General features: G+C 63.4%; 52 protein-coding genes and 1 riboswitch (2 of these 53 only partly in view). Of the genes, 16 read left to right on the top strand and 36 right to left on the bottom strand.

All coding sequences use genetic code 11. The features are described from left to right. The 4 genes from ACIQLI_RS15080 to ACIQLI_RS15065 all read right to left on the bottom strand — a co-directional run. A protein-coding gene (locus ACIQLI_RS15080) for an O-succinylhomoserine sulfhydrylase (RefSeq protein ID WP_089596409.1) crosses the window boundary here: on the bottom strand, positions 1-185 show its beginning. 1,024 nt of this gene lie to the left of the window's left edge; 185 of the gene's 1,209 nt are visible here — the first part of the coding sequence; it begins with the start codon at positions 183-185; its stop codon lies beyond the left edge, outside the window. Next, positions 186-596, bottom strand: a complete 411-nt coding sequence (locus ACIQLI_RS15075) for a rhodanese-like domain-containing protein (RefSeq protein WP_159708158.1) — start codon at positions 594-596, stop codon at positions 186-188. Continuing rightward, positions 593-859: a DUF1737 domain-containing protein gene (locus ACIQLI_RS15070; protein WP_089596407.1), complete on the bottom strand. Its 267-nt coding sequence runs from the start codon at positions 857-859 to the stop codon at positions 593-595. The genes ACIQLI_RS15075 and ACIQLI_RS15070 overlap by 4 nt, the downstream gene beginning before the upstream one ends. A gap of 13 nt (positions 860-872) precedes the next feature. Further along, positions 873-984, bottom strand: a riboswitch (SAM riboswitch). Positions 985-1,070: 86 nt separating this feature from the next. Continuing rightward, positions 1,071-2,771, bottom strand: a complete 1,701-nt coding sequence (locus ACIQLI_RS15065; protein ID WP_400389951.1) for a SulP family inorganic anion transporter — start codon at positions 2,769-2,771, stop codon at positions 1,071-1,073. Positions 2,772-2,925: 154 nt separating this feature from the next. Between ACIQLI_RS15065 and ACIQLI_RS15060 the strand changes: the two genes are divergently transcribed. The 4 genes from ACIQLI_RS15060 to ACIQLI_RS15045 all read left to right on the top strand — a co-directional run bounded on the left by ACIQLI_RS15060 (position 2,926) and on the right by ACIQLI_RS15045 (position 7,498). Further along, positions 2,926-4,254, top strand: a complete 1,329-nt coding sequence (locus ACIQLI_RS15060; RefSeq protein ID WP_400389948.1) for an NtaA/DmoA family FMN-dependent monooxygenase — start codon at positions 2,926-2,928, stop codon at positions 4,252-4,254. Continuing rightward, complete coding sequence (locus ACIQLI_RS15055; RefSeq protein ID WP_400389945.1) at positions 4,254-5,876, top strand: aromatic amino acid ammonia-lyase; 1,623 nt, start codon at positions 4,254-4,256, stop codon at positions 5,874-5,876. Before ACIQLI_RS15060 ends, ACIQLI_RS15055 begins: the two co-directional genes overlap by 1 nt. After that, positions 5,870-6,934, top strand: coding sequence for a PLP-dependent cysteine synthase family protein (locus ACIQLI_RS15050; protein WP_400389942.1), 1,065 nt, complete (start codon positions 5,870-5,872; stop codon positions 6,932-6,934). Before ACIQLI_RS15055 ends, ACIQLI_RS15050 begins: the two co-directional genes overlap by 7 nt. 81 nt (positions 6,935-7,015) lie before the next feature. After that, positions 7,016-7,498, top strand: a complete 483-nt coding sequence (locus ACIQLI_RS15045) for a carboxymuconolactone decarboxylase family protein (RefSeq protein ID WP_400389939.1) — start codon at positions 7,016-7,018, stop codon at positions 7,496-7,498. 249 nt (positions 7,499-7,747) lie between these two features. On the opposite strand, the gene ACIQLI_RS15040 is transcribed toward ACIQLI_RS15045, so the two are convergent. Then, a complete protein-coding gene (locus ACIQLI_RS15040) occupies positions 7,748-9,202 on the bottom strand; it encodes an amino acid permease (RefSeq protein ID WP_354227446.1) in 1,455 nt (484 codons plus the stop codon). Positions 9,203-9,453: 251 nt separating this feature from the next. Then, positions 9,454-10,395: an aminodeoxychorismate lyase gene (locus tag ACIQLI_RS15035; protein WP_354227448.1), complete on the bottom strand. Its 942-nt coding sequence runs from the start codon at positions 10,393-10,395 to the stop codon at positions 9,454-9,456. A gap of 87 nt (positions 10,396-10,482) precedes the next feature. Between ACIQLI_RS15035 and cls the strand changes: the two genes are divergently transcribed. Continuing rightward, entirely contained in the window at positions 10,483-11,955 is a 1,473-nt protein-coding gene (gene cls, locus ACIQLI_RS15030; protein ID WP_400389934.1) for a cardiolipin synthase, read from the top strand. A gap of 55 nt (positions 11,956-12,010) precedes the next feature. On the opposite strand, the gene pabB is transcribed toward cls, so the two are convergent. The 3 genes from pabB to ACIQLI_RS15015 form a co-directional block, all read right to left on the bottom strand. Continuing rightward, positions 12,011-14,080, bottom strand: coding sequence for an aminodeoxychorismate synthase component I (gene pabB, locus ACIQLI_RS15025; protein ID WP_400389921.1), 2,070 nt, complete (start codon positions 14,078-14,080; stop codon positions 12,011-12,013). After that, positions 14,077-14,637: a low molecular weight protein-tyrosine-phosphatase gene (locus ACIQLI_RS15020; protein WP_400389918.1), complete on the bottom strand. Its 561-nt coding sequence runs from the start codon at positions 14,635-14,637 to the stop codon at positions 14,077-14,079. The genes pabB and ACIQLI_RS15020 overlap by 4 nt, the downstream gene beginning before the upstream one ends. Before the next feature lie 99 nt (positions 14,638-14,736). After that, on the bottom strand, positions 14,737-15,351 hold the full coding sequence (locus ACIQLI_RS15015) for a TetR/AcrR family transcriptional regulator (protein ID WP_400389915.1): 615 nt from the start codon (positions 15,349-15,351) through the stop codon (positions 14,737-14,739). 99 nt (positions 15,352-15,450) lie between these two features. On the opposite strand from ACIQLI_RS15015, the gene ACIQLI_RS15010 reads away from it, so the two are divergent. After that, positions 15,451-15,762: a hypothetical protein gene (locus tag ACIQLI_RS15010; protein ID WP_400389912.1), complete on the top strand. Its 312-nt coding sequence runs from the start codon at positions 15,451-15,453 to the stop codon at positions 15,760-15,762. Positions 15,763-15,842: 80 nt separating this feature from the next. On the opposite strand, the gene ACIQLI_RS15005 is transcribed toward ACIQLI_RS15010, so the two are convergent. Genes ACIQLI_RS15005 through ACIQLI_RS14995 form a run of 3 tightly spaced genes read right to left on the bottom strand, consistent with a single transcriptional unit; the run spans position 15,843 to position 19,263 of the window. Then, positions 15,843-16,799, bottom strand: coding sequence for a ribokinase (locus ACIQLI_RS15005; protein ID WP_400389909.1), 957 nt, complete (start codon positions 16,797-16,799; stop codon positions 15,843-15,845). Then, the gene (locus ACIQLI_RS15000; RefSeq protein WP_400389906.1) at positions 16,796-18,241 is read right to left on the bottom strand and encodes an MFS transporter; all 1,446 of its coding nucleotides are present in this window, start codon (positions 18,239-18,241) and stop codon (positions 16,796-16,798) included. The genes ACIQLI_RS15005 and ACIQLI_RS15000 overlap by 4 nt, the downstream gene beginning before the upstream one ends. After that, a complete protein-coding gene (locus ACIQLI_RS14995) occupies positions 18,241-19,263 on the bottom strand; it encodes a nucleoside hydrolase (protein ID WP_400390073.1) in 1,023 nt (340 codons plus the stop codon). The genes ACIQLI_RS15000 and ACIQLI_RS14995 overlap by 1 nt, the downstream gene beginning before the upstream one ends. Positions 19,264-19,474: 211 nt before the next feature. On the opposite strand from ACIQLI_RS14995, the gene ACIQLI_RS14990 reads away from it, so the two are divergent. Further along, entirely contained in the window at positions 19,475-20,566 is a 1,092-nt protein-coding gene (locus ACIQLI_RS14990; protein ID WP_354227464.1) for a LacI family DNA-binding transcriptional regulator, read from the top strand. Here ACIQLI_RS14990 and ACIQLI_RS14985 read toward each other — a convergent pair. Beyond that, positions 20,511-20,867 (bottom strand): hypothetical protein, encoded by a 357-nt coding sequence (locus tag ACIQLI_RS14985; RefSeq protein ID WP_354227466.1) that lies wholly within the window; start codon positions 20,865-20,867, stop codon positions 20,511-20,513. The two genes, ACIQLI_RS14990 and ACIQLI_RS14985, sit on opposite strands and share 56 nt — an antisense overlap. A gap of 35 nt (positions 20,868-20,902) precedes the next feature. Beyond that, positions 20,903-21,526 carry a LysE family transporter gene (locus ACIQLI_RS14980; RefSeq protein WP_400389901.1) on the bottom strand — a complete coding sequence of 208 codons (624 nt, stop codon included), beginning with the start codon at positions 21,524-21,526 and terminating at the stop codon, positions 20,903-20,905. Positions 21,527-22,740: 1,214 nt separating this feature from the next. Between ACIQLI_RS14980 and ACIQLI_RS14975 the strand changes: the two genes are divergently transcribed. Next, complete coding sequence (locus ACIQLI_RS14975) at positions 22,741-23,832, top strand: DNA polymerase IV (RefSeq protein ID WP_400389899.1); 1,092 nt, start codon at positions 22,741-22,743, stop codon at positions 23,830-23,832. A 29-nt stretch (positions 23,833-23,861) separates the two neighbouring features. Here ACIQLI_RS14975 and ACIQLI_RS14970 read toward each other — a convergent pair whose 3' ends face one another. The 5 genes from ACIQLI_RS14970 to ACIQLI_RS14950 form a co-directional block, all read right to left on the bottom strand. After that, entirely contained in the window at positions 23,862-24,845 is a 984-nt protein-coding gene (locus tag ACIQLI_RS14970) for an aldo/keto reductase (protein WP_400389897.1), read from the bottom strand. An 18-nt stretch (positions 24,846-24,863) separates the two neighbouring features. Then, positions 24,864-26,084, bottom strand: a complete 1,221-nt coding sequence (locus tag ACIQLI_RS14965) for an RNA polymerase sigma factor (RefSeq protein ID WP_400389894.1) — start codon at positions 26,082-26,084, stop codon at positions 24,864-24,866. A 3-nt stretch (positions 26,085-26,087) separates the two neighbouring features. After that, on the bottom strand, positions 26,088-26,447 hold the full coding sequence (locus ACIQLI_RS14960; RefSeq protein WP_400389891.1) for a YciI family protein: 360 nt from the start codon (positions 26,445-26,447) through the stop codon (positions 26,088-26,090). Positions 26,448-26,549: 102 nt separating this feature from the next. Further along, positions 26,550-27,365: a class I SAM-dependent methyltransferase gene (locus tag ACIQLI_RS14955; protein WP_354227478.1), complete on the bottom strand. Its 816-nt coding sequence runs from the start codon at positions 27,363-27,365 to the stop codon at positions 26,550-26,552. A 29-nt stretch (positions 27,366-27,394) separates the two neighbouring features. Beyond that, a complete protein-coding gene (locus ACIQLI_RS14950) occupies positions 27,395-27,901 on the bottom strand; it encodes a MarR family winged helix-turn-helix transcriptional regulator (protein ID WP_400389888.1) in 507 nt (168 codons plus the stop codon). Between the two features lie 166 nt (positions 27,902-28,067). Between ACIQLI_RS14950 and ACIQLI_RS14945 the strand changes: the two genes are divergently transcribed. Continuing rightward, complete coding sequence (locus ACIQLI_RS14945) at positions 28,068-30,242, top strand: MMPL family transporter (RefSeq protein ID WP_400389885.1); 2,175 nt, start codon at positions 28,068-28,070, stop codon at positions 30,240-30,242. A gap of 7 nt (positions 30,243-30,249) precedes the next feature. On the opposite strand, the gene ACIQLI_RS14940 is transcribed toward ACIQLI_RS14945, so the two are convergent. The 3 genes from ACIQLI_RS14940 to ACIQLI_RS14930 all read right to left on the bottom strand — a co-directional run bounded on the left by ACIQLI_RS14940 (position 30,250) and on the right by ACIQLI_RS14930 (position 33,680). Further along, positions 30,250-31,071 carry a hypothetical protein gene (locus ACIQLI_RS14940; RefSeq protein ID WP_400389882.1) on the bottom strand — a complete coding sequence of 274 codons (822 nt, stop codon included), beginning with the start codon at positions 31,069-31,071 and terminating at the stop codon, positions 30,250-30,252. Between the two features lie 30 nt (positions 31,072-31,101). Then, the gene (locus ACIQLI_RS14935; RefSeq protein WP_354227987.1) at positions 31,102-31,959 is read right to left on the bottom strand and encodes a prephenate dehydratase; all 858 of its coding nucleotides are present in this window, start codon (positions 31,957-31,959) and stop codon (positions 31,102-31,104) included. 308 nt (positions 31,960-32,267) lie between these two features. Beyond that, positions 32,268-33,680 (bottom strand): aldehyde dehydrogenase family protein, encoded by a 1,413-nt coding sequence (locus tag ACIQLI_RS14930; RefSeq protein ID WP_354227488.1) that lies wholly within the window; start codon positions 33,678-33,680, stop codon positions 32,268-32,270. A 161-nt stretch (positions 33,681-33,841) separates the two neighbouring features. Here ACIQLI_RS14930 and ACIQLI_RS14925 point away from each other — a divergent pair, with 161 nt between their 5' ends. Then, positions 33,842-34,495: a LysE family translocator gene (locus ACIQLI_RS14925; protein ID WP_400389879.1), complete on the top strand. Its 654-nt coding sequence runs from the start codon at positions 33,842-33,844 to the stop codon at positions 34,493-34,495. Here the strand turns inward: ACIQLI_RS14925 and ACIQLI_RS14920 are convergent. The 4 genes from ACIQLI_RS14920 to ACIQLI_RS14905 all read right to left on the bottom strand — a co-directional run bounded on the left by ACIQLI_RS14920 (position 34,492) and on the right by ACIQLI_RS14905 (position 36,601). After that, positions 34,492-34,911 (bottom strand): hypothetical protein, encoded by a 420-nt coding sequence (locus tag ACIQLI_RS14920; RefSeq protein ID WP_400389877.1) that lies wholly within the window; start codon positions 34,909-34,911, stop codon positions 34,492-34,494. The genes ACIQLI_RS14925 and ACIQLI_RS14920 overlap by 4 nt on opposite strands. After that, the gene (locus ACIQLI_RS14915) at positions 34,880-35,215 is read right to left on the bottom strand and encodes a hypothetical protein (RefSeq protein WP_400389874.1); all 336 of its coding nucleotides are present in this window, start codon (positions 35,213-35,215) and stop codon (positions 34,880-34,882) included. Before ACIQLI_RS14915 ends, ACIQLI_RS14920 begins: the two co-directional genes overlap by 32 nt. After that, complete coding sequence (locus ACIQLI_RS14910) at positions 35,205-35,888, bottom strand: helix-turn-helix domain-containing protein (RefSeq protein ID WP_400389871.1); 684 nt, start codon at positions 35,886-35,888, stop codon at positions 35,205-35,207. The genes ACIQLI_RS14915 and ACIQLI_RS14910 overlap by 11 nt, the downstream gene beginning before the upstream one ends. A gap of 122 nt (positions 35,889-36,010) precedes the next feature. Then, complete coding sequence (locus ACIQLI_RS14905; protein WP_354227496.1) at positions 36,011-36,601, bottom strand: TetR/AcrR family transcriptional regulator; 591 nt, start codon at positions 36,599-36,601, stop codon at positions 36,011-36,013. A gap of 123 nt (positions 36,602-36,724) precedes the next feature. Between ACIQLI_RS14905 and ACIQLI_RS14900 the strand changes: the two genes are divergently transcribed. Further along, positions 36,725-38,722 (top strand): primary-amine oxidase, encoded by a 1,998-nt coding sequence (locus tag ACIQLI_RS14900; protein WP_400389867.1) that lies wholly within the window; start codon positions 36,725-36,727, stop codon positions 38,720-38,722. A gap of 20 nt (positions 38,723-38,742) precedes the next feature. Beyond that, positions 38,743-39,198 (top strand): hypothetical protein, encoded by a 456-nt coding sequence (locus tag ACIQLI_RS14895; protein WP_400389864.1) that lies wholly within the window; start codon positions 38,743-38,745, stop codon positions 39,196-39,198. Between the two features lie 46 nt (positions 39,199-39,244). On the opposite strand, the gene ACIQLI_RS14890 is transcribed toward ACIQLI_RS14895, so the two are convergent. Together ACIQLI_RS14890 and ACIQLI_RS14885 are read right to left on the bottom strand one after the other, a co-directional pair. Next, entirely contained in the window at positions 39,245-40,138 is an 894-nt protein-coding gene (locus ACIQLI_RS14890; protein WP_354227502.1) for a sigma-70 family RNA polymerase sigma factor, read from the bottom strand. Between the two features lie 17 nt (positions 40,139-40,155). Continuing rightward, a complete protein-coding gene (locus ACIQLI_RS14885) occupies positions 40,156-40,614 on the bottom strand; it encodes a carboxymuconolactone decarboxylase family protein (protein WP_400389861.1) in 459 nt (152 codons plus the stop codon). 93 nt (positions 40,615-40,707) lie between these two features. Here ACIQLI_RS14885 and ACIQLI_RS14880 point away from each other — a divergent pair, with 93 nt between their 5' ends. Next, complete coding sequence (locus ACIQLI_RS14880) at positions 40,708-41,745, top strand: zinc-dependent alcohol dehydrogenase family protein (RefSeq protein ID WP_400389859.1); 1,038 nt, start codon at positions 40,708-40,710, stop codon at positions 41,743-41,745. 16 nt (positions 41,746-41,761) lie between these two features. Here the strand turns inward: ACIQLI_RS14880 and ACIQLI_RS14875 are convergent, their stop codons facing one another. From ACIQLI_RS14875 to ACIQLI_RS14865, 3 genes are all read right to left on the bottom strand, one after another. Beyond that, the gene (locus ACIQLI_RS14875; RefSeq protein ID WP_400389857.1) at positions 41,762-42,997 is read right to left on the bottom strand and encodes a pyridoxal phosphate-dependent aminotransferase; all 1,236 of its coding nucleotides are present in this window, start codon (positions 42,995-42,997) and stop codon (positions 41,762-41,764) included. Between the two features lie 71 nt (positions 42,998-43,068). Beyond that, complete coding sequence (locus ACIQLI_RS14870) at positions 43,069-43,758, bottom strand: hypothetical protein (protein ID WP_400389854.1); 690 nt, start codon at positions 43,756-43,758, stop codon at positions 43,069-43,071. Between the two features lie 118 nt (positions 43,759-43,876). After that, on the bottom strand, positions 43,877-45,469 hold the full coding sequence (locus tag ACIQLI_RS14865) for an alkaline phosphatase D family protein (RefSeq protein WP_400389851.1): 1,593 nt from the start codon (positions 45,467-45,469) through the stop codon (positions 43,877-43,879). A 133-nt stretch (positions 45,470-45,602) separates the two neighbouring features. On the opposite strand from ACIQLI_RS14865, the gene ACIQLI_RS14860 reads away from it, so the two are divergent. Next, positions 45,603-46,013, top strand: coding sequence for a hypothetical protein (locus ACIQLI_RS14860; RefSeq protein ID WP_400389848.1), 411 nt, complete (start codon positions 45,603-45,605; stop codon positions 46,011-46,013). On the opposite strand, the gene ACIQLI_RS14855 is transcribed toward ACIQLI_RS14860, so the two are convergent. The 5 genes from ACIQLI_RS14855 to ACIQLI_RS14835 form a co-directional block, all read right to left on the bottom strand. Beyond that, positions 45,995-48,442, bottom strand: a complete 2,448-nt coding sequence (locus tag ACIQLI_RS14855) for an HAD-IC family P-type ATPase (protein WP_400389846.1) — start codon at positions 48,440-48,442, stop codon at positions 45,995-45,997. The genes ACIQLI_RS14860 and ACIQLI_RS14855 overlap by 19 nt on opposite strands. A 75-nt stretch (positions 48,443-48,517) precedes the next feature. After that, on the bottom strand, positions 48,518-49,531 hold the full coding sequence (locus tag ACIQLI_RS14850; protein WP_400389843.1) for a hydroxyacid dehydrogenase: 1,014 nt from the start codon (positions 49,529-49,531) through the stop codon (positions 48,518-48,520). Further along, positions 49,528-50,475: a carbohydrate ABC transporter permease gene (locus ACIQLI_RS14845; protein ID WP_354227518.1), complete on the bottom strand. Its 948-nt coding sequence runs from the start codon at positions 50,473-50,475 to the stop codon at positions 49,528-49,530. Before ACIQLI_RS14845 ends, ACIQLI_RS14850 begins: the two co-directional genes overlap by 4 nt. After that, on the bottom strand, positions 50,472-51,404 hold the full coding sequence (locus ACIQLI_RS14840) for a carbohydrate ABC transporter permease (RefSeq protein ID WP_026547885.1): 933 nt from the start codon (positions 51,402-51,404) through the stop codon (positions 50,472-50,474). Before ACIQLI_RS14840 ends, ACIQLI_RS14845 begins: the two co-directional genes overlap by 4 nt. Before the next feature lie 82 nt (positions 51,405-51,486). Beyond that, complete coding sequence (locus tag ACIQLI_RS14835) at positions 51,487-52,800, bottom strand: ABC transporter substrate-binding protein (protein ID WP_400389839.1); 1,314 nt, start codon at positions 52,798-52,800, stop codon at positions 51,487-51,489. A 292-nt stretch (positions 52,801-53,092) separates the two neighbouring features. On the opposite strand from ACIQLI_RS14835, the gene ACIQLI_RS14830 reads away from it, so the two are divergent. Then, positions 53,093-55,114, top strand: a complete 2,022-nt coding sequence (locus ACIQLI_RS14830) for a PQQ-binding-like beta-propeller repeat protein (protein ID WP_400389836.1) — start codon at positions 53,093-53,095, stop codon at positions 55,112-55,114. Between the two features lie 129 nt (positions 55,115-55,243). Further along, positions 55,244-56,311 carry the 5' portion of a substrate-binding domain-containing protein gene (locus ACIQLI_RS14825; protein ID WP_400389833.1) on the top strand. The gene runs 12 nt beyond the window's last position, so 1,068 of the gene's 1,080 nt are visible here — the first part of the coding sequence; its start codon is at positions 55,244-55,246; its stop codon lies beyond the right edge, outside the window.

The raw sequence follows: 56,311 nt of genomic DNA, 5'->3' as shown, positions 1-56,311 counted from the left end.
CGGGAGTAAACGAAGCGTTCGTCCTCGCCGGTGAAGGCACGTTCGGCAGCAGCGGCCGATTCGTAGACAAAGCCGGAGTTCAGGAAAACGGGCTCGGAAGTTTCCTGGAAGTTGGTGCGGTCAAGGCCACCACGAACGGCCTGGGTGTCAGGGCTCCAGCCGGCGGCGTCGGGATTGAAAGTCACTTACTCGGTCCCAAGATTCGTCGGCAGGCCACGGTTCTTCCAGCCGTTCACGGTGCGCTCACCGTAGCGGTCCGGTTCGCCTTCGAAGCCCTCAAGAACGTTGTACGCGGTGAAGCCGGCCTGCGTAGCGGCAATGGCGGCGGAGATGGAGCGCTGCCCGGAGCGGCAGATGAAGACGAGCTCCACGGCGTCGTCCTCGGGTGCCTGCTGCTGCAGGTCCTCGATGAAGCGGGAGTTCGGGATACCGCCGGCGAGGTTCCACTGGATGAACAGGGGATCGTTCTCGGTGGCTTTGGTGTCGGGGATGCCGATGTGGGCCCACTCGCCCTCGGTGCGCACATCCACCAGGATGGCGCCTTCTTCAAGCTTGGCCCACGCGTCCTGCGGGGTCAGGTCACCTGCGTAGCTCATGCGTGGCCCTCGAATGCTTCTTCATCGTCGTAGTTCTCAAGCTGGTCCACTGCGTTGGCGACGGCGGCATCAGCATTGGCGATCGCCGCGGGCAGCACAATTGCTTGGGCCACGATGACTTCCGTGCCGTTGAAGGTGGCTGCCGGGCTGCCATGGAGCACATAGCCTTCGGCGAGGGAGTTGTGGATACGCTCGCAGAAATCGCGGTTATCCGGGCCTGTAATCAGGCGGTAAGAGAGTTTTTCTTCAGTGGGTTCAGGCATTGCTGGTGCTCCTCAGTCACGCTTGCAGTTCGAGTTGTCGATACGCCGAGTAGTCACCTGAGGCACCCCGCCGGAGAGAGGGTTGCCGACCAGCAAGTCAGGGCTTTGCGCTGGTACTCATTACTCAAGAAAAACGTAACATCCACGGGCACCGGGCTGCACTTGCGGGTGGCTGCACCGTCGTCATGTTGCGTAATCGGCGGCTGATCCACTAACGGTCCTTGAGCGCCCGCACCGCCGCGCCGACAGTGGGGTAGAAGTGGTCCGGCGTAAACCGGGCCGCCGTGCCGAGGCGGATCAACTTGTCCTTCACAGGCCCTTTGAGCTCGGCAAACACCAGATCCACTCCTTTTCGGGCCAGCCATTCGTCCAGGGTTACCAGGTCATCCAAAGCTGTGGTGTCGATCCCGGTGATGGGCTCGGCGGCAAGGATGATGTGGGTGATGGGTTCCGCGGACTCATCCGGGGCCTCGTCGAGTTGATCCCTCACAAAGCTGGCCAGAACCTGTCCGTTGCCGAAGAACAGGGGAGCATCGAACCGGAGGAGCAAGAGCCCGGGGATGCGCTTGCCCTCCGGGTGGCGTTCAAGGTCGTGATACCCGGGAAGGCCTTCCTCGGAGCCGAGTTCGGTTCGATACGGGTCCCATGCCCTGCGGACAAAATCCAGGAGTGCCAAGGCGATGGCCACCACGATTCCCTGGAGCACACCCACCGTCAGGACGCCCAGGAACGCGGCCAGCATCACCACGGACTCGCTGCGGCTCAGCCGCATGAGCCGTCGGACGCCGGCGGGATCCGCGAGGGCAATGGCTGCGGCGATGACGACGGCGGCCAAGGTTGCCGACGGCAGGTACTCGGTTACGCCCGGAGCCAGCAGCATGAACGCCAGCACCAGCACGGAGCCCACCACACCTGTCATCTGCGATTTTGCGCCGGCATCCACGGCCACCGGTGTCCTGGAGGTACTCCCTGAGATGGGGAATCCGCCCAAGAGGCCTGTGGCAGCATTGGCTGCTCCCAGCGCTGCCATCTCCCTGTTTCCGGAGACCCTCTTCCCTTCCTTGGCTGCCAATGTTTGAGACAACACGCCAGTGTCAGCGAAAGCCATGAGCGCGATGCCTGCGGCGGCGGGGAGCAGCATCAGGGCGTCGGCCCAGCCAATACCTCCGAGTGCGGGCATGGGCAGGCCCTGCGGCAGGACGCCGGTGACTTTCACGTCGTCGTTGAGCCCTAAGACCGCGGTCGCCACGCACGAGCCAACCACTGCCAACAGAACGCCCGGTACCTTCCATTTCAGGAGCCGGGGGATCCAGATGAGAGCCAGCGACCCCACTCCCAACAACAGCGCGGTGATGTTGACCCCGCCGCCCAGTAACCCGGTGGTGACCTTCGCGAGCTTTTGCCAGATATCGCCGTCGGCCTCAATCCCTAAAAACGCCGGGAGTTGCGAAAGGGCCACCAGCAGTGCGATTCCGTTGAGGTACCCGAGCCGGATGGGTTTGGACAGCAGGCCGGTGATGGCACCGAGTTTCAGGGCGGAGCCGGCGATCATGATCACCCCGATCAACACAGCCAAAAGCCCGGCGAGTGCCACTGATCTCTCGCTGCTCCCCGCTGCAAGCGGCACAATAGCGGCAGCGATCATGGGGGCAAGGGATGAGTCGGGCCCCAAGACCAGAATGCGGGAAGGCCCCACCATGGCGTAGACCAACAACGGAACTACAGTGGCGTAGAGCCCGGTGACGGGAGGAAGGCCGGCCGCCTGTGCATAGGCCATCCCGGCCGGTACCAACAAGGCAAACAGGGCAGCACCCGCCACGGCATCGTGCCGCAACCATTCGAGCTTGTACCCCTTGAGCGCCCAGACGCCCGAAAGACGGTCCTTCACTGAAGTGCGGGTGGGTGAACTCATACAGCGATCATTCCCGACCCCTGCTGTTAGTGGAACTCGACATACGCCTTATGTGGAAAATGCGGACCGTCTCCAGCCGCGTTCAAATGTGACGCCCCGGGAGCATAATTGACCCAGTACGTCCCCCTGTAACTTCGCATGAAATCAGGTCGCGGTGAACGGACAGAGCAGTTCTACACTCAAGCCCATGCTGCATTTTGGATGGTTTGTGGGCCACGGATTCGGTGTCCAGGGCTGGGGGACGCCCGGTTACGGACTGGGCTACGACTGGAAAAAACCCGCCCTGTACCAGGACGCCGTCCGGGCGTTCGAACAATCCGGGTTGGACCTCTTCATCATCGAGGATTCCCTCACCGTGCCGGACACGTACGGCGGATCGGCGGAGGTGTCCCTGGCTCATGCCTCCTTTGCGCCCAAACACGATCCGCTGGCGCTGGTCCCGTATCTGCTTTCCGCCACCGAGCACCTGGGAATCGTGCCGACGGTCAGCGCCTCGTTCTACCCGCCCTTCACTGCCGCCCGGCTCCTCGCCACGTTGCAGCACTTCTCCGAGGGCCAGGTGGGCTGGAACGTGGTCACGTCCGGCAGCGACCTTGCCGCCCGGAATTACGGGATGGACCAGCAGATTGAACACGACCTTAGGTATGAGAAAGCGGAGGAATTCGTCGACGTCGTCAGGCGGCTCTGGCGGAGTTGGGAACCTGGCGCCGTGCTTGAGGACGTCTCCGCAGGGGTGTTTGCCGACCACACCAAGGTGCACCCGATCAACCACGACGGTGAGTTCTTCAAGGTCCGCGGTCCGCTGAACACGGCGCCGCTGCCGGAGGAACCCGTCCTGGTCCAGGCTGGCGCCTCTCCCCGGGGCAAGGCGTTCGCGGGTGGCCATGCCGATGTGGCCATCGCGTTGGCCCGTGGTGTTGACGGCATGAAGTCCTATCGTGACTCGATTCGCGCGGAGGCCGCCAAAGCCGGCAGGAACCCCGACGACGTCAAGGTACTTTTTGTCCTGAAGCCCACTGTGGTTGGTTCTCCTGCCGAAGCCGAGGAGTTGAGGGCGCGGCGTCGTGAGCTCACCCAGCGCGACATCGACAGCCAGCTCAACTCCATCTCCTACCTGTCGGTGATCGACTTCAAGCAGTTTGACCTGGACGCGCCTCTCCCGGAGCTGAGTACCAACAGCAACCAAGGGACGTTGGAACACTTCGCCAAGGCGGCGCCTCCCGGTTCCACTTTGCGTGAGATCCTGCAGGCCCGGAGCGGCGGGGCAGGGGATTCGATCATCGGTACGGTGGGCGAGATTGCCGACTACCTTGAGTCCACCGGCTCCGAGGTGGGCGGCGACGGGTTCCTCTTCTCCGGCTTCGTGGACCCTGTGACGGTGCACGGTGTGTTGGACAAGCTCACCCCTGAACTTCGGCGGCGAGGCTTGTTGAGGAAGAGCTACGGCAACGGCGGGTTCCGCCAGAATCTCCTGGACTTCTGATGGGGTCTTCCGAACCGCGGACTCTCGTGCTGGGAACGGCTCCGGTGCGTGCCGAGGACGTGGCATTGGCTGCCTCCAACCCGGCGTTTCACGTGGAACTCAACCAAGATGCGTTGTCTTTAATCGGTCGCTCCCGTGATGTGCTGGAGCGCACCGCCGCCTCCGGTCAGCGGGTTTACGGACTCAATACCTTGCTCGGATCCGGTCGGGACACCGATGTGGAGGAGAAGTCGCTCCTGACCTATCAGGTCCAGGTGGTCAGGTATCACAACAGCGGAGTGGGTTCGTACTTGGACCGCCCCGCTGCCCGAGCCGTGATCCTCGCCCGGCTTGTCGGCTTCAGCCGCGGCGGTTCCGGCGTGCGGCCCGAAACAGCAAACTTCTATGCCGGGCTCCTCAACCGGGGCGTCCTGCCCGCCATTCCGCGCGAAGGGTCGGTGGGCTCGTCGGACCTCACCCAGCTGGCCGCCGTCGCCGCCGTCGCCATCGGTGAGGGCGAGGCCTTCGATGCCGACGGCGCCTTGGTTCCGGGAGCCAAAGCGCTCGCCGATGCCGGCCTTCAACCCCTCGTCCTCGCGCCCGGCGAGGCGCTCGCCTTGGTGAGCGCCAATGCGTATTCCGTCGGCGCCGGAACCCTCGCCTTGCTGCGGTTGCAGCACCTGGCCAAGCTGGCCGACGTCGCGCTTTCCCTCTCGCTGGAATCCATTGCAAGGTACGACGGCGGCGGGAACCTCAGCCCGTTTTCGCCGGCCATCCAGGCGGCCAAGGCGGTTGACGGTCAAGGTGATTCGGCTGCAGCTGTGCGTCACCTGCTCAGCGGTGGCTGGATGGAGGATGTGCGTCCCGAGGTGTCGGTGCAGGATGCGTTGTCCTTCCGGGCCGCACCGCAGACGCACGGGGCGTTTCGATCCCTCGTGACGCAACTCGGTGTTGCGTTGGAGGTGGAACTGAATGGTCGCGGCGACAATCCCTTGGTGGATGTCGAATCCGGGCTCATGGTGTCCGGCGGAAACTTCCAGCCGATGCAACTGGCTCTTGCGTTCGAAGGTCTGAGGGTGGCGTTGGCGCACGTGGGGATTTCCAGCGAGCGGCGCATCGCCAAGCTGTATCCGCCGCAACGGGCCATCCGGGCCAGGCACTTGAAAGCAGCATCGACCCAAGTCTCCTCTGCGGGGTCTGGAACCGGGCCCGGATCGGAATCCAGCCCGGCCTCCGCGCTTGCCCAGGAGGAACTGCCGGGGCTGTTGTGGTACTCCGCGGCAGGGCTGTTGGCCGAGCTCAAGTTCCTGGCCGCCCCGGCCACCCTTGGCGCACCAACCTTGTCCGCCGACGTCGAGGACCACTCAACATTGGCCCCCCTGGCCCTCCAGCAACTCGAAAAGTCGGTGGAGGTCCTGGAAAAGCTGTTGACGATCGAGGCGGTGACGGCGTCCTATCTGCTGCTCGAAGCGGGAGCTGCGCAACCGCTCGGGAAGGGGACGGGCGTCGTCGTGGGTCGACTCGCCGATGTGCTGGCCGACAGGCCATCGGCGCCGGACCTTGTAGAACGGGCACGGACTGAACTGCGCGGCGCCGTGGATCAGGTTTTCCCGGAATCAGAAGACGGGGGTGGGTCGTGGTGAGTGCGGCGATTCGTCAGCATGGAGTTCACGCATCCGCCCGGCTGCCGGACGGGCTGGACGCCTCCATCCTGGACAAAGTGGGCAACACGCCACTGGTGAAGTTGGCGTCGCTGGGCCGTGGACTGGGCAGCGCCATCCACATCAAGCTTGAGTCCGAAAACCCCGGCGGCTCCATCAAAGACCGCACCGCCCTCAGCATGGTTCGGGCGGCCGAGCGGTCCGGGGAGCTGAAGCCGGGGGCCACCATCGTGGAGAGCACCTCGGGCAACACCGGGATCGGACTGGCGCTCATCGGCCACCTGACCGGACATCCCGTGGTGGTGGTGACTGGCGATACGATCTCCGAGGAGAAGCTCGCAGCGCTGCACAACTACGGCGCCCGCGTGATCCTGACCGATTGGAATGCGCCGTCGGAGTCGCCCGAGAACGCCCGGGCCGTGGCTGCGCGGATCACGGCCGAGACGCCTGGTGCGTGGCGGCCCATGCAGTTCGATAACCCCGCCAATCCCATGGCCCACTACGAAACCACCGGCCCGGAAATCTGGGATCAGGCCGGGGGCCTGATCACGCACTTCGTCGCGGGCATCGGAACGGGCGGGACCATCAGCGGGAACGGGCGGTTCCTGAAGGAACAGGTAGCTGCCCTGCGCCCGGGCGGACATCTGGAAGTTGTTGGCGCCGACCCCTACGGCTCTGCCTACAGCGGCGGCCATCCCGGCGAGATCCTGGTGGACGGCGTGGGAAACTCCTGGCCGGAACCCGAGTGGCCCAAGGCCTTCGACCGTTCCATCGTGGACCGCTTCCTCCGCATCCCCAACGACGAGGTTTACACCACCGTTCACCGGCTCCTCGAGGAGGAAGGGCTCGCGCTCGGTCCGTCCTCCGGGCTCGCTGTCGCCGCCGCCATCCGGGTGGCACGCGCCGCGCCTCACGGCTCGGTGGTGGTTGCCATAGCGCCCGACGCCGGAACGAACTATATGAGCAAGGCCTTCAACCCGGTGTGGCTGGCAGAGCACGGCATCCGGCTCGCCGCCGACGCACCTGCCGCCCGCGAGTAGAAACCCCTCTCACGTCCCGCGGGTTTGGGCCGGACCCTCGCTCACCCAAGGTGCCCGGCCCCTTTGCGTTAGGCTCCAACCATGCCTGAACAGGAAACAAAACCACGTCTTGCCGGCTATCTGGACAAGCAGCAACCGGATCTATATGCGACTCTGAGCCACTACTCCCAGCAGCTCGTAGACGAAGCTGACCGGCTGGGTATTCCGCGCCGGACCCTTGAACTCATCAACTATCGCTGCTCGCAAATCAATGGGTGCGCCTTCTGCCTGGACCTTCACCATCGTCGGGCCCTGAAGTACGGCGAAACGGAACAGCGTTTGTCATTGGTGGCTGTCTACAAGGAAGTGCAGCTCTTCGAGCCCGCGGAAGTGGTTGCGATGGAAATTGCAGAGCAGATCACCCGGATGAGCTCGTCGCGGCCCAGCCCTGAGCTCTTCGAACAGGCCCGGCAGCACTACACGGATGAACAGATCAGCGTGCTCTGCATGGCCGCCATCGGAATCAACGCCTTCAACCGCCTGTCCATTTTGAGCGAGCACCCGGTCCGCGCAGCCAAGAAGTAGGCCCGGAAAATACAGCCCGGTGAATAAGGGGCGTGCCTCCACCACCAACTTTGGAGGGCAAGGCCTGTTCAACACACCCCTTGCCCGGCGTGTCAGGGCTGCCTGGGTTCTAATGTGGGTGGCGGCGGTCCGGGCGGTGGGGCGTCCTGGCCCCCTTTGAGACTGAATCAGCCCCTGGTCAACCCGCAAAGGTTGTCCAGGGGCTGATCTGCGCTCACACCAGGTCAGGAAGCTACGGACCAGGAAGAGCTACGCGTCCACGGCCTTCTTGAGCGACCGTCGTCGGCCGTACTTGAAGTAGAAGACGGCGTAGCAGGCGCCCACGAACGGAACGCCGAACAACAGGGCTGCTACTTGGTTCGGGTCGAACGCGATGCCAATCAGGGACACCAAGCACAGAGCGAAGGCCAGGATCGGGACCAGCGGGAACAATGGCGCCTTGTACGGGAGCGTGCTGAGGTCACCGCCGTTCTTGATGAAGGTCCGCCGGTAAATGAAGTGCGATGCCACGATGGACATCCAGACACCCACGGTGGCGAAGCCGGCCACCGAGACGAGCACGAGGTAGACGGTGGCCGGTGCCACAACACTGCTGATCAACGACGCCAGGCCGCCAAGCATGCTCACGCAGAGCGCCACCATGGGGATGCCGCGCTTGGTGAGTTTCTTGAAGACCTGCGGTGCGTGGCCTTCGTCAGCCAAGGAGAAGAGCATGCGGGCGCAGGAGAAGAGGCCGCAGTTGCCTGCGGAGAGCAGCGCCGTGATGATCACAAAGTTCATGATGTCCGCGGCGTAGGGGATGCCCAGCATGGAGAAGACCGTGACGAACGGGCTTTCGTCCACGCTGACCTTTTCATAGGGGATGGTGGCCGCGATGACAGTGATCGCCCCGACGAAGAAGATCATGAGCCGGATGACCGTGGTTCGCATGGCTTTGGGGATGTTCGCACCGGGGTTGGCCGTTTCGCCCGCGGCCACGCCGATCAGTTCCGAGCCGGAGAAGGCATAGAAGACTGCCAGGCAGGTCACGAACACGCCGGTGAAGCCGTTCGGAAACAGACCCTCCGGCGTGCTGAAGTTCTCTCCGAAGGAGGGGTACTCGCCCGCGGCGAGTGGATGGAAGCCCGCCAGTGCGGCGCCACCAAGGATGATCAGGCCGACGACGGCGGCGACCTTGATGAGCGCGAACCAGAACTCCGATTCGCCAAACACACGCGATGAAATGGCATTCAGTGTGAATAGGACGGTGGCGAAGACGAAGCACCAGATCCAGACGTCGACGCCCGGGAACCAGCGTTGCATGAGGAGCCCGGCCGCTGTAAATTCCGAGCCCAGGGCCACAGCCCAACAAAGCCAGTACAGCCAGGCAGTGGCGAATCCCGTGGCGGGGCCGATGGTCCGGGCAGCATAAATGTGGAAGGCGCCGGAGACGGGGAACGCAACAGCGAGCTCCCCGAGACAGGCCATCACCAGGTAAACCACTACGGCGCCGATGAGGAACGCCAGGACGGCGCCCAAAGGGCCGGCTGTGGCAATGGTGTATCCGGAACTTACGAACAGGCCTGATCCGATGACGCCGCCCATGGCGATCATGACCAGGTGCCGGGCCTCCATGGACCGGCGCAATCCTGTTTGTGAGGCGTCAGTGCGGGACTGTGCCTCGGTTGCCGATGCTTCGGCTTCTGTGGGGGAGCTGAGTCCCATATTCCCTCCGGGAAGTTAGCCAGCAAAGTCTGAAGTAGTACCAGCCGGACGTGATCCAACTAACACGAGTACAAGATTCATCACATGACGAATGACCATTTCAAGGAGGATAAGCAGCGCGATTGAACGCGCAAACAGCTCCCGGCCGAGGCTAAGAGTTCCTAATCATTAAGTCATGCGAGCGATTACTCTGCTTGTTATCTGTTAGGTTCCACGCGGAGCCCCATAAGGAGAGCCCGCAGAAAAACGACTTATTCGATTCCCGCAAACAGATGGTTCAGCTCAGCAGTGAGCTGTTTGCGCACCTCGGGCGTGCCGATTTCCTTACCGTTGATGTGGTTCACAGGCGCGATCAACCGGATGCTGGAAATCAGCCAGACGGCATCGGCATCGAACAGGTCCTGCGGCTCCAAGGGGCCATAACCAAGTTCCCAGCCAGCGGCCTTCGCTGCGGCGAACAATGCGCCCTGCGAGGTGCCCGGGAGGATGCCGCTATCTAGCTGGGGAGTGATGAGGCGACGAACCGTCCGGACGGAACCGTCGCCGTCGTCGACCGTTTCAAGGTGCGCCAGCAACACGGTGGACGTCGGGCCTTCCAGGACCCGGCCGTCAGTGGAGGTGAAGATGGCGTCATCAGCACCCTGCTTGTGGGCGTAGCGGAGCGCCGCCATGTTCACGGCATAAGACAGCGTCTTCGCGCCCAGCAGCAGCCACGGCGCGCGCTCGCCCGCTTCGGTGTCGAAACCACGGTCCAAGAGCACGACGTCGATGCCCGTCTGCCGCTGACGGCGGCTGCCCGCTGGCGAGGGCGAAGCCTGGACCCAGCACGTGGGGCTCGCGGCACCTTCAACGCCACGGGTCACAATCAGCTTGACCACTACCTCGTCCTCTTCGGGCGTGGGGGCAGGGTGAACCTCGCGGAATTCGTTGATGGCTGTCTCGATGGCGCGACGCCAGACATCCTGCCCGGGAAGCGCCAGGTCCAGGGCTGCCGCGGAACTGCCCAATCGGTTCAGGTGGGCCTGGACTTTGCGGGGGCGGCCTTGCACAGCGAGGAGTGATTCGAACACGCCGTCACCTCGGGTGGCACCCAGATCCGTTGCCATGAGTTGTGGCTGGCTGGAATCGGCAATACGTCCGTTTTCGAAGGCGGGGTCCAGGAAAACGAGGACCGTGGGGGCAGGTGAAGTCATGGTCCCAGCTTAGTGCGGACCCGCTGGAGGGGACTTTGCCGGATAGGCTGTGGTCACTGTTGTTCATGAACTGTGGGGGTTTGTCGGGTGTTCTTTCCTTTTCCGTTTGGCCAGGAGTGGACCTGGTTGCTGGGTGCATGGGCCATTGCGGAAGTCATTATGCGCATTGTGTTGCTGGGTATCATTCCCGGCAACCGGCGTCCCACTACCGCCATGGCCTGGCTTTTGGCTGTGTTCCTCATCCCATCTGTCGGGTTCGTCCTGTTCCTGCTCTTCGGCAATTTCAAGCTGTCGCGGCGCCGGCGTGAGCAGCAGGAGGAGGTCAACCGCCGTGTTCGTGCGGTGACCTCCGATCTGGCTGATCCCGTCAGCGTCTATTCCGGGCCGGAATGGGTGAAGTCGGCCGGCGAGCTCAACCATAGGCTTGGATCGTTGCCCATGGTTGACGGCAACAAGGTGGAGCTGATCCCCGGTTACGAAGAGTCCATCAAAGCCATGGCTGAAGCAATCAAGGGCGCCAAGAGCTACGTCAACGCCGAGTTCTATATCATGAGCAGCGATTCCGTGACGGATGAACTGCTCACCGAACTGGAGAACGCGGCTGAGCGCGGTGTGACCGTCAGGCTGCTCTTCGACCACATCGGAACGTTGCGCGTCAAGGGATACCGCAGACTGATCCGCCGGCTGAAAGCAGGCAAGATCCAGTGGAAGCGGATGCTTCCGCTGCTGCCTATCCACGGACAATGGCGTCGCCCCGACCTCAGGAACCACCGCAAGATCATGGTGATCGACGGCGAGATTGCGTTCACCGGCTCGCAGAACTTGATTGAGCCTTCCTACAACAACCCCAAGCACCACAAAGTGGGCCGCAAATGGGTGGAGCTCATGTCCCGGTTGGAGGGCCCGATCGTGGCCACGCTCAACGTGGTGTTCGCTACGGACTGGCTCAGCGAAACCGACGAATCGCTGGAAGACCAGCTGCGCCTGCCCACCAAGCCGGCTCCGGGCCAAGTCACCGCCCAGGTAGTGCCGAGTGGACCCGGGTTCGCCACCGAAAACAACCTGCGCCTGTTCAACACGCTGATTTACTCGGCGCAGCACCGGATCTCCATCTGCAGCCCGTACTTTGTCCCGGACGATTCCCTGCTCTACGCCATCACCACAGCTGCGCAGCGGGGTGTTGACGTGGAACTTTTCGTCTCTGAGAAGGGCGATCAGTTCCTGGTCCACCACGCCCAACGCTCCTACTACGAAGCCTTGCTGGGGGCCGGTGTCCGGATTTACCTGTACCGGGCGCCGTACGTCCTCCACGCCAAGCACTTCACCATTGATGACGAGGTGGCCGTCCTCGGTTCCAGCAACATGGACATGCGCTCCTTCTCCCTGAACATGGAGGTCTCGGTGATGCTTTTGGGCTCCGAAACCGTGGACCTCATGCGCGCCGTGGAATCCACGTATCGCGAGGTGTCCCGTGAGCTTATGCTGGACGACTGGATGGATAGACCCCCGTTGGCCAAGTATGTGGATAACGTGGCCAGATTGACCGCCACGCTCCAGTAACTTCCCTGCAGCTGACGTCCTTCAGGCATCCCGGAGGGGCTGGCTGCGCAAAAACTCAGCCCGGGAAGTCGGCCCCCAGCGTGGACAGCACGCCGTACGCTTTGGTCCGGATTTCCTCGTACTCGTCATCGGCTGCGGAGTCCGCAGTGATGGCCCCGCCCACGCCGAGCGAGAGCGTTCTGCCGCCGTCGGCGTCAGGGTTGACCACCAAGGTACGGATCACCACGGCAAGGTCCGTAGCCGCGTTCAGGGAAAAGTAGCCAATGGCGCCCGAATAGATGCCCCGGGGCCCCGACTCGAGCTGGTCCAGGATGTCCATGGTGCTGATCTTTGGCGCGCCCGTCATGGAGCCGGCGGGGAAGGCCGCAGCCAAGGCTTCCGCGCGGGGTGCGCCCGGCTTCAGGTGCGCGTCAATGGTGCTGACCATTTGGTGGACGGTGGCGTAGCTTTCGATCGCGCACAGGCGGCTGACCGTCACGGAACCCGGGATGGCGAAATGGCTGAGGTCGTTGCGCAGCAGGTCCACGATCATGATGTTTTCGGCGCGGTCCTTCAGCGACGTCTCAAGGTCGTGCCGCAAAGCAGCGTCCTCGCCGGCGTCGGCTGAGCGGCCACGGGTTCCCTTGATTGGCTCCGCGCGCATACCGCCGTCGGACAGGATCCGGAGGAAACGTTCGGGCGACGTGCTCGCCACCACCAGGTCGCCGAACCGGAGGTAACTGGCGAACGGTGCCGGGTTCCGGCGTCGAAGGTTCAGGTAGCTGCGCCACGGGTCCAGATCCCCGGCAGGGGCTTCAAGGGTGGTGGTCAGGCAGATCTCGTACGAGTTTCCCTCGCTGATCTCGTGCTGGGAGTCCGCGATCTTGCGCTTATAGTCCGTCGCGGAGTCCCGGCTGACGAATTCCGGGACGGCATCTGACGCAAAGGCACCTGACGGGGCGGCACCGGAAGAGACGGCGCCGGAAGAAGCCGGAGCCGACCCGCCCGCAGCAGCCCCTACGGCGGTGCGGGCCGCGCGGAACCACTCGTCGGCGTCGGGCGCTTCCAGGGCGAGCAGCCAGACGGTCCGTTCCCGATGGTCCAGCACCACAGCCCGTCCGGCGAAGAGCAGTGCCGCGTCCGGGGTGTGGGAGGCGACATCGTTGCCGCCGGTTTCGCGTTTGAGCTCGTAGCCGAGGTATCCGAGCCAGCCGAGCATGAATTGGCCGTCGTAGCCCCGGGGCGCGCGGACTGCCCTGCGGCCCCAGACGGTGTCGAGCCACCGGAAGAACGGCCCGGAGGTGGTGACCGTGGCCGTGCCCGCGGTGATGTGGGTGATCCCGGAAGTGTGGCGCACCGACTGTCCGTACGTTCCGCCGTCGTCTGCCAGGATGCTGAAACGGCTGCGGGCGGCGGCCTGGGACCTGCCGGCGACGGCAGAGGCGTTGGAGGAATCGAGCCAGACAGCGTTGCCCGACCGGGCATAAAGGGATTCGAAGAGCAGCGCAGCGTCAGGGACAGCGTCCAGACGCTCGGAGCGCAACTGAAGGCCACGCCGTGCACTGAGCTCGGGTGACAAAATCGAAGCAACTGACTGCAGGTACATGAGGGCTTGCAGAACATCTTCCGGCGCATTGCCGTCGGCAAGGTTTTGCACGCGAATATCGGCAGCGCCGATGACCTGGTCGGTGGAAAGCCACTCGTCCTCCTGGGCTGCCCAGCTGTCCCAGTACGGTTCGTAGGTGCTTCCGTCCCGCGCCAACGCACGACGACGGCGATCGTCACCGGGCGCTTCCACCCACACCACGGCGTCCAGCATGGAACGGGCTGCGTCCGCCGCAGCGCCAACGCCCTCAACAATCACGATCTCGGCGGGCAGCGTGACGTTCAGTCCGCCGTCGTAGTGCCGTTCCCAGTCCCAGCTGGTCCATTCCGCGGCCTGGCCGGAGCTGAGCGGCGTCAGGACTGTGCCGACGTAGCGCTCGATGCCGGGCATGAGACCGTTCCAGCCGGGGTAGATGTCCTCCAGGTGGAACAGCGAAACCTTGTGGTGCTGCCGCAACCGTGCCGCCAGTTCAACGGCAAGTGTGGTTTTTCCTGCGCCGGACCTGCCGTCAACAGCGATGATCACGGGTGCAGGGGTCATGTCATAGAGGTTACCTGCTGGTGGTCGTTGTCAGCGGCGGCCTCCGCGGAGGCGATTGCTGCTTTGACGTACTCCACGATTCCGGGGTTGGCGGCTTTGATGAGCGTCCAGGTGTTGTCGAAGTCGGTGTGGCCGCCGTACCAGGGGTCTTCGATGCCGAGGTCCAGGGAGCTGCGTCCTTCCATGCGGGGATCGAAGCTGCGGAACATGCGCACTTTTTCGAGTGAAGCGCGGTCCGGCGCCCCTTCCTGGAGCCAGCCGAAATGGTCAACGTCCAGGGCAAGGATCAGGTCCCGCTCCGCGAACCATTCCTGCCGCCATTTACGGGCTACATGGTCCTCGGAAGCGATGTGCTGGGCTGTGAGGACACGTGCGGCCCGGGGGTCGATCGGATGCCCCACCTCGTACCCGGTGGTGCCCGCAGAGTCCACCGCTACGAGCTGGCCGAGCCCTTCCGCGTCGAAGGCTTCGGTGAGCATGAGCGCTGCCATGGGCGAGCGGCAGATGTTTCCGGTGCAGACCGTGATGATGCGGTATGGGCTCGTCGTTGAGTACATTCTGCAAGCATGATTGATGGCACCCCTTCTTGGCTAGGGGCCACTTCACAACTGAGTCACTTTTCGTGTCAAAGCTGTCACAGAGTGCGCGGAACGTGCCTAGGTAATGAGAGCGGAATCAGTGCTGGAGGCCTCGGCAGCCAGCGCTGCAGCGGCCAGATAGACGGTGCGGACGACGGCGGCGCGTCGCCTTTGCGCGCGGCCGGGGTCATTGCCTGCCATCAATCCATCGAGTGCCGGCAGTACGGGCGCGGCGTCGCAGAGGCTCACGATGGTGATGAGCAGGTCTCCGGCGTCTTCCCTGGAGATGCTGGGGAGGGCGGCGATGGTGCTGTTGACCTTCGATGCACAGTTGGCCATCCGCTTCGGCAGCCCGACAACCTCCGCGCCCCGCTCCAGCCCTTCCCAGAACAGGAGGCGTGGTGCCGTTGCGTCTTTCTGGTGGTGGTCGAAGAGCCGGCCGGCGTAGTCAGCCATGGCCTCCGGCCCGTTGCCTTCGATGGGTACTTCATCCATGAGTGAGCTCAGGGCGGCGACGATCACGGCGTCGAAAAGCGCATTCTTATTGCCGAAGTACTGGTAGATCCGCTCTTTGTTGACCCCGGCCTCTGCGGCAATGCGGTCGATGCGGGCTCCTGCAAGTCCGCGCGCGCAAAACTCGGACGTCGCTGCCTTGAGCAGCAGTCCTTTGGTTCGCTCTGTGTCCCACGCCATAGGGTCATATTACCAGTTTCCAACTGGATGGTTGTAATTGTGGGCGAGTGGGGATAGTGTGATCCCAAGCCAAAAGCAACCGTTTAGTTGGAGAATGCCATGACCACCCAAACAACCTCCCAAGCCGTCGTTGAACCCTCGGCGCCTGCAGCCCGCCCGCAAGGACCCTCAGTTCACATGCGGGCGCTCATTACCTGGCTCGCCATTTTCCCGCTGGTGTCCATCGGCATGCTGCTCCTCGGCCCCATCATGGAGCCGTTGCACCCGGTCCTTCGCGCACTGCTGCTCACGGCACTCGTGGTTCCCGCCGCGGTATACGTCGTGGTTCCGCGGCTCATGGCCGGCCACGGCGCCCTGTCCCGCAGGGCAGTGGAGCGCTCAGCACAACGAGCGGCCCGCAAGTCCTCTTAACCCCAAATAGGTAACAGCAAATGCTCCACCGAGGGCTCAGTGGAACGTTTACTGTTACCCAGTTGGGTGCCGCGGAGGGACTAAGCGCCCCGCAGCTGCTCGACGTCGGCGATGCCCGGGTACGCGGCCTGCGTGCCCTTCTTGGTTGCAGCCAACGCGGCGGCAACCGAGGCGAAGGACGCGGCATCGGCAAGGGATTCCCCGGCCGCCAAACGCGCAGCGACAGCGCCCGTGAAGGCGTCGCCGGCACCAGTGGTGTCAATCGCAGAAACACGCGTCGGGGCAATGCGGGTGATCTGGTCTTCAGCGCCGCGCGCCAACGAATCCAGGACCACGGAGCCGTGTGCACCGAGGGTCACCAAAACCCGCTGCAGTCCGCGGTCCGCGAACTGGCTCCGGACCGGTTCCCACGCCTCAACGCCAGCCTGAGCGTCCGGAATCTCCGCTTCGGCACCCAGGAACAACGACGCCTCATGTGCGTTGACCAACAGCACGTCGCTCAAGCCGGCCAGAACCTCCGGTACCTCCGCGTAAGGCGAGAGGTTGAGCAGAACTGTAGCGCCGGCGTCGTGCCCTGCTTGGGCTGCGGCCGTCACAGTATCAATCCCCACTTCCAAGCAGAGGCACACAACCGCCGCATCCTGGAAGGCGTCGGACGTGACGTCCGAGGGCCTCAGCGTGCCATTGGCACCGGCCGAGATGATGATGCTGTTCTCACCGCCCGCGTCCACGGAAATGACGGCGACGCCGGTGGCGACGTCGGAGCGTCGGACGCGTGACACGTCCACTCCGGCGCTGGCCGTCGAATCCAGGAGCATGGTGCCGTTGGGGTCCCCGCCGACGGCGCCGATCAGGCTGACCTGACCGCCGAGCTTACTGGCAGCCACCGCCTGGTTGGCGCTCTTGCCGCCGGGATTCACCGCGAAACCGTTGCCGTGAACTGTCTCGCCGGGTTGGGGAAGGCGGTCGCAGTAGATGGTGAGGTCTGCGTTCAGGGAGCCGACGACGACGATTCCCGCCTTGGGCGCGCTGGTCATGCGGTCACCTTCTGGTCCTCGGTCACTTCTGCGTCCACGGGCTTGGGGATCAACAGTGAGGCAGCGAAGGCGGCAAGTGTGATGGCCAGGCCCACCACCACAACGGTCAGGTAGGAAGCCTTGGCATCATTGAGCGAAGCCGTGGCCACAAGGACCGCAGGAAGGACCAGGAAGCTGAGCCCGGCGCCGAGGTTGAAGGCGCCCGCGTTCATGCCCGGCAGGAAGCCCGGGTTGCCCTGCGGCGAGAGGACCACGCCCAATCCGTTCAGCATGATGTTGACGGTACCTGCGTACATGATGCCCAACAAGGCCGTTCCCACGATCATCATGGGCAGGTTGTTCAGGCCGAAGAACGCGATGATCGCCAAGGCCGCGAGGCTGCCGAGCAGACCGATGCGCAGGACTTTGGTGTAGCCGAGGACGGGCGCCAGGCGGCCGCTGATCGGGCCGAACAGCCAACCCAGGAGGGCGTACGGGGTGAGGATGATGAGCGACATCTCGGTGGGTCCGACGCCGAAGCCTGGATCTGCAGCCTGAACCCAGGCGGGGACGATGCCATTGATGACTGCGAAGATGCCGGTCATCGTGAGGGTGGTAGTCAGCAGCGGTGCCCAGGTGGAGCGCTGGCGCAGGTGCACGGTTTCCACCATGGGCTGCTTGGCGCGCTTCTCCACAGTCCAGAAGGCGAAGAACGCGACGACGGCAATCACCGTGAGCACGATCGCGAGAGTCAGCGTCCCGGCGTCGAAGGCTGTGGCCAGCTTGGCGCCCTCGTTCAGGGCCGTCAGCAGTGCACCAACAGCGACGACGATGAAGAACACGCCCAGCCAGTCCATGGTGGTGCCGGCGGCAGGCTTGCTCTCACCGGCAAGGACGGCGATCAGGACGGTGGCTGCCAAGGCCAGTGCAACCATGAGCCAGAAGATGCTGCGGAAGCCGAAGTTCTCAGCGAAGTAGCCGCCCACGAACGAGTCGACGCCGGCCACGCCGCCGTTGACTGCCGTGATGAGGCCCATGAGCGTGCCGTACTTGCGCGGGTTGCTGACCGCTGAGCGGAGCATGATCAGGCACAGCGGAACCGTGGGTCCGCTGACGCCCTGGATGATGCGGCCCACGAAGAGCCACGTGACGTCCGGGGCCATCGCTGCGATGACCGAACCGACAGCCATCAGGAGCATCATGCCGACGAGGATCTTCTTGCGGCCCACGATGTCGCTCAGACGCGGGAGGAACAGCGAGAAGAGCGCTGCGGCCGTGAAGAACCACGTCTGGGACAGGCCGATGGTGGCCTGGTCCGTGTTGAGTTCGTTGCCCATGGTGACCAGGGCCGGGCTGAGCATGGAGGCGTTGAGCTGGAAGGCCACGCAGGCTGCCAGCAGGGCAACCATGAGGGCTGTGACGTTGCCGCGGGTGGCCTTGGAATCGGTTGCGGGGGAGGACATTACTTTGCCTCTCCTGCCAGGATGGCCTCTGCGGTGGCGTTAACTGCGGCGGCAGCGTCGGCGGCGTCGTGCGTTGGTTCGCCGATCCGTTCAATCGCATCGGTGACCAAGTCCCAGAACTTCTTGTGGTCCAGGTCGACGGCGACTGACGTGTGGCAGTCCTCGGGGGCCGGAGCGCGGAAGTCGGCAACGGTCATGCCGAGGGTGAGCTTGCCCTGAAGCTCAATGTCCACGGGGACCTTGCGGGTGGTCATGACGGTGGGGTCGATGACGTAGGCCACGGCGCAGGGATCGTGGACCGGCGGGAAATCGAAGCCCTGGGCGTCCTTGTAGGTCTTCTGGAAGAAGTCCATGAGCTCCATGACGAACTTGGCCGGCTTAGTGCCGATCTTTGCTATGCGGTCCACTACCTCGTCCGTGGCCAGCGCCTGGTGTGTGAGATCGAGGCCGACCATCACCACAGGCCACTTTTCGTTGAAGACGATGTGCGCGGCTTCGGGGTCGATGATGATGTTGAACTCCGCTACGGCGCTCCAGTTGCCCACGTGGTAGCCGCCGCCCATGAGGACAACTTCCTTCACGCGCTCCACGATGCGGGGCTCCTTGCGGGCGGCCATCGCAATGTTGGTCAGGCCCGCGGTGGGGACCAAGGTGACGGTGCCGGGCTCGTGTGCCATGACGGTTTCAATGATGAGGTCGACGGCGTGGCGCGGGTCCAGCTCGATGATGGACTCGGGCTGCTCCGGGCCGTCCATGCCGGAATCGCCGTGGATGCTGGGGGCTGTTTCGATGGTGCGGACCAACGGGCGGTCGCAGCCTGCGGCAAAAGGGACGCCGGTGATGCCGGCGATGGTTGCAACTGAAAGGGCGTTACGGGTGACCTTTTCCAGGGTCTGGTTGCCCACCACCGTTGTTACGGCCAGCAACTCGATGTCCGGGTTGCCGTGCGCCAGCAGCAACGCCACGGCGTCGTCATGGCCAGGGTCGCAGTCAAGAATGATCTTCTTGCGTGCTGGTGTCATGGTGTTGGGTTCCACGGTTCTCTCCACGTCATTGGGGCCTGCCAGGTACTTGCCCCGGGCAGGGCGCTAAGCATTCAGGGGAATTCTGGCACTGCTATGCGGGCTACGTCAAACGCTTAACGTTGCCACGGTGCCTGCATCGATGGGGTTACGTCAAGCGCTTGATGCCTTCTCGCAGGTCAAGGCGGCATGGGACCGCTACGATCGATGCATGGAATCCCTGGATCGGCGCCATGGCCGCGCGCCCCGTTCGCCGCGCGTGACGGCTGCGATGGTGGCCGCCCGTGCAGGCGTTTCGACGGCGACCGTCTCCCTGGTGGCGAACGGAAAAACCCAAGGGCGCGTCTCTGAGGACAACATCTCCCGGGTCCGCTTGGCTATTTCCGAACTCGGCTACGTGGTGGACAGCATCGGCAGTTCCCTGGCCCGCGGGGTCAGTTCGATCGTCATCCTGGTGACGCCGGACGTTTCCAACCCCTTCTTCGCCAACGTCATTGCAGGTGTGCGGGAATCCTTGGGCTCCCAGTACCAGCTGCTGCTTTCCGTGACCGACGCCGGTGAGTCACCGCAGGCTGACGATGTCCGCAAACTCCTGGCGCTACGCCCCGCCGGTTTGCTGGTGGGGGCGCCCAGCGCAGAGTTCCTGGAAGATCTGTCCGCGGCCGGCCCGTTGGTCCTGTTGGATGCACCCGGCCTTGAGTCCTACGCGCCATCCGTGAACCTTGACGTTGCCCAGGGCGCGCGGGAACTTGCCCGGCATTTGGCGTCCTCCGGTCACACCCGCGCCGCTTATGTGGATGGCGTGACCGGAACAACCACGTTCCAGTTGCGCCGCGAAGCCTTCTTGGCGGAGGCTGCTGCGTGCGGACTTTCAGTGGAGCCTGGCCATGTCATCAGTACCCCGATCGACGTCGGTGCTGCCGCCGCCGCGTTCGCCGATGCCTGGCCGGAGTGGCAGCGCGAGGGGGTCACCGCCGTCGTCTGCGGTACTGATACGCACGCTTATGGCGTCCTGCAGGAAGCGCGCGTTGAGGGTGTCCGGATCCCGGAGCAGCTGGCTGTGGCAGGGTTCGATGACCTGCCCTACTCGGCCACCAGCAACCCCAGCCTCACCAGCGTGCACTTGCCGGCAACGCCCTTGGGGCGCAAGGCGGGGGAGCAGCTGCGCGGGCTGATGGAAGGCCTGCCGCTGGACGAACCCCACGTGACACTCGAGAGCTCGCTGGTGGTTCGGGGCTCTACGTCTTTCAGCCAGGAGAGAGTGGACGAAGCTGGTCCTCGGAAACAGGGTTCGACACCGTGAAGTAGATCTGGGGAGCGGTCATATCGCCCCAATCTTCCTTTTTCACCCTTACTGCGTCAGGTGTCACTTCGGCGATCCGCACACGCAGCCACGCGCCGTCGTCGAGCAGTAACTCGTGCGGGTCGGCGAGGTAGCGCAGCCCGAGTTCGTCAAGAGTTTCCTCGGCGCTGAACCAGTCCACGATCTCAGTCCGCGCACGGCCCAGCAGGTCGATGGCCACAAAGCCATCATCCACAGGCTTCATCCAGCCCACGTGCTCGCCGTCGTCCGTGCGGCGGTGTTCGATCCAGTCCGGCTCCATGGCCTCGACGGTAGCACCACGTGCTGTCGAAGTGGCTAGTGGATGACTGCCAGCAAGATGCCAACGAGGACAAACAGGCAGCCGAAGACCCGGTTGAGGACCTGCTGACCGCGAACATCGTGGGTGAATCGCTGGAAGGATCGCGCTGCGAAAGCGAAGAAGAACCACATCACCAGGATGTCGATAATGATGACCGTAGTAGTCAGTACCGCATATTGCTGGAGCAGCGGCTGGTCCGGGCGGATGAACTGGGGCATGAAGGCCAGGAAGAAAACAATGGCCTTCGGGTTGAGCAGGTTTACCCAGATGCCGCGCTGGAACATGGACAGGGCGGACTCGTTCTTCTTGCTGTCCGCTGTCTCTTGGTCCAGATCCGGCTTGTGCAGGAACTGCCTGATCCCGAGGTACACCAGATATGCGGCGCCCGCGTAGCGAATGACGTTGAAGATCACCGGAGAGCTGGAAACCAGTACGCCAACGCCCAAAGCGACGATGACGATGTGGATGACCAGGGCCACCTGCTGACCCAGGATGCCCCAGATGGAGCGTCGGAAGCCGGAGTTGAGCGAATTGCTCATGGTGAAGATGGCTCCGGCGCCGGGAGTGAAACTGATCAGGGTGCCGGCACCAACCAGGGCCAGCCAAAGTGAAAACTGCACACCTCAGCTTATGCCCGTGAGGTGGGTGGTTTGGTCATGTGCCTTCACCACCCACTTTGGGGGCGGACCTCCCCGAACGCACCCGGAATTGGTTGATTCCTATGCCCACCAAAACCAAAGCAGGTGGTAGCCGTACAACTCAAGGCTGGAGCGGGAAGTTATCCAGCCCCCACGGGAGTAAGGCGGCAACGAGGGTCACAATAAGGGCTGGAGACGACCACTTTGCCAGTCGCTCCCTGGACGTGCTCGAAAGTATCGCTGTGGGGCCCCGGCCGGTGCTCGTTGCGAAATCCCCGCTGTAGGTCGATCGCAGGAGCGTTTCCACCTGCGGAATCAGTTGCCTCCTGACCGTCCTGGGCGAAAGTGGCCGCCTCCTGCTGAGAATGGAGGTAGCGGCTCTGAGATTTCTGTTGTCGCTGGGGATACCCAGACGAGCTGCCGCTCGAAGGAATCTTTGGCCTGAGACTGCCAAGTTCTCTTTGGAGTTTGAGGATGATGCAGGGCCAAAGACTCTTGCATGTTTCATCAAGTCCACCGCTGTCTGAAGGAGGTGCCGCCGACGCGATGAGATCATCTGGATCCAGTAGGCAAGTCCAGAAATCAGGGTGCCAAGATAGAGCGAGCCCAAGCATGGGAGTGCGAAAACCCACATGGGCGTTAGACGCTCAATTTGCGAGCAAATGGTCAACAACCAAATGAATGCCAGTAGGCTGGCGAAACCTCCAGCCGTGACAGTTGGTGCCAAGGACCTGTTGGTTTTTAGGTCTAAGACCAGTCGGCGTCTATCCGCGGCCAGATCTGGCAAGAAGCCGGAAACATCGTCCTGCCATCTCCGTTTAAGGGCGGGATAAAATTTCCAAGCATCGGTGGTGTTCGGCGCCTGCAAAACAAGACTCTGAGTTGCCCCGATGACAAAACCCATTAAGGCCAGTAATCCAAGTATGGATATAAAAATTATAGCCAAGGTCCCAGCTATTTCGACTTCGGCACTATTCAACTTGGTCGCTCACGATTGCTAAGTCCTTTGGTCGAGGATGGACGTCCCTTCTCTTATTCGTGTCCAAGATGGTGGTTTCATGACGGCGGGTGCCCAGGACGTGTTGCTTCACCACCTTCTTTGGGGGCTGACCTCCCCGAACGCACCCGGAATTGGTTGATTCCCGCGCCCAACAAAACCAAAGTAGGTGGGGAAGGTACAGCCAAGCCACCAAGCAATGAGGCAAACTGGTGCCGTGAGCGGAATCCCGTGGGTGCTGCACGTCGATCTGGACCAGTTCATTGCCGCTGTCGAGATACTCCGGCGGCCCGAGCTCGCGGGCAAACCGATCATCGTCGGAGGCCGGGGTGACCCCACGGAGCGGGCTGTGGTGTCCACAGCCTCCTACGAAGCCAGGGCGTTCGGCGTCGGCTCCGGAATGCCGCTGCGGATTGCTGCCCGGAAAGTGCCCGACGCCATCATCCTGCCGGTCGATCAGGAAGCCTACCTCGCGGCCTCGGACGTAGTGATGACCACCCTGCGCGCACAGCCGGGAGCCACGGTTCAAGTGCTTGGCTGGGATGAGGCATTTGTCGGCGTCGAAACTGAGGACCCGGACGCCTACGCCCGGCAGATCCAGGCGGCTGTCCTGGAGCAAACCCAGCTGCACTGCAGTGTGGGCATCGGTGACACGTTGGTCCGCGCCAAGAACGCCACGGATTTCGGCAAACCCGCCGGAATTTTCAGGCTGACCAAAGAGAACTGGCTGGACGTCATGGGCGGAAAGCCCACCAAGGAATTGTGGGGCGTCGGAAGCAAAGTGTCGCAACGGCTGGCGAAGCACGGAATCACCACAGTCGCACAGCTCGCCGCAACCGACCCCCAGGCCCTGGTCCCGGAGTTTGGCCCCAAGATGGGCCCCTGGTACGCGCAGTTGGGTCGCGGTGAGGGCTCCAGCGAAGTGGACGACACTCCGTGGGTCGCCCGGGCACACGGCCGCGAGACCACCTTCCAGCAGGACCTGACACAAACGGACCAAGTGAAGGACGCCATCAAGGAACTGACCGCCCGCGTCCTGGAAGACGTCGCAGCGGAGGGACGACCGGTGATCGGGCTAACCCTGAAAGTCCGCTACGCGCCGTTCTTCACCAAGACCTACGCCAGGAAGATTCCCGAGACTTTCGACAGGGAAGAAGTCTTGGCGCAGGCCTTGGACCTCACCGGAAAAATGGAGCCGGACCGTCCCATCCGGCTCCTCGGTTTGCGTGCAGAAATGTCCATGCCTGAGGAAGCCCGTAAGGGACACACGCCGACGCGCAGCGGCTGGTAACAGCAGAACGCCCGACGGCGGCCCTGCAACTACCAGCGCGGGTGGATCGCTTCGCGGAAGTATCGGTCGTAGATGTCCCGCACCCCTTCAGCCAAGCCTGTCCCAACAGACTGCAGCCCACCCGCTTCGGCATTCGCCGCTGCCTGCGAAGCGGAACGCGCACCGGGGATGACCGTGGTGACGCCGTCCTGGGCGATGACCCAGGCGAGCGCCGCCTGTGCGGTGCTGACGCCGTCGGGCACTAATCCGCTGAACTCCTGCGCGGCCTTGACGCCAGTTGCGAAATCGACGCCGGAGAAGGTCTCGCCGACGTCGAAGGATGAACCGTCGCGGTTGTAATTCCGGTGGTCGTTCTCAGGGAACTCGGTGTCCGGCGTGTACTTCCCGGACAGCAGGCCGGACGCTAGGGGCACCCTGGCAATGATGCCAACGCCCGCTTCCTTGGCTGCGGGCAGCACCTCGTCGAGGGGTTTCAGGCGGAAGGCGTTGAGGATGATCTGCACGGAAGCGGTGTTCCCGCGCTTGATGGCTTCGAGAGCCTCATCCGTGCGCTCGACGCTGACGCCGTAATTGCGGATGGCGCCTTCGCTGACCAAGGTGTCCAGTGCGTCGTAGACTTCGTCGCTGCTGTACACGGACGTGGGAGGGCAGTGCAATTGAACGAGGTCCAGGGTGTCCTGCTGCAGGTTGCGCCGTGAGCGGTCGGTCCAGGCCCGGAAGTTCTCCAGAGTGTAGTTCCCGTGGATTTGATCCACCCGACGGCCCATCTTGGTGGCGACCGTGATGTCCAGGTCCGGATTGGCGCGCAGGAAGCGGCCAATGAACTGCTCACTCCGGCCGTCACCGTAGACGTCTGCCGTGTCGAAGAAATTGACGCCGCCTTGGACGGAGGCTTCCAGGACGGCAAAGGCGTCCTCTTCGGTGACGGAACCCCAGTCGGCTCCGAGTTGCCAGGTGCCCAGTCCCACGGTGGAGACGGATCGGCCGGTCTTGCCAAGTATGCGCTGTTCCATGGGTTCGACTATAGGGGCTTATTGCTCGTCCAACCGCGCTACTTTCCCCATGAGGTACTTTCGTTCCGGCAGGTTTCCGGTCTTCTTGGCGGCGGCGAGGTACGCTGCGCGGGCCTCAGCGTAGGAGCCGGCCATCTCCAGTAGATGGCCTCGCACGGCGTCCAAGCGGTGGGTCCTGCCCAGCGCCGCGTCCAGGCCGACCAACAGCTCCAGCCCAGCGACGGGCCCATGAACCATCGCCACAGCTACCGCACGATTCAGCGTGACCACGGGACTGGGTGCGACAGCGTCAAGGACTGTGTAGAGGGCTAGAATCTGCGGCCAGTCAGTCTCGTCATCGGAGGCAGCTTCTGCGTGAACTGCAGCGATGGCCGCCTGAAGTTGATACGGCCCGGCCGCCCCACGCCCCAGCACGGAGGACAACAGTGCGATGCCCTCCTCCAGCTGTTCCCGATTCCACAGGCTCCGGTCCTGCTCCGCCAATGGCACCGGTGTTCCGTCCGGCAGGGCACGCGCCGCCCGCCGGGAATCGGTCAGCAGCATCAGTGCCAGCAGGCCGACGGCCTCGAGTTCCTGCGGTGCGACGGCCACCAGCAGGCGTGTCACCCGGATGGCTTCCGTGGTGAGCTCTTCGCGCTGCAGGGATGGACCCGAGCTTGCCGCGTAACCTTCGTTGAAGATCAGGTACAAGACGTGAAGTGCGACGCCGAGCCTCGCCTTGCGCTCGGACGCAGGCGGCATGGTGAAGGTGGCTCCCGCCTTCTGGATCCCCTGTTTCGCGCGGCTGATGCGCTGTCCCATGGTCGCTTCGGGGACCAGGAAAGCCGAGGCGATTTCCGCCGTCGTGAGTCCTCCAACTGCGCGAAGCGTCAAGGCGAGTTGCGATGGTGCAGTCAGGGCCGGATGGCAGCACAGGAACATCAGGGTAAGGGTGTCGTCTGCTTCAGAGACTGAACCTGCTTGGACATCGATGGCTGTGGCGCGTTCCTCCCGGGCGCGCCGGGCGCTTTCGCTGCGCCACATGTCCACCAGCCGCCGGGATGCGACAGCCATCAACCACGCCCTCGGGTTGTCCGGCAAGGCCATTGGCCACCGTAGGGAGGCTTCAAGGAGTGCCTCCTGGACGGCGTCCTCGCACGCATCGAACTGGCCGTGAGTCCTCGCCAGCGCACCGAGGACCTGCGGCGCCAAGGTGCGCAGCAGGTCCTCGATTCGTGCTTCCGGTGACGGTTGGGTCAAAGGCTAAACCTCCGGCGGTCCGTCCGGGATGGCGCGAAGCTCAACAACCTGCGAGTACTTCACAATGCTTGAACAGATCTCCACGGCGCGCTCCTCGCTCGCGACATCAACCACCCAATAGCCCACCAGCGATTCCTTGGCCTCGGCGTAGGGCCCCTCAGTGGTGATGACGCCGTCCGGGGTCTGCTTGACGAGCTTCGCGGTGCTGCCGTCGGCCAGTCCGGCGTTGAAAACGAGCTCGCCGGACTCGGTCAGGTCCTTGTCGATCTGGATCATGAACCCGATCATTTCCTTGATCCATTCCGGATCGGCGGTCGCCATCATGCCCTCGGCCGACCCGAACATCATGATCATGTATTTCATCTCAAACTCCTTGTGAGGGGCGCCCTTTGTGGGTGCCTTCACTCATGGGTCGGAACTGCGGTGGGCTTTTCTACATGGCTCGGGAAATTCTTTTCAAGAGTTTCAGGCCCGCGCAATGACCTCGCCGTTGGGGATGAGGAAGTACCCGTCGTCGGTGGCTCCCCAACGGTGCCAGCCCGCGGCGATCCGGGCGAGGTCGGCTTCGTTGGCGAAACCGTACTCCAACGCCTGCTCAGCAAAGGCGGAGTGCAGCACCCTCTCGCTCCAGACCCGCGACTGCCAGGCGCGCTGCTGCGCCGTGGCGTAGAGCCAGTTGCTGCTGGTGGGAGCCACTTGGGTGAAGCCGGCCTGCTGTGCCCACGAAACCAGGCGTCGGCCGGCGTCGGGTTCGGCTCCATTGCGGCGGGCGATCTTCTGGTACAGCTCCATCCAGTCGTCGAGCTCCGGAACTTCCGGGTACCAGCTCATGCCGTGGAAATCAGCGTCTCGCACGGCAACGATCGCACCGGGTTTGGCCACCCGGCGCATCTCTCGCAGGGCGGCGACGGGGTCGGTGAGGTGCTGGAGGACTTGGTGGGCATGGACGAGGTCGAAGGACTCGTCCTCGAAGTCGAGATCGTAGATGTTGCCGGTCTGGAAGGTCACGTTGTCCACGCCCCGCTCAGTGGCCAGCCCGGTGGCCTGGGCGACGATATCCGGCGAACGGTCCAAACCGATCACTTGCCCGGGCGCAACCAGCCCGGCGAAATCGCAGGTGATGCTCCCGGGTCCGCACCCGACGTCGAGCACTGAAGTCCCGGCGGTGAGATGGGGAATCACAAACGCGGCCGAGTTCTCGACCGTCCGTGAGGCATGGGCCCGGACAACCGACTCGTGGTGTCCGTGGGTGTAGACATCTTCAGGCTGCTGCGCGTTCATAGGGAAACGCTACAACTTGGAAGGCGTATTTAGGTGGAGCGCGTTGAATCGGGTTGGGATGCTTCCTCGCGCGCGGCGAGGGTTGCTTCCACCATGTCCGTCATGAAGCGGGTAACAAGCTCCAGTTCCTCGGAGCTGTAGGCAGCCATGGCCTTGCCCATGCGGATGGCCAACGGCATGAACATGGCGCTTCCGTCCCGATAGGCCTTGGGTGTCATCTGCAGCTGGACTTGCCGGCGGTCCGTGCCGAGACGTTCGCGCACCACGTGCCCGGAGGCATGCAGGCGATCAACCAATGCCGTGGTGGCGGGGGAACTGAGCCGGAGCTCGGCGCGGAGAACACCCGGCGTGACCACTTTGCCGGCTGCGGTGTGGCGCATGATGACGGCGAGTGCGTTGAGGTCCGTACGGTGCATGTCGTTCCGGCCACCGGCTGCGTCAACGTAGTGGTTGGCTTCGAGGGTGAAGTCCTGGAGGAGCCGCACCAGTTCTTGGGGAGGTGCGTTTTCGGGGCGCGTGGCTGGTGTGTCCGCCATATCCGCCCTCCTGCCAGCGTTTGTCCGGTGATTCCTGCCTTCCGGATATTACTCCCAGCAGTGAAGGATTTTGGCATCCTGATGAGCCAACCCTTGGAATAGTTCCATGGTAGAGATAATCTGTGATGGAATAAAGGCCTCAAGCATCCCCACAGAAGAAGGACTCATGAACTCGCGGAAAGTACCGTTCTGGCTGCGCTGGCTGATCCCCGTGGTGCTGGTCATCACGTGGCTCGGCATCGCCGGAATTGGCGGCCCTACCTTCGGGCGGTTGGAAGAAGTCTCCTCCAACGACCAAGCCTCGTTCCTCCCCGCAGGCGCCGAAGCCACGGAGGCGGGCGACTGGCAGGCCAAGTTCCGGGACTCTGAAGAGATCCCCGCCGTGGTCATCGTTGAGAACGATGCTGCGTTCACCCCGGCCCAGCTGGGCGAAGCAGCCCAGCTGAAGGCCGACATTGAGGCACTCAAGCTGGGGAGCGCCGTCGTCGGGCCCATCCCTTCGGAAGACGGCAAAGCCGTCCAGTTCATCGTTCCGATGGCGTCCTCCGATGAACTCCGCGAGAAAGTCCAGGAACTGCGCGACGTCGTCCAGCCCGGAGCGCCCGACGGCATGCAGGCCTTTGTCACGGGACCCGCGGGCCTGACCGCCGACCTCGTCAACGCTTTCGGCGGGATCGACGGCATCCTGCTCCTGGTTGCCTTGGGCGCTGTGTTCGTGATCCTGCTGCTGGTGTACCGCTCTGTGGTGCTGCCTCTGGCGGTCCTCTTCACGTCGGTTTTTGCGCTGTGTGCCGCTATTCTGCTGGTGTTCGGCATGGCTAAGGCAGGCTGGATCCAGCTGAACGGCCAAAGCCAAGGCATTCTGTCCATCCTGGTGATTGGTGCGGCCACCGACTACGCGCTGTTGTACGTGGCGCGGTTCCGGGAGGCGCTCACCCACACCGCCAACCGCACGCAGGCCGTGATCACGGCGTGGAAGGCGTCGTTCGAGCCGATCCTCGCTTCCGGGGCCACCGTCATCATCGCGCTGCTCTGCCTGCTGTTCTCCGACCTGAATTCCAACAAGGCGTTGGGACCGGTGGCCGCTGCCGGCATCCTTTGCTCTTTGTTCGCTGCGCTCACGCTCCTGCCCGCGCTGATGGCTTTGCTTGGCCGGGCAGCCTTCTGGCCCTTCCGTCCCAAGCTGCTGCCCGACGACGAACGCGAACCTGAGATTGTCACTGGCCTTGAGGGGCAAAAGGGCCTGTGGCGCGCCACGGGTCGTCTGGTCTCCAAGCGGCCGCGCGTTGTGTGGGTGGCTTCAGTGCTTCTGCTCCTCGCGGCCTCCACCGGACTGATGCAGTTGAAGGCCAACGGCGTTCCTCAGACGGACGTCATTCTCTCCGCATCCGACGCCGTCGACGGACAGGAAGCACTGGCCCGCCACTTCGACGCCGGCAGCGGCAGCCCCGCCGTCGTGGTCGCCTCGGAAGGTTCCGCGCAGCAGGTCCTGGACAAGGTCAAAGCGGCCGACGGCGTGGGTGACGCGTACCTGCTGGCTGACGGAAACGTGCCCATCACCGGTGCTCCCGGTGCTCCTGCTGAACCCTCCGTTCGGGACGGCAGGGTCCTGATCAATGCGACGCTGAACTCGGCCGCGGACTCCATTGAAGCGGAAGAGGCGGTGAAGTCGCTGCGGGTGGCCGTCAAGGAAGTCGACGCCGACGCGTTGGTAGGTGGCGTCACGGCCACCGCCCTGGACACGAACACCACGGCGCAGCGCGACCTTGTGGTCATCATCCCGATTGTCCTGATCGTCATCCTGTTCATCCTGATGCTCCTGCTGCGATCCGTGGTGGCGCCGGTGTTGCTGGTGCTGTCCGTGGTGCTTTCCTACGGCGCCGCGATGGGTGTCTCGGCGTGGGTGTTCAACGGGGTCTTCGGATTCTCGGGTGCCGATGCCACGGTGCCGTTGTTCGGCTTCGTGTTCCTGGTGGCCCTGGGCGTGGACTACAACATCTTCCTGATGAGCCGTGTCCGCGAAGAGTCGCTGAAGCACGGGACCCGCCCGGGAATCCTGCGCGGCCTGGCCGTTACCGGTGGTGTCATCACGTCCGCCGGTGTGGTCCTGGCCGCTACCTTCGCGGCTCTTGGTGTCATCCCCATCATGTTCCTGGTGCAGCTCGCCTTTATCGTGGCGTTCGGTGTGCTGCTGGATACCGTGTTGGTCCGGTCGTTGCTGGTGCCTGCCTTGGCGTACGACATTGGCAGCAAGATCTGGTGGCCGAGCAAGCTGGGACGTTCGTCTTCGGCGGAGGCTGTTCAGCCCCGCGAAGAAGAGCAGGCATCGGTGGGGCGGTAATGGTCACTCAATGACGCCCCGCGGGTACCCCGTTCTGTCCCTGCTTCTGCTTGTCCTGCGACCGGCGTACCTTTTTGCGCTTCCGCCGTCGTTTCTCTTGACTGCTGAACGGTGGCCGGGGTGTGCCTCGAAGCGGGCCGCTCCAATAATGGCCTCCCAGGAGGACGCCAGCCAAGGCGCCGTACGTCCACACGAAAGGAAGAGCCATCTGGCTGGTATTACCTTCCAGGAATGCCAGCAAAAAGAACTCCACCGGGATGACCAAAAGGAGTGCGTTCCTGGTCACGGCCGATGGCGGAAACCGGAACAATGCCCAGCCGCAGACCAAGGCGCCTGCCAACACGGCGCCGACTGCCGCCGTCGGGCTCTGAAAGATGAAGTGGGCAAGGCCGGCTCCCATCAGGACGGCCGCGCAGGAACCATTGATCATGACGTGACGCCGGCCTCCAACGGATTCTTTGCCGGCTTCGGTGGTTCCAACGCGGTTCTTCCCTGCCTGGCTTCTTTTTCCTGACCACGGGTATCCACTTGCAATTCCCCCGACGATGACACCCAGGAACCACGATGCTGCTGCAGGAATCCCTAGATCGTCCTCAATCGAGAGCGCTGAATAGGACGCCAAAGGCAATGCGCAGAGCATCAGCATGGAAGCCCGGGATGACTGGGGCAGTACCCGGAAAAGGAGAAAGGTGTAAGCCGCCCCGGGGACGAAGAACAGGGATGCTCCCAGCAAGGTGCTGTGGGCCATCCACACAAAGGTGGCCATGATGACCGCGATCATTCCGCCGTAGAGGATTCGAGGATCCCACTGTTTTGATTTCTTCTTCACGTCAGCATTCCCCCCGGGATCAAGGGTAGATCAGGCGGTGACGGTGTTCCGTTCCCGGTAACCGTCCGCGGCGTAAACACCCAGGACGCGGACCTCGGTAGTGAAGAACTCCAGTTCTTCCAGGGCCCGGCGGAGACGGGCGTCTTCGGGGTGGCCTTCGACGTCGGAGAGGAACATGGTGGCAGCGAACTCATCGCCCACCATGTAGCTTTCCAGCCGTGTCATGTTGAGGCCATTGGTCGCAAAGCCACCAAGTGCTTTGTATAGGGCCGAGGGAACGTTGCGGACCCGGAAAACGAAACTGGTGATCGCGGGGCCCGGAAGCTCGTCCTTGGTGGGGAGCTCGCGTTCCCGCGCCAGAACAACAAAACGGGTGGTGTTGGTGGGATCGTCCTCCACGCCGGAAGCCAGGACTTCGAGACCGTACAGTCCAGCGGCGAGCGGCGGAGCCAACGACAACTTGCGGGGATCGTTCCAGTCCCGCACTTCACGGGCTGAACCCGCAGTATCGCCGGCGATGACGGGCTTGAGGCCCGCTTCCCGGATGATCCTGCGGCACTGCCCCAGGGCGTGGATGTGGCTGTGGACCTCCGTAGCTCCTTCAATGGTGCTGCCCGGAATGCCCAGAAGGTCGAAGCGGATCGGCAGGAAGTACTCGCCAACGATCTGCAGCTTGGACTGGGGGAGCAGGACGTGGATATCGGCCACACGCCCGGCAATGGAGTTCTCAATGGGAATCATGGCCAGATCGACTTCCCCGGTGGACACCAGCTCGAAGGCGTCCTCAAAGCTCGCGCACGGAACGCTCTGGAGTTCGGGGAACATTTCCTTGCACGCGAGATCCGAATTAGCTCCGGGCTCACCTTGGTACGCAATCTTCTGGGCCATGATGCTCATGGTTACACGCTGGGCGCCCGGCCTCCCAACCGCGTCCACCCTGTGACTGGACAAGTGGGTGCCACCGACCCTAGGTTCGCACCAAGGATTGGGGGCGGCCGATGACAACTGCGACAGCGTTCAGAAGTAGCGCAACAAACAATGTCAACGAACAGCGGGTTGCAAGGTTCGCGGGCACGACCATCGGCGCGACAGCACTGGCCGAACGCCCCAGAAACGCCCGGACACCCAACTGACTGGCAGTAGTGGTCGGAATGAGGGCTCATAGCGACCACTAGTGCCAGTCAGTTGGGAGGGAGTTAGCCGTTGATGACCTGCGGAACGCCGAGGGCCTTCAGACCTTCGGCGCCGAACTCGAGGCCGTAGCCGGACTGCTTCGCACCGCCGAAGGGAACGCGGGGGTCCACGGCGCCGTGCTTGTTGATCCACACGGTGCCGGCCTGGATACGGGAAGCGACTTCGCGTGCAGCGTTCAGGTCTGAGGACCAGACCGAGGCGCCCAGTCCGACGTCGAGCCCGTTTGCCTTGGCGACTGCCTCGTCAACGGTGCTGTATTTGATGATCGGCAAGGCTGGTCCGAACTGTTCCTCGGCGACCAACGGGTTGTCGTTGTCGATGTCGGCAACCAGCGTGGTGGGGTAGAAATTGCCTGGCTGCTCCGCGTCCGGGTTCCCACCCAGAAGCACTCGCGCGCCGGAATCGCGAGCGGCTTCAACCAGCCGGGCCACGATGTCGTACTGCTGCCGGTTCTGCAGCGGGCCCAGAACGTTGTTCTCATCCAGGCCGTTGCCCATGGGCATGGCCTGAGCCACAGCTACGAGCTCGGAGCACACGGCCTCGTACTGGGATTCGTGCACGTAGAGCCGCTTCAGGGCCGCGCAGGTCTGGCCTGTGTTGATGAACGCGCCCCAGAACAACCCCTCAGCAATAGCTTTGGGATCGGAGTCGGGGAGGACGATCCCGGCGTCGTTGCCGCCAAGTTCCAGCGTGAGCCGTTTGACGGTGTCGGCCGAGGATCGAATGATCGCCTTGCCCGTGGCCGTGGAGCCGGTGAACATGACCTTGCCAATGGCAGGGTGCTCAGCAAGCCGGGCGCCGACGTCGCGCCCGCCGGAGACCACGGACAGCAGGCCTTCCGGCAGTTCCTGGTTGATGATCGATGCCAGTGCCAGCACGGACAGCGGGGTGTATTCGGACGGTTTGACCACCACGGCGTTACCCATGCGCAGGGCCGGTGCGATCTGCCAGACGGTGATCATCATGGGCCAGTTCCACGGACCAATGGCACCTACGACGCCGATGGGCCGGTAATGGAGTTCGGCGCGGGTTTCGCCGTCGTCCACCACGGTTTCAGGATCAAGCGGCGTGGCAGCAGTGGCACGAAGCCAGGCTGCGCACGCGCCGACTTCGAAGCGCGCATTCGGCCCGTTCAGCGGCTTGCCCTGCTCGCGGGAGAGGAGCTGGGCGAGTTCTTCGGCTGAGCGTTCGACGGCGTCGGCGGCCTTCATGAGCGCAGCGGACCTGGCGTCGTGGCCCAAGGCAGCCCATGCCGGCTGTGCTGCGGCAGCGGCGGCGATGGCGGCTTCGAGGTCTTCCACCGTGTGAACAGGTGCTTCGCCGACAGCCTCGCCCGTTGCCGGGTCGAGGATGGTGCGGCTGTTCTGGCCGGTGGCAGGGGTGATCGAGGTCAGGAGGGCGTCGTAAGTCTCCATTGGTACTCCGCTCGGGTAGTAAGTCTTGGCGGCCAGTCAGGCGCGCGGCGATGGTTCCAGTGTGGTCGGCGTCACGCAGATGGGCCTTGTCTATCCACGAACAGCCATTGACGGGAAGCGAACGCTTTTCGTTGAGCACCCCGTGCCTGATAATCGAGCTTGTGACTCTTGCTTCCCTCGCAGCCTTCGCTGGCCTCTGCCTGGTATTGTCCGTGACGCCTGGACCGGACACGTTCCTCGTGCTGCGCATTGCGTTGAACCGTCCCAGCGCTGGAATCGCTGCCGCTGCTGGCTCTGCCGCGGGGGCGATTGCCTGGGCCGCGTTGGTAGGAGTGGGTCTAGCCGCCATCCTTGAGCAATCCGCGGAGCTGTTCCGGTGGGTCAAGATCGCGGGCGGCCTGTACTTGCTGTACTTGGGCGTCTCCTCCTTCATCAAGTCCCGGAAGGCGGCAAAGGCATCCAAGGCGGCCACAGCAGCCGGAGCCATGGAGAACGCGCCTCTCCCGTACAGCCGACTTTCGGCGCTGGGAGCCGGGGCTTTGTCCACGTTGCTCAACCCCAAGGTTGGCTTGTTTTACCTGGCCGTGGTCCCGCAGTTCATCCCGCACGGCGGCGACACCATGGGCACCTCGCTCATTCTGGGTGTGGTGGTGGCCGTCATCGCCTTCGCGTATCTCTCGATGATCGCCGTCGTCGCTTTTAAGGCGATGCGGTGGCTCAAACGCCCCAAGGTGAGCACCGTCGTCGAGCATGTCAGCAGCGGTGTGATCGCCGGGCTGGGCGTTGGAGTGGTGGCGTCGGGCGCCAGCAGCTAGTTCAGCGAGATTCTCAGGCGTTCCACGCCCTCGGCACCTTCCGGCACTTGTTCCATGAGCTGCGGTTCATTGGCGAGGCGTCCAAGCATGTTTGCCAAGTGGTCCCGCTCGGCGGGCTTATAGGTGACGCCCCGAAGGTCGGAGGCCCGGACAACAGAGGCCAGGGTTAGAAAGTCGTCGATGTGCCGATGCCGTAGGGGGTCGTGGATGATGGTCAGCGCTCCCGCTTTGCCGATGAGGCTGCCGAGGACCGTGGGACGGTTCACTCGGCCGGACGCTGACCCTGCTTGAACTTCGACGGTCTCAGAACGGTCGAGGGCGTGTTGGCTGGCGGGGGCAGCAATCGTGGTCCCGCCGGTAACTCCGCGTCGCTTCTCGGCGCGTTCACCCAGATGGCGCGGGATGAGTACGTCCACCAGGGCCTTCGCCGCGCTTCCACCGATGTTGATAGCCCTCCAGAGACTCTCCGGCGGACTCGAAGCCGAGCGCCACGAGGAGTTCAGTAAAGTCGTGAAGCATCGTAGGGTATGCCCGGATGTCCAGAGCCATATCGGCGTCCTTGGTGGGGCGCACGTGTGGAGCGCCGCGTTCAACAGCGTGCAGGAAGACCGCTTGCCCGCCCACCAAGACCCAACCCTGAGGCATCGCATTGTGTATTTCGAAGACAGCCTGCCATGCTTCCTGCTGTTCGGTGGGCATTGCGGGAAGTTCAATGGGCATGGGCGCTCCTGAGGATATCGCGTGCAGCTTGTTGTTCACGGGCACCGGGCCTTTCGGCCAGGTCTGCCGCCACCACTAACGGCGGAAGCTCGTCGGGGACTTGCGCGACGGCGCGGAGAATGACGTTGGGCCTCTTGCCGGGAAGTGGCTCAACCAGGAACCAGTCCCTGACGACGTCCTTGAGTTCGTCGCGCCGCACATAGGCTTCAACCTCTGAATTGGCCAGCAGCCCAGACCGTGCGTGAGAGACTCCGGAGAGGTGAATTCGTTTGTCTTCCCGAAGCTCGGCGATGTCATCCGGGCTGGAAGAGAACTCGAATTTATCGGCACGATTGGCCAGCCACGCTGCGAGAAGCGCGATTGGATCGGGGGAGTCCTGCAGCCGGTTGATGCGCTCTTTCAGCCGATGTTTCTCAACCGCTGAGAGTTCAAAATGAACGGGGATCGGGGGCCGTGGATTGTCCCAGAAGCAGGACACGAGTTGCCATGCGCTGCGTTCGGACAGCGGACGACCAGCAGGCTTACCAGGCCGATAGTGGGCGGCATCAGCTTCGTCTACGATCCAGCGTCCACCAACCCTTTGGCCTCTAATGCGTCCGGAGTGGACGAGCTGCCGCGCTCGACTCTGATTGACGTGTAGTCGCTTGGCCAGTTCGGGGATACTCAATGCCATTTCATAATCCTATCGATACCGCTATGAATATGAAATAGATTCACTCTTTTTAAGATTACAGATTCATAGCGATAGCGATGGCAATGTGTAATCAGGGCCGGCGCGGACCGCGCCGCCTATAGCTAGCAAGCCAGCAGCGCGAGGTAGCTATCCAGCTGCCCCGCAAGATCCTGCGAGAAATGCTCGGCGGGGGACAATGCCACCACAATCTGCGCACCCAGCATCATGTTCAGCAGGTGATCGGCGACGGCGGCGTCCCCGATGGGGGCTTTGATCTCACCTGCCGCCCGGGCTGCTGCACAATGAGCTGTGATGGTGGTGTGCCACTGGCTCATGGACTCGCTGTGGAGGGTTGCCATGCCGGCGTCGTTGAGGGCCTTTTGCCAGAACGGGATGACGATGCGGGCTTCGTTGACGCGTTCCTCGTCCAGCGGCAGGACTTCGGCGCAGAACGCGCGGAGCGCCGCTACTCCTGAGAGTCCTTCGGTCATGGTCGCTATTCGCTGATTGGTGCGGTTGAAGACGTGTCCGAACGCCGAGGTCAGCAGGAGGTCCTTGGTGGGGAAGTAGGGCTTGAGGGCACCGTTGGCGAAGCCGGCTTCTTCAGCAATTTCCCGCATGGTGGCACCTTCCATGCCCAGCCTGGCGATGATCCGCCAGGTGGCGTCCACCAGTTCGAGGCGTCGTTGATCGTGGTCAACAATCTTTGGCACTGGAGGGGCTCCCGAAAAAATAAATGGCGGACAGGTCTTGTGACCCATCTTACGTTTTGGTTATTCTCTACACCTATAGAAAATAAATCCTGACCCATCATAGGTCCCGGACAAGAGGCAGCCATGACGCCCACAGCAACTGAGACAGCAACCGACGCCGTCGCCATTGAGGAAACGCAGTACGCCCTGGCAACAGGCGCCGAAATCTCCCAGGTGCAGGGGATCCTGCAGGCCGCCGGCCACCTTGGCCCCGAAAAGCGGATTGCGTACCTGGGGTTGGTGGACCCGTCCCGCAACCAGCCGGAACAGGACCGCCGCTTCCGCGTCTTTATTCACGACATCTCCGGCGGAGCTCCCAGCGACGTCCTGGTCTCCGCAACCCGCGGCGGGATATTGACCGCGAAGGAACTGGACACCAAGGTCTCAGGCGAACTTCCCGTACTGGAAGAGGAATTCGAAGTAGTGGAGACGCTCCTCGCCACCGACGATCGGTGGCTCGCCGCGCTCGCAGCCAGGGATCTGGACGTCGCTAAAGTCCGTGTCGCCCCGTTGTCCGCGGGCGTCTTTGAGTACGACGACGAGAAAGGTCGCCGGATCCTGCGTGGCCTCGCATTCGTGCAGGACTTCCCGGAAGACAGCGCCTGGGCGCATCCCGTGGACGGTCTCGTGGCGTACGTGGACGTGGTCAACAAGGAAGTCACCCAAGTCATCGATCTCGGCGTCATGCCCATCCCGGCGGAGCACGGAAACTACACGGACCCCGAACTGACCGGCCCGCTCCGCGAAACCCAGAAGCCCATCAGCATCACCCAACCCGAGGGCCCGAGCTTCACTGTCACCGGCGGGAACCACGTGGAGTGGGAAAAGTGGAGCGTGGACGTCGGCTTCGATGTCCGCGAGGGAGTTGTCCTCCACAACCTGGCCTTTCAGGATGGCGACAAGAAGCGTCCCATCATCAACCGTGCCTCCATCGCAGAAATGGTGGTGCCCTACGGCGACCCTTCACCCATCAGGTCCTGGCAGAACTACTTCGACACCGGCGAATACCTGGTAGGCCAGTACGCTAACTCCTTGGAACTGGGCTGTGACTGCCTGGGGGACATCACCTACCTGAGCCCCGTCATCAGCGATGCCTTCGGCAACCCCCGCGAGATCCGCAACGGCATCTGCATGCACGAAGAAGACTGGGGCATCCTCTCCAAGCACTCGGACCTCTGGACCGGCATCAACTACACCCGCCGCAACCGCCGCCTGGTGATCTCCTTCTTCACCACCATCGGCAACTACGATTACGGCTTCTACTGGTACCTCTACCTGGACGGCACCATCGAGTTCGAAGCCAAGGCCACCGGCGTCGTGTTCACCAGCGCCTTCCCGGAAGGCGGCTCGGACAACATTTCCCAGCTCGCCCCGGGCCTCGGTGCCCCCTTCCACCAGCACCTCTTCAGCGCCCGTCTGGACATGGCCATTGACGGCTTCACCAACCGCGTGGAGGAAGAAGACGTGGTCCGCCAGGCCATGGGCGAAGGCAATGAACGTGGCAACGCGTTTTCCCGCAAGCGCACACTCCTGACCAAGGAATCCGAAGCGGTCCGTGAGGCCGACGCCCGCGCCGGGCGGACATGGATCATCTCCAACCCTGAATCGAAGAACCGTCTGGGTGAGCCGGTCGGCTACAAACTCCACGCGGAGAACCAGCCCACATTGCTGGCCGATCCCGGCTCGTCCATTGCGAAGCGCGCGGCCTTCGCCACCAAGGACTTGTGGGTCACCCGCTACTCGGATGAGGAACGCTACCCCACGGGTGATTTCGTGAACCAGCACTCCGGCGGCGCCGGCTTACCGGCTTACGTTGCCCAGGACCGCGGGATCGACGGCCAGGACATCGTGGTGTGGCACACCTTCGGCCTCACGCACTTCCCGCGGGTGGAGGATTGGCCGATCATGCCGGTGGACACAGTGGGCTTCAAGCTCCGCCCGGAAGGCTTCTTCGACCGCAGCCCGGTCCTGGATGTGCCGGCCAGCGCCTCGGGCTCGAGTTGCCACAGCCCGGCAACTTCCACCAGCGAAGAGCACGGCGAGCACGGCGAACATGGCGAGCCCGCCGGGCACTGCCACTAAAGCCCGCCGGGATACTCACTATGACAACAACGGCAGGACGGGTCCGGGGCAACGGACCTGTCCTGCACCCCCGGATCTGCGCGGCCCTCACTGCGGTCTCCTGCCTGGTGCATCTGTGGCTCGCAGCGTCGGGACACCACCAGGCCTGGCTGGGGATCCTCATGATCGGCTTGGCCGCCGTGTGCGTCCCGTGCACGGTCCACATTTGGCGCCACAGCAAGGTGGGCGCGCTCCATCAAGTGACCATCTCGGCTCTGGCGATGGTGGGGCTCCATGCTGTCCTGCTGTTGGGAGCGGCCGGTTCCGGACACGCGCACGGTGGGGGACCGGCGTCGAACGCTGTTGATAGCTCCGGCGCTGCCGGGTTGCTGATGGTGATCGGTCTGGAAATCACGACGGCGTTACTCGCCGCCACGCTGGTGGCCCGACTTCGGGGCCAAGCCACGCGTGACCGCGGGAAACCTGCCAGTTCGTAGGGAAGTTTCCCACGAACACGCAGCTTTCCGGCTACTTGGAGTCGGCTCAGAGCGAGACCCGCGTCAGCTTGTCCGGGTTGGACACCTGGCGCAACTCGCGGATGCTGCCATCCGGGGCGGTATCGATCACCAGGACGTCGGAGCGGCCATGATGCCTGAGCACCAGGGCCGCTTCGCTGTTGACCTCGATGACCCAGGCACGGACCGGCTCCGCGGGATCGAAAAGCACCGCCTTGCTGAGGATGCCGGCGAAAAACCGTGCAATCCTGGCCGCCCCGAACAGCGGGTTCATGGCGCTCTTGACCTTGCCGCCGCCGTCGGCCCAGAGAACGGCGTCCCGATCCAGCATGGCGACAACTGTGTCAATCTCACCCTGCTCAATGGCCCGTACCAGCTTCTCCAAGGCCGCGCGATCCTTGGCCCGGGGCGCGGGGGCCTCAGGATCGATCTCCAGGCGGCGTTCGGCCCGTGAAATCATCTGGCGGACGGCGGCAGGGGATTTTTCCAGGATGTCCGCGATTTCCGGGGCGGACATTGCGAAGGCCCGGTGCAACACGAGCGCCGCCCTGGCCTCAGGCGCCAATTGCTCGGCCAGGTGCAGCAAGGTCAAGGACAGCAGCTCGCGGTTGGCTACGGTTTCTTCCGGAAGTGTGGACGCATCCACTGGTTCGGGCAGCCAAGGCCCGGTGTACTCCTCGCGCACTGCGGCGAGTTGCCGAACCCGGTCAACAGAGCGCCGCACACACACTGTTGTCAGCCACGCCGGCCAGGAGTCCACGCCGACGGCATCGGGTTTGCGTTCCCGCTGCACGGCGTCGATCGCCACCTCGGAGACCACGTCCTCCGCATGCCCGAAGTCGCCCAGCATTCTGTAGGCGATCCCCAGGAGGCGATTCCGTTCGCTCTGCCACGCCGACGTGGCTGACACCGCAAGAGTCATGCTGCCAACGCTACCTTTCAGACGACCGGGTTCTTCTCATCTACCGGCGGCTCCATCTGCGTGCTGACGGCGATCCTGTTCCACACATTGATGGTGGAGATGGCGAGGATCAGGCCACCCATCTGGCTGTCGTCGAAATGGGTGGCAGCAGCGTTCCAAATCTCGTCCGTGACAGTCTCCGGGCCCAGTTGGGTGACGGCATCCGTCAGGGCAAGTACAGCCTGTTCGCGTGCATCGAAGAACACTTTCGAGTGCTGCCATGCCGCAACCGCGTGGAGCTTGCGGGAGGGGATCCCGCGCTTCCGGCCGTCCGTGGCATGCATGTCCACGCAGAAGCCGCAGCCGTTGAGAATGGAGGCGCGAAGTTTGATCAGTTCATACAGGTCTGGATCGACCGACTTGCGGGCATAGCCTTCCAGCCCGATGACGGCGGCGTAGCCGAGTTTATTGCTGCGGCCGAGATTGATGCGGGTCATGCTGACGTCCCTTCAGAGATGGTGCCTTACATCAGTGATGTCGGATACCGGACCGAAAGTGTGACAGCGGCGGCTCATTGTTAGAGTCAGTCGATGCGCGCAGTAGTTTTTGATGAGGTCCGGACCCAGCCCGACGTGAGGGAAGTAGCCAAGCCCGAGGCTCCCGTTGGAGGCGTGGTGGTGAAAGTGTTGGCGACAGGCATGTGCCGCAGCGACTGGCACGCCTGGGCCGGCCACGATGACATCGCCATGCCCCACGTGCCGGGTCACGAGCTCGCCGGTGTTATCGACGCAGTAGGGGAAGGCGTCCAGCACTGGAAGGTGGGCGACCGCGTCACCGTGCCCTTCGTCTGCGGCTGCGGCACCTGCGAATGGTGCCTCGCCGGCGACGCCCAGGTCTGCCCGGACCAGCAGCAGCCTGGTTTCACCCATTGGGGTTCCTTCGCCGAGTTTGTGGCCCTGCACGCTGCCGACAGCAACCTGGTTGCCATTCCTGACGGCGTTGAATACACGACGGCGGCAAGCCTCGGCTGCCGCTTCGCGACCGCTTACCGTGCGTTGGCAGCCCGTGCGCAAGTGAAAGCCGGAGAGTGGGTCACTGTAGTCGGCGCAGGCGGTGTGGGACTGAGCGCCGTGATGATCGCCAAAGCCATGGGCGCACGGGTGATTGCCGTGGACCGGAACACCGAGGCTCTGGCCGTGGCCGCACGGCTGGGTGCCGAACATACTGTCCTCGCTGATGGTGCAGATATTCCTGCTGCAATCAATGCCCTTTCCGGCGGGGGCAGCCACGTGGCGGTGGACGCCGTCGGAAGTGAACAGACCTGTGCCGATGCGATCCTTAGCCTTCGCAGGCGCGGCCGCCACGTCCAGATTGGTTTGTTGCCGTCCATCGACGGCAACCCGCAAGTGCCCATGGCGCGAGTGATCGGCTGGGAACTGGACCTTTTGGGCAGTCACGGCATGGCCGCTGTGGACTATCCGGGCATGCTGGCGCTCATTGAACAGGGTGTGCTCCAGCCACAGATGCTCATCGAACGCACCATTGGCTTGGAAGAAGCTGCTGCACTCCTGCCTGGCTTCGACAAGGCCAACCCCGCCGGCATGACCATGGTGGACCCTGCCCTGTAAGAGCTTCCCGAGCGACTTACTTGGGTTCGTCCGCAGGGCGGTTCCGGTACGCGGCGAGGAAATGGTCGATCCGGCGCACTGCTTCTTCGATGTCCTCCGTAGCGGGCAGGATCACGAACCGGAAATGGTCCGGCGTTGGCCAGTTGAAAGCGGTACCGTGCGAGACCAGGATCTTTTGCTCCTGCAGTAATTGGAGGACGAACTTTTCGTCAGAGGCAATGGGATAGATCTCCGGATCCAGCTTCGGAAAAAGGTACATGGCACCGGCTGCCGGAACGCAGCTGACGCCAGGGATCGCGGTGAGGAGTTTCCATGCCAGATCCCGCTGATCGCGGAGACGGCCGCCGGGGCGAATGAGCGCTTCGATGCTTTGGTATCCACCCAGGCATGTTTGGATGGCGTGCTGGGCAGGGACATTGGCGCACAATCGCAGCGAGGCCAGCAGCTCCAAGGATTCCCGATAGGCCGCGGTCGCCGTCAAGGGGCCGGTGACGGCAACCCAGCCTGCCCGGTATCCGGGCATGCGGTACGCCTTGGACAACCCGCTGAACGTCAGGACGCAGACGTCGTCAGCAACAGCCGCCGTATGAATATGGGGTGCGTCCACGTACCGGATCTTCTCGTAGATCTCATCTGAAAACAGGACGAGGTCATGCTTCCTGGCAAGCGCGGCGAATTGCTCCAGAATGTGGCGCGGATAGACGGCGCCGGTGGGGTTGTTCGGGTTGATGATGACGATGCCCTTGGTGCGCGGGGTGATCTTGGCCTCGACGTCGGACATGTCCGGCCACCAGTTCTCCTCCTCATCGCACAGGTAATGCACGGGGTTGCCGCCGGTGAGCGTCACGGCCGCGGTCCACAAAGGGTAGTCCGGGGCAGGGATAAGGATCTCGTCGCCGTTCTCCATGAACGCCTGCAGGGTCATGGAGATGAGTTCGCTGACGCCATTGCCAATGAAGACATCCTCGACGCCGATGCTCATCAGTCCGCGCGTCTGGTAGTACTGCGAGATGGCGGTGCGGGCTGAGAAGATGCCCTTGGAATCGCTGTATCCCTGGGCGCCGCGGAGATGGTGGATCATGTCCACCACAACAGACTCCGGTGCCTCCAGCCCAAACGGTGCTGTGTCCCCAAGGTTCATCTTGAGGATGCGATGCCCCTCGGCCTCCATGGCCTTGGCCGCTTGGAGGATGGGTCCACGGAGTTCGTAGCGGACATTCTGGAGTTTGCTGGAGTGCTGCATCGGACGCATGGTTGATCATTTCATGGGAGCGGGCCGCCCGGGCAAATGGTTCCGGAATCAGTGCCCCAATGATGCCGGGATCAGAGCCAACGAATAGTCACCGGAAGTCTCTTGGTGCTGGCCGAAACTTCCCGCTCGGTGCCGTCCACTGCAACAGCGAAGTGCTGGAGTTCGTCAGCCGACGCCAGGACTTCAAAGTGTCCGGTGGCATCGCTCACGGCAGCCGTAGCGGACGAGTGGGCGTGGATATATGCGTCAGGGACGCCTTTGTTGTGGACATCCACCAGCCGTCCCCGGATCCGGCGGGCGGCACGTGTCGTGCCTGCGACCGCGCCGTCGGGAGGATCGGAAGGTTCTTCGAAAGGCAGGGATACCGGGACGCGGACCAGGAAGCCCATTCCTTGCTGGATGGCGCCGGAGTACTCCTCGGGCCGGAACTCGCCATTGGAAACTACGGAGTACTGGCTGTGGAGTTCCACGGCCAACAGTAATTGCTCCATGGTGTCCAGCTGTCCGGGACCGTGGCATTCCACGGCGACCCTCAGCTCGAGGTCCAGGACGGGTCCGTCTGCCCGTGACCTTCCTGTGCGGTTCAGGGTGACGGCGCGGACGGTAACCGGAGCGTCGGGTGGGGGCACCACGGCGGTGGGGGACCCGTCGTCGAACCTGACATGCTGAGGGGCGACGGCGTCGGAAAGTACGCCCAGAAGGTCGGACAGCGACGAACTCACATGGCCCACGGCAGTAACCCCAGCCGGAAAGAGATCCACTACTTCAACTGGAACTAGGCTACTCCCGCAGACGCCCGTAGCGCACCGCGGGAGCAGAGTTTTTGTACAGATAACGCCCCTAAAGCACTGTCAGAGGGGCGTTATCTGTACGAAAAAATCAGGCGAGACCGGGGACTCCGTCGGTGATCGTGTACGACTTCCTGGTGCTGACCGGCGCGCCCGGTGTGGTGACGTAGTCCAGCACACGGAAGTCCGCGGTCATGGCGGCCTTGGTGATGCGGGTGTTCACGTAGCCGCGGTTGTCGTTGTAGAACTTCAGGTGCGGGTTCCACGCCATGGTGGGGTCGGTGGTGGATCCCGTGCCATTCCCCGTGGAGGTGATGGATGAGCACACCAGTTCCGAGCCCACCACCGCTGCTGCCGGGTCCTTGTAGTCCACTTTGAGGTCGGTGGCCCAGTGGCGGTGAACGTCGCCGGTGAGTACGACGGCGTTGCGCACCTTGGCGTCCACCCAGCCTTGGGTGATGCGGCGGCGGGAAGCGGCGTAACCGTCCCAACCATCCATGGAGACGTCGTCGACATCCGGCGCCTTGTCACGGTCCCGCTCCGCGAAGAAGACCTGCTGACCCAGAATGTCCCACCGCTGCGTGGAGTTCTTGAAGCCATCCAGCAGCCATTTCTCCTGCTCGGCGCCGGTGATGGTGCGGTTCTCGGCCAGGCGTTCGGCCACGTTCTTCCGCCATCCGTCGCCCGCGAGCTGATCGTCGCGGTATTGGCGGGTGTCCATCATGTGGAAGTTGGCCAGCTGGCCCCATTGGATGGTGCGGTAGATCTTCATGTCGAACCCGGCGGGGACTGAGGACCGGCGCAGCGGCATGTTCTCGTAGTAGGCCTGGAATGCTGCCGAGCGGCGCTGCCGGAAATGCTCGGTGGTGTCGTTGAGCTGGCCCGCGTCGTTGTTCTCGGGGATCTCGTCTGCCCAGTTGTTGTCCACTTCGTGGTCATCCCACACCACCAGCCACGGTGCGATGGCGTGCGCTGCCTGCAGATCGGCGTCGGACTTGTACTGGGCATGCCGCTGGCGGTAGCCAGCCAGGGTGCTGGTCTCGGGACCCTCATGATCGCGCGGATTGCCGCCGCCAATGACGTAGCTGCCCTTCTTGTACTCGTAGAGGTAGTCGCCCAGGTGCAGCACCAGGTCAGGGTGGTCCTCGGCCAGGCGCTTGTACGCAGTGAAGTAACCGTGCTCGTACTGGGCGCAGCTGGCAAAGGCCATGGCCAGTGCCGCGGGGGTCTCACCGGGCGCCGGGCTTGTCAGAGTGCGCCCCACTTCGCTCACGTGCCGCCCCGCACGGAAACGGTAGAAGTACTCCCGTCCCGGCCGGAGGCCCTTGAGTTCTGCGTGCACCGAGTGGGCGGTTTCGATCCTGGCATGTTCGACGCCGCGGGCTACTACCCGGCGCATCGCCGGGTCTTCCGCCACTTCCCAGGCGACGGCGACCGGGCGGGACGGCATGCTGCCCAGGCCGTCCTCGGCCACGGGGTTCACCGCCAGGCGGGTCCAGATGACAAAGCCGCCGGGCCACGGTTCGCCCGACGCGATGCCAAGCGTGAACGGATCGGTGCGGAGACCGGCGTCGTCCGCTGTTGAAACCGCGACGGCGGCTTGCGGCATGGCGGCTGACACGCCGGCGACGAGTCCGGCACCCAGGCCGGCTGAAATGAGGGACCTGCGGGAGATTTTTTCCATAAGACCGACCGTAGGAAACCGGGGTTGACTGGACCCAAGGGCAGCGTGAATGCGTGGTTAATTGTGTGACAAGAAGTGTCACCCCGCGTTGGGGCAGTGTCTGCCCGCATGGAGGCTCGTCTATGCTCAGTTCATGATCAAGGGGGAGCGTCCTCAGCGGCCAGGCGTGGTGACATTCTCGGTGGTGCTGATGTACATCGGTGGCATAGCCCAGATCCTTCTCGGGATCCTGACGATTTTCCTGCGCTACACCCCGGAAGCCCAGTCCGGAGGCATCGCCCTGCCCATCACCTTGCTGGGTGCCGGCATGATTCTGTTCGGACTGTTGGTGATCGGGCTTGCCTCCGGAGTGGCGCGGGGAAGCAGCGCGGCGCGCCGTGGCGCAACGGCGGTCATGCTGCTGGGGCTGGTCTTTGCCGTGCTGGACCTCATCATTGCCGGGGATGGAGACTGGTCGGCCGTCATTTCCCAGTCCATTGCCGCGGTGGCCGTGCTGGTGCCGCTGTGGGTAGGACGCGGAGGCCGCTACTTCGAGACCCGCTGATGTGAGACCCTGTGATGCAGCGCATCCTGGGCATCCCGATAGGCAACACGACGGTGAACAAAACGGACAATCTCAATCAGCGCGATGCAGGCTACCGACGTCCCCAGAACCAGTAGTGCCGTGGGCAGTGTCGGGTCAGTGAATTGCAGGAAGTCGCGGGCAATCGGCACGGAATAGACCAGGATGAGCCCGATCATCATCGCCCCGATGACCAGCCCTTTGAAGCGTGTCACCGGACGCGAGAGCACCACCAGGATCCAGATGCCGATGATCGTCAGGACGAGGGTTGACCCGGTCCTGATTTCCGCTTCCGGGATCTGCAGGTTGGCGGCGAGTCGGGCATACGAGGCAAGCCCCAAGGTTACGGAGACGCCGGCCGGAACGGCGAACGTGAGGGACCGTCGAAGGAAGCCGGGAATGTAGCGCTGGGCGTTGGGCAGCAGGGCCAGGAAGAACGCCGGAATGCCGATGGTCAAACCATCAGTGACTGAGAGCTGCCGGGGAAGGAACGGGAAAGGCAGCAGGAGAATGCCGAACGCGATGGCCAGGAAGGTGGCGTAAGCGGTCTTGGTGAGGAACAGCATGGAGACGCGCTCGATGTTGGCAATCACTTGGCGTCCTTCAGCCACCACACTGGGCAGGTGCGAAAATTTTCCGTCAAGGAGCACCAGCCGGGCCACTGCTTTGGTGGCTGCAGCACCGGAGTTCATGGCCACGCCGATGTCCGCTTCCTTGATGGCCAGGGCATCGTTGACGCCGTCGCCGGTCATGGCCACCGTGCGGCCTGCGGATTTGAGCACCACTACGATCCGCTTCTTTTGGTCCGGGGTGACACGGCCGAAGACCACGTGGTTGTTGATGATCTCCAGGAGTTCCTGGTCGTCGTCCGGCAGTTGGCGGGCGTCAAAGCCGTGGGGTGCATCGAGCCCGACCTCCCGGGCGATGGCGGCTACCGTCTGCGGGTTGTCACCCGAAATGATGCGGACATCCACGTCCTGTGCCGCGAAGTAGGTGAGTGTCTCCGCAGCATCGGGGCGGATGTTCTCCTTGAACGTCAGGAGCGCAACCGGGACGGCGTCTGCCGGTACGGTTTCGTCATCGGTGGGCGTGCCGTGGGCCAGGACCAGTGTGCGACGGCCGGTGGTGGCCAACTCCGAGGCTTGCTTGGCGAGGTGCTGCCGCACAGGATCGGGGGAATTGTCCCCCGGGAACACCATTTCGGGGCCGCCCAGGATCCACATCCCGTCGTCGAAAATCACCGCGCTCCATTTGCGCGCTGACGAGAAGGGCACGCGGTCTGTCGGCGGTTCGGCGGGTGGTTCAGTGAAATGCCCGGCGAGGCTGCGGGCCGTGGCGTTTGCGTCGTTCTGCACCCCGTACCAGGAGAGCACGGCCTCCCAACCAGGGCGGTCGGTCAGGGGACGCGCGGCGTCGAAAACGATGTCGCCCTGGGTGAGGGTGCCTGTTTTGTCGAGGCAGATGATGTCCACTCGAGCCAGGCCCTCCACCGCTGGAAGCTCCTGCACCAGCACTTGCTGCCGGGCCAGTTTCACTGCCCCCACGGCAAAGGTAATGCTGGTCATGAGCACCAGCCCCAAGGGGACCATGGCGACGACGGAGGCGATGGTCGCCGTCGCCGCGTCCCGCCAAGCGCCGTTCGCCGAGGCCTCGGCCCATCCGCCCTGCGCGATCATCTGGGCGTTCAGAACCAACAACGCCACGGGGCCCACAAACCAGGTGACCCATTTCAGGACGCGGTCGATTGAGGAGCGAAGTTCCGAGGCCACCAGGGAGAATCGCTTGGCCTCGGCCGCGAGGGAGTTCGCAAAGGAATCTGCGCCCACCCGGTCAACCACGGCTGTGCCTTCCCCGGCCACCACCACGGACCCGGACAGGACGCGATCGCCGTCGGCCTTTTCCACGGCGTCTGACTCCCCGGTCAGCATGGACTCGTCCACTTGGAGGCCCCGTGATCCGGCTACCAGACCGTCGGCGGGCACTTGGTCACCGGCCCGGAGGACCAGGGTGTCATCCAGCACTACGTCGTCCAGGTCGATTTCGGCCTCGGAGCCGTCGCGCATCACCCTGGCGTGCGGGGCGTTCAGGAGGGCGAGGCGGTCCAAGGCACGCTTGGCCCGGTACTCCTGGACGCTGCCGATCACCGCGTTGGCCACGGCACTGAACCCGAACAAGGCATCCTGCCAGCGGCCGATCGCGAACAGGACAATGAAGCAGGCCAGGATGATGCCGTTGAACAGGGTGAGCACGTTGGCGCGGACAATGCTCCACACGCTGCGGCTGGTGTCCTGGACGAACGTGTTGGTTTGTCCTGCAGCGACTCTTTCGGCAACCCCGGCAGTGCTCAATCCCTGCACCGAGGACCCCAATAAACGGACGCCTACCCCTGTCAGGTCTTTATCGTGTGGCACTCATGCCCCTGTTGTTGAGCTGGTGATGGGATTGAGTATGCCAGCCGCGGGCCGTTATGTCGCCGTCGCCCGGTATCAGGCCGTGAAGGCGAGGTCCTTCTCGTGGAGCCTGTGGAGGAGTGGTTGACCCTCTGAGATGCGACGGGCTTCCTCGATGGTGCTGACAGCCATCCGTTCAAGTTCCATACCCAGCGAGCCGGCCAGATGTGGCGTGAGCAGCACATGGGGGTGGGTGTAGAAGCCCGAATCCGCCGGGAGCACCCACGGTGTTGTGACGTCCAGGACGGCGTACAGGTCGCCTGCCTCGACGCGCCGAAGCAGCGCATCTTGATCCACCAGTTCACCGCGGGCGGTGTTGATGAAGGTGGCTCCAGGTTTGAAGCCGGCCACCAGGCCTTGGTGGATCAGGTTGCGGGTGGACGGGAGCGACGGCGCGTGGAGGCTGACGACGTCGGACGTCGCCACGAGCTCTTCCAAGGAGACACGTTCGACGCCGAGGGCCGCGGCCGCTGCATCGTCCAGGAAGGGATCGGCTACTACAACTTGGACGTCGTAGGCCTTCAGGAGCCGGATGACGTGCTTGCCGATCCTTGAGGCGCCGATGATGCCCACCCGTTTGCCGAAGTTGCCCATGTCCGGGAACACCTGGTCCGGCTCGATCCCGGTTTTCTCCGAGTGCAGCTTCCGGGCGATCTGGAGAACCCGTTTGTTGGCCAGCAGGATCATGGCCACCGTGTATTCGGCCACGGGGATGGAGTTGGCGTCGGCGGCGGTGCTGATTTCGATGCCTCGGTCCCAACATTCGTCGCCCACGTGGTGCTTGACCGTGCCGCCCGCGTGGAGGATATGGGTCAGGCGCGGGGCCGCGGCCAGGGCGGCTGCGTCAATCCTGGGGCAGTTCCACCCGGTGATGAGGATGTCCGTCTCCGCCAGGAGCTCCAAGGAACGTTGGGAGGTGAAGTCCTCCATGGGCTCCGGGCTGAGCAGCCGCAGGCCGGATGGCATGGTCTCCAACCTGCGCCGGGGAAAGACCCGGGATACTACGCCGGGACCCATGGCGAGCGCGATGTTCAGTGGAGGTGTGGTCACTTGACGCTCCCTGCGGTGAGGCCGGACTTCCAGAAGCGCTGGAGCATGATGAAGGCCGCCAGCAACGGAAGGATGGAAAGCAGCGAGCCGGTGATGACCATGGGCGTGAATTCGGGCTGCGGGACGGAGTAGCCCTGCCAGATGGAGATGCCGACGCTGACGGGCAGGAGCTGTTGGTCCTGGAGCATCACCAGCGGGAGCATGAAGTTGTTCCAGACGCCCACAAATTGGAACAGGGCGATGGTGATGTAGCCGGGCATCATCATGGGCAGGCCCAGGGAGAAGAAGGACCGGACTGGTCCGGCGCCGTCCATGCGTGCGGCCTCGAGTGTTTCAGCCGGCACGTAGCTGGCGGAGTAAACCCGTGCCAGGTAGACGCCGAAGGGGTTGCACAGGACCGGGATAAGGATGGCCCAGATGGTGTTGGTCATGCCCACCAGGGAGGCCAGGAGGTACATGGGCAGCACTGTGGCGGTGTTGGGAATCAGGACGCCCACCAGCACGAAGCCGAACAGTGAGTCCTTCCACCGGAACTGGAACTTGTCGAACGCATACCCTGCCATGACCGAAATCAGGCTGCCGAAGACGGCACCCACGCCGGCGTACATCACGGAATTGCCCAGCCAGCGGAAGAAGAGGCCGCCGTCCTGGTTGGCCACGTTTGCGATGTTCTCGAACAGGGAGAAGTTCCCCAAGGCATAGGCGCTGGTGCCGTAGAGGTCGGCTGCGTTCTTGGTGGAAGCGAAGACCAGCCAAAGGACAGGGACCACCATGTAGGCGGAGCCGATGATCAGGAGGCCGTTGACAGTGAGCTTGCTGGCAAACCCACCGCTGCGGTGGGAACTGCCGCCGTTGCTGCCGCCGTTGGAACGGGAGCCGTGGCGGCGGAGAGCCTGCTTGGAGGCAGTGGTGTTGCCGGGGCGGGAGAGTGTTGGGGTGCTCATGATTTGTTCATCCTGGAGCTAAGCCGGGTGACGGCCAGGGACAGGATCGCGGCCAGTCCGGCAATGATGATGGATGCCGCCGCGGCCTGGTTGAGGTTGTGGCGGATGAAGGCTGCGTCGTAGGCCCAGAGGTTGGGAACCCAGGTACTGGTGACTGACGCTGTGGCCTTGGAGATGATGTTCGGCTCCGTGAACAGCTGCAGCGTGCCGATGATGGTGAACAGCATGATGACGCTCAAGGCCGGCAGGATCAGCGGGAACTTGATGCTCACGGCGGCACGGATTTCGCCGGCCCCGTCCACACGCGCGGCTTCCAGGATTTCCCGGGGTACGGCCTGAAGAGCGGTAAAGAGGATGATCACGTTATAGCCGGTCCATTCCCACACACCGATGTTCACGATGGAGGGGAGGACCATGTGCGCGTCCAGGAAGTTGATCTGGATGCCGCCGCCCTGGAGCGCCTGGACCAACGGGCTGATGCCCGGAGTGTAGAGGTACGCCCAGATCAGCGCCGCAATGACGCCCGGAACGGCGTGCGGAAGGAACACCAGGAGCTGGAACAATTTGCGGGCCTTGGCCACCGTCGCATCCAGGAGGAGGGCAAAGATCACGGCACCGCCCACCATGCAGGGAATGTAGATCAGGCAGTACAAGCCAAGGCGGGCGATGCCCTCCATGAAAGTCTCGGACTGGAAGACCTGCACGTAGTTCTCAAGCCCGACGAACACGGTCTTGGCTTCCCCAAAGCCCAGTCCGGACTTCTGCTGCGAGTGGAAGCTCAGCACCAGGGAGTAGATCACCGGTGCGATCATGGCGATCGCGAAGACCGCGAAGAAAGGGACCAGGAACAGTGCGGCAGTCCGTCCGCCGGTTCCCGCCAGTGCACGGCCTCGGCGGCGCACTGTGGTGGTGAGGGCCTGGGTGGCCATGGGATTCTCCTAGCTGGGAGGGGGCCTCGTCAGGGGACCTCGGGAAGAGGCCCCCTGACTGTGGGGCTACTCGGTGACGGAACTACTCTTTGACGGACAGGCCGGCCTGCTTCAGGCTGGCCACCGTGGCGTCCTGGGCGGTATCGACGGAGCCAAGAATGGTGCCGCCGGTGGTGAGCTTGCCGTAGGCATCCTTGAGGGCGGTGTTGGTGACGTCCCAATTGGGTCCCCACTGCCAGCCCGGGGTGATGGTGCCGTACGCCTTGGTGAAGACCTCGTAGATGTCGTTGCCGAAGTAGCTGGCGTCGTAGGCCTGCTGGGCCACGGGCGTCAGGCCCGGGAAGGCCAGGAACGCGGAGCCGGTGTTGCCGCGGGCCTTGATGGCGTCCTGATTGGTGGTGAGGAACTCGACGAACTTGGCGGCCGCAGCCGGGTTCTTGCTGCTCTTGGTCACGTTGAAGCTGGAACCGCCGTAGAAAGCGCCGGATTCGTTGCCCCAGTTGGGCAGCTCGGCAGCGATCCACTGGCCCTTCTGGCCGCTGGCTTCGGTGCGCTTCTGGATGCCGGTGGCACTCCAGTTCGCGCCCACTACGCCAACCACAGTGCTGTTGGCGAGGTCCAGGCTCCACTCGTCGCTGTAGGCCTGGGTGACTTTGACGATGTTCTGGTCGATCAGCTTCTGCCAGTAGTTGGCAACCTTCTGCGTTGCTTCGTCGTTGACTCCAACTTTCCAGCTGTCGCCTTCGGTGCCGAACCACTTGGCCCCAGCCTGCCAGGCCAGACCTGCGCTCGCCGCTACCTCGTTGGGGTTGAAGCTGGCCAGGTAGGAGTCAGGCGCTACGGCCTTGAGCTTCTTGCCTGCCTCTTCAAATTCGTCCCAGGTCTTAGGGACCTCGACGCCGGCCTTGGCCAGCATGTCTTTGCGGTACCACATGAGCATCGGGGCGGCGTCGTACGGAAGGGCGTAGGTCTTCCCGCCGAACTGGACCAATGCCTTGGTCTCGTCCGTGAGCTTGTCCACAGTTTCGGCCTTGTTGATCAGGCCATCGAGCGGAATGACCTGGCTGTTGCTGACGAACTGCGGCAACTGGGGGTATTCGATGGTGGCGACGTCCGGGCCGTTGCCTGCCGTGATGGCAGTGGAGAGCTTGGCGTAACCACCGTTGGCGCCGTTGGGGATGGTTTCGAAGCTGACCTTGATCTTGTCCTGGCTGGCGTTGAACGCTTCAGCCACTTTGTCCATCCCGGCCAGTGAGGACCAGAAAGTAATGGACCCTGAGGGGTCTTCCGTGGGCGTAGGAGCAGCGGAGGTGCTGGGGCCGGTCCCGCAGGCTGCGAGCAGCAAGGTGCTGGCCGCCAGGCCGGCCACCCCCGCTAATAGGTGACGACGCTTCATGGTGTTCTCCTTTGAAGACTTGCGATGCGAAGAGGGAGGGCATGTGGTTGGGGCCACATGGTGATGGATCCATGTAATCCGCAAGTTCGAACATCTTCAACGTTTCAAACAAATTCAAACATTCAGATGAATGAACACTTCGGATTTTCACTGGCCGGACCGAGCACTTCAGCACCCAATTATGTTTGAACGAACACAAATGCTGGACGCTGTTCGCTCACCGCTGCTATGAATTCTGGACACCCGAAACGGCGACTACTGAAAAAGTCATTACCTAAGAACAGGGATTCCCATGGAGAAAACGAACATCAGCAGGCGGTCAGTCCTACAAGTCGGAGGAGCGGCGTCGCTCGCCGCGGCCATCGGGCTGGCAGCAGGCCAACCGGCGTCGGCGTCCACTTACCTGGGGTCCAAGCCGAAGGCGACGGAAATCCTGGACCTGGGTCCCGCCGTCGTACAGTTCTCTCTCATGAGCGGGCTGCTGGTGGGCGATACGCTCTACATTGGTTCGAGAAACCTGGATCCAGTCCGGATCATTGCGTTCCATGTCCCCACCGGAAAGGTCATCGGCCAGACCGAACTCACCAACGGGCACTCCATCCAGACCCTGGCTGCCGACGCATCGGGCCGTTACCTCTATGCCGGCGTCCTGCAGAAGTCCACGGGCGTGCTGCCAAACCTTTTCCGCTGGGACCTCAATAGTCTTGCTACCAAGGCCACGGCGATCGGCCGCATCGGCGACAGGGATGTCCGGGACCTCAGCGTTGCACCCAACGGACGCCTCTACATTGTGGGTGGCGGAAGCCCCACGGCCCCGGCACTGTGGGAGTTCGACCCCGCCACCAGCCAGATCACCAGCCTCGGCATTCCCGACCCCGGCGCAACGCTCGCCCGTGCCGTAGCTGCCACAGACTCCACGATCTTCTTCGGTGCCGGCAGTACGCTCAACGGCGGCAGCGGCGCAAGCCGGGCCTGCTTGTTCGCTTACGACCGCGCCACCAAGACGTTCACCAACGTCACTCCGGCAGAAATGCTGAAGGATCCCAGCATCCGGGACCTGGGAATAGTGGGTGACAAGCTCATGGTGAGCTCGGCCGGTTCGTTGGAGAACTCCAAGATCGCCGCCGTGAACCTCAGCAACCCGACGACTTATGTGCAGGCCCTGTCCGAGGGGAAGACTGCCAAGAACTTCGCGGCCATCGGGGATAAGGTCTACTTCGCCAACGAAACCGGGCTGGTTGCTTATAGCTTGTCCGCCAACGCGATCTCGGCGGTGCCGTACCAAGGGCCTTCGCTGGGGGAGATCTGGGGCGTCGACGCCAAGGGCGGCAAGCTGTTGGTCACCTCAGGCTACGGCTTCGTGGCGCAGATCGACCCCGCAACCGGCAGCACCAAGACCACCGACCTCGGCGAAGCCGGCGCACCCTCTGATCCGCAGTCGGTGATGGGTATCGCGGCGGGCGCGGGCTACGTCTACGTTGGCGGCAACGGTGTCATTGCACGCCGCTCCCTCCGGACCGGGCAAGTCAACAACATGAGCGCTCCGGGTGAGGCGAAAGACGCGATCGTGGTGGACGGCGCCTTGTACACGGGCCAGTACAGCGGCCAAGGTATTTGGAGCTACGACCCCCGCAACGGAAAGCCGATCACGCAGGTAGCGGACTTCCCTAAGGAGCAGAACCGCCCCCTGGACGTCTGCTGGGACGAGACCAACAACCTGGTCCTGGTGGTCACACAGGCAGACACTGAGGGCGGCGGTTCGCTGTGGACTTATGACCCGCGCACCGGCAAGAAGGGCTTCTTCGTGAACCCGGTCGATGAGGTCCAGCTGGTTCGCGCCGTGGCAAGCCGCGACGGCGTGGCGTACCTGGGTGGCGGCCTCCCGGACCTTGGCGGGCAAGGGACCGTGGTTGCCTTCGACCCCGTGAACGGCAAGGAACTGTGGAGGATCGATCCCGGACAGAATTCCGGAGTCGCTGCCTTGGCTGTCCAAGGGAAGTATCTCTATGGCGTGTCCCGCAAAGGCAGCGTGTTCGTCATCGACCTACCCCAGCGCAAGGTGGTGCACCAAGCCGACATCACCTCGGTCAGTTACGGTTTCGCGGCCCTGGTCACCAACCGTGGCGCGGTGTACGGCGTTTCCAACACGCACGTCTTCCGCTTCGACCCCAAGACCTTCGAGGTAGCTACCGTGGTGGCTGATATCGACGGCGCCTGGTACAGCGGTTCACACATCAACAACGATGAGGACGGCTACCTTTACACCATGCGGGGACGAAACCTCGTGCGGATCAACGACCACCCCCGGCGGTAGTGGCTGGCGTTGCGGGGCCCGCTCTGCGCGCTCTGGCGAGTGTTTTACGCGCAGAGCAGGCCCCGCAACGTTGTTTGTATTTGGTCATTTATGCTTGTTTGAACATTGGGATTCCGGAAGAGGATTGGCATGCTCAGCGGGGAACGCCACGAGAAGATACTCCGTGAGTTGGAGCTGCGCGGGACCCTGACCGTGAACGACTTTGCCGAAAAGAGCGGCCAGTCCACCATGACCATCCGCCGGGACTTGACGCAGCTCGCTTCCCAGGGCCTGCTGCGCCGGATCCATGGCGGTGCGGTCCGCATAGTGGTGGAGCGGCCTGGCGACACCGTTCACAGGAGGCCGCGCCAGCCGCTGGCCACCTTGGGACTCATTGTCCCGACCACCGGCTACTACTTTCCGGAAGTCATCCGCGGCGCGGAAGCTGCAGCAAATGCGCTGAACGCCCGCCTCATCCTCGGTGTCAGCAACTACTCGGCAGAGGACGAGCTCCGCCAACTCCAGCGTATGGTGGCCAACTCCGTGGACGGGATTCTCCTGGCGACCGCGGGCCCCCTTGAGCCCGGTTCGCCCACCTTCGAGTTGCTGTCCGGTCTGCGGATCCCCGTGGTGCTTGTGGAACGGTCAAGCCGGGTATTCGAATCCGTGATGTCCGATCACGGTTACGGCGCAGAGTTGGCCATCGAGCACCTCGCATCCCTGGGCCACCGCAGGATAGGGCTTGCCATCGCTACCAGCCCCACGGCACCCTGGCTCCGTGAAAGCCATGAGCGCATGGTGTCCAAGCTTGGCCTCGAAACAGATGCGCCCGTCATGGAATATGTCCGGTCAGTGGTCGGGGCAGGCAACAACCAGAAGGAGTTTGCCAAGTTCCTGAAGGATTGCCGCCGGACCAACACCCATGCAGTCCTGGTCCTGCCCGACGAGGAAGCCATCACGCTGATCAACCTTGCCGAGGAGTCCGGCGTCGACGTCCCGGAGGACCTGGCGATCGTCGCCTATGACGACGAGGTGGCCGACCTTGCCCCCGTCCCCCTGACCTCCATCGCCCCGCCAAAGCGCGACGTCGGCTACGCGGCGGTGACCATGTGCATGGAACGCCTTGCGGGAAAGACGGGCTCGGCGGTGTCGCCTGCACTCCGCCGCGTGAGCCTGGCCCCGAAGCTGATCATCCGGGAGTCCACGGTGACGGGGGAG

It is taken from the genome of Paenarthrobacter sp. NPDC091669 (genome assembly GCF_044756725.1).
Classification (GTDB): domain Bacteria; phylum Actinomycetota; class Actinomycetes; order Actinomycetales; family Micrococcaceae; genus Arthrobacter; species Arthrobacter bambusae_C.
Note: the sequence above shows the minus strand (reverse complement) of the source record. Positions and strands in the feature narration are given on the sequence as shown.

Bases quoted from the DNA above. Each gene is read 5' to 3' on its own strand.
- ACIQLI_RS15075 (WP_159708158.1), bottom strand. From the start codon at position 596: ATGAGCTACGCAGGTGACCTGACCCCGCAGGACGCGTGGGCCAAGCTT.
- ACIQLI_RS15070 (WP_089596407.1), bottom strand. From the start codon at position 859: ATGCCTGAACCCACTGAAGAAAAACTCTCTTACCGCCTGATTACAGGC.
- ACIQLI_RS15065 (WP_400389951.1), bottom strand. From the start codon at position 2,771: ATGAGTTCACCCACCCGCACTTCAGTGAAGGACCGTCTTTCGGGCGTC.
- ACIQLI_RS15055 (WP_400389945.1), top strand. From the start codon at position 4,254: ATGGGGTCTTCCGAACCGCGGACTCTCGTGCTGGGAACGGCTCCGGTG.
- ACIQLI_RS15045 (WP_400389939.1), top strand. From the start codon at position 7,016: ATGCCTGAACAGGAAACAAAACCACGTCTTGCCGGCTATCTGGACAAG.
- ACIQLI_RS15040 (WP_354227446.1), bottom strand. From the start codon at position 9,202: ATGGGACTCAGCTCCCCCACAGAAGCCGAAGCATCGGCAACCGAGGCA.
- ACIQLI_RS15035 (WP_354227448.1), bottom strand. From the start codon at position 10,395: ATGACTTCACCTGCCCCCACGGTCCTCGTTTTCCTGGACCCCGCCTTC.
- pabB (WP_400389921.1), bottom strand. From the start codon at position 14,080: ATGACCCCTGCACCCGTGATCATCGCTGTTGACGGCAGGTCCGGCGCA.
- ACIQLI_RS15020 (WP_400389918.1), bottom strand. From the start codon at position 14,637: ATGTACTCAACGACGAGCCCATACCGCATCATCACGGTCTGCACCGGA.
- ACIQLI_RS15015 (WP_400389915.1), bottom strand. From the start codon at position 15,351: ATGGCGTGGGACACAGAGCGAACCAAAGGACTGCTGCTCAAGGCAGCG.
- ACIQLI_RS15010 (WP_400389912.1), top strand. From the start codon at position 15,451: ATGACCACCCAAACAACCTCCCAAGCCGTCGTTGAACCCTCGGCGCCT.
- ACIQLI_RS15005 (WP_400389909.1), bottom strand. From the start codon at position 16,799: ATGACCAGCGCGCCCAAGGCGGGAATCGTCGTCGTCGGCTCCCTGAAC.
- ACIQLI_RS15000 (WP_400389906.1), bottom strand. From the start codon at position 18,241: ATGTCCTCCCCCGCAACCGATTCCAAGGCCACCCGCGGCAACGTCACA.
- ACIQLI_RS14995 (WP_400390073.1), bottom strand. From the start codon at position 19,263: ATGACACCAGCACGCAAGAAGATCATTCTTGACTGCGACCCTGGCCAT.
- ACIQLI_RS14990 (WP_354227464.1), top strand. From the start codon at position 19,475: ATGGAATCCCTGGATCGGCGCCATGGCCGCGCGCCCCGTTCGCCGCGC.
- ACIQLI_RS14985 (WP_354227466.1), bottom strand. From the start codon at position 20,867: ATGGAGCCGGACTGGATCGAACACCGCCGCACGGACGACGGCGAGCAC.
- ACIQLI_RS14975 (WP_400389899.1), top strand. From the start codon at position 22,741: ATGAGGCAAACTGGTGCCGTGAGCGGAATCCCGTGGGTGCTGCACGTC.
- ACIQLI_RS14970 (WP_400389897.1), bottom strand. From the start codon at position 24,845: ATGGAACAGCGCATACTTGGCAAGACCGGCCGATCCGTCTCCACCGTG.
- ACIQLI_RS14960 (WP_400389891.1), bottom strand. From the start codon at position 26,447: ATGAAATACATGATCATGATGTTCGGGTCGGCCGAGGGCATGATGGCG.
- ACIQLI_RS14955 (WP_354227478.1), bottom strand. From the start codon at position 27,365: ATGAACGCGCAGCAGCCTGAAGATGTCTACACCCACGGACACCACGAG.
- ACIQLI_RS14950 (WP_400389888.1), bottom strand. From the start codon at position 27,901: ATGGCGGACACACCAGCCACGCGCCCCGAAAACGCACCTCCCCAAGAA.
- ACIQLI_RS14945 (WP_400389885.1), top strand. From the start codon at position 28,068: ATGAACTCGCGGAAAGTACCGTTCTGGCTGCGCTGGCTGATCCCCGTG.
- ACIQLI_RS14935 (WP_354227987.1), bottom strand. From the start codon at position 31,959: ATGGCCCAGAAGATTGCGTACCAAGGTGAGCCCGGAGCTAATTCGGAT.
- ACIQLI_RS14930 (WP_354227488.1), bottom strand. From the start codon at position 33,680: ATGGAGACTTACGACGCCCTCCTGACCTCGATCACCCCTGCCACCGGC.
- ACIQLI_RS14915 (WP_400389874.1), bottom strand. From the start codon at position 35,215: ATGCCCATTGAACTTCCCGCAATGCCCACCGAACAGCAGGAAGCATGG.
- ACIQLI_RS14910 (WP_400389871.1), bottom strand. From the start codon at position 35,888: ATGGCATTGAGTATCCCCGAACTGGCCAAGCGACTACACGTCAATCAG.
- ACIQLI_RS14900 (WP_400389867.1), top strand. From the start codon at position 36,725: ATGACGCCCACAGCAACTGAGACAGCAACCGACGCCGTCGCCATTGAG.
- ACIQLI_RS14895 (WP_400389864.1), top strand. From the start codon at position 38,743: ATGACAACAACGGCAGGACGGGTCCGGGGCAACGGACCTGTCCTGCAC.
- ACIQLI_RS14890 (WP_354227502.1), bottom strand. From the start codon at position 40,138: ATGACTCTTGCGGTGTCAGCCACGTCGGCGTGGCAGAGCGAACGGAAT.
- ACIQLI_RS14885 (WP_400389861.1), bottom strand. From the start codon at position 40,614: ATGACCCGCATCAATCTCGGCCGCAGCAATAAACTCGGCTACGCCGCC.
- ACIQLI_RS14880 (WP_400389859.1), top strand. From the start codon at position 40,708: ATGCGCGCAGTAGTTTTTGATGAGGTCCGGACCCAGCCCGACGTGAGG.
- ACIQLI_RS14875 (WP_400389857.1), bottom strand. From the start codon at position 42,997: ATGCGTCCGATGCAGCACTCCAGCAAACTCCAGAATGTCCGCTACGAA.
- ACIQLI_RS14865 (WP_400389851.1), bottom strand. From the start codon at position 45,469: ATGGAAAAAATCTCCCGCAGGTCCCTCATTTCAGCCGGCCTGGGTGCC.
- ACIQLI_RS14860 (WP_400389848.1), top strand. From the start codon at position 45,603: ATGATCAAGGGGGAGCGTCCTCAGCGGCCAGGCGTGGTGACATTCTCG.
- ACIQLI_RS14845 (WP_354227518.1), bottom strand. From the start codon at position 50,475: ATGAGCACCCCAACACTCTCCCGCCCCGGCAACACCACTGCCTCCAAG.
- ACIQLI_RS14840 (WP_026547885.1), bottom strand. From the start codon at position 51,404: ATGGCCACCCAGGCCCTCACCACCACAGTGCGCCGCCGAGGCCGTGCA.
- ACIQLI_RS14835 (WP_400389839.1), bottom strand. From the start codon at position 52,800: ATGAAGCGTCGTCACCTATTAGCGGGGGTGGCCGGCCTGGCGGCCAGC.
- ACIQLI_RS14830 (WP_400389836.1), top strand. From the start codon at position 53,093: ATGGAGAAAACGAACATCAGCAGGCGGTCAGTCCTACAAGTCGGAGGA.